This is a genomic window from Desulfoferrobacter suflitae, from assembly GCF_022603395.1.
GTDB classification, from domain to species: Bacteria; Desulfobacterota; Syntrophobacteria; order Syntrophobacterales; family Syntrophobacteraceae; genus Desulfoferrobacter; species Desulfoferrobacter suflitae.
This window is the reverse complement of sequence record NZ_JAIBKA010000013.1, coordinates 1-57,671: the sequence shown is the minus strand read 5'-3', so window position 1 is coordinate 57,671 and position 57,671 is coordinate 1. Positions and strand designations below refer to the sequence as shown.

The window sequence follows — 57,671 nt, the reverse complement described above, 5'->3', positions numbered from 1 at the left end:
GGCAAGCTGCGTGGTCATGTCTGCATCGTTAGGGGCGAAAGATTCCCGAGCAACGATTTCCACGCCATATTCGGGAGCCAGCTGTTCGAGCCAGACCAGGCCATCCTTGCCGAACGCATCGGAAGCCGTCAAGACCGCAACCTGCTGCAATTTCTGCGACTGGAGATATTCGTAGACCTTACGTGCTGCGGTAGAGGTGCGCTGAGGCGTCTTGAAGGTCCATCGGTACGGCCCGAATTTGTCCCCGGCGATGACCGGATCTCCTCCCACCGTCATCATGACAGGGATATGCGCTTTGTCCTCGATGTATGGCTTTACTGCCATGCCGGTGCCCGTGCGAGTGGGACCGATCAACGCTACGACCTGGTCCTTTTCGACCAGTCGCTTGGCGACCATGAGAGCCTTGGTGGGATCCCCCTCGGTGTCGCCAATGATCAGTTCGACGGGCCTGCCGTTGATTCCTCCGGTCTTGTTGATTTTGTCCACGACCATCTGTGCTACCAGCTTGGTGGGGGTGCCAATCGAGGCAGCCGGACCTGAAAGGGCAAAAAAAGCACCGATTTTAATGGGTTCATCTTTCTGTGCCGCGACGTTGCCAACACCCAATGCCAACGTTAATGCCAGTGCCAGAGAACAAATTGCCGATTTGCCACCCATCGCTTTTCCTCCTTTGTTTGGATGCTCTCAATTTTCCAGTGAGCGGTTATCAAACACCCGTTTACTCTTGCGCTCGGTGCGCGGCAGTGTGCCGTATTCCAGGACCTCTACGTGCACTCGCACCAGGATCTGTTGGCGAATTTCGGCCGTGATCGCTTCTGCCAGTCGTCTATCGGCATCGGGAGACTCCTCCCAGGTACGTTCCACCTTTAACAGCATCTCGTCGCGGCCGTCCTCGCGACGATAAAGGTGAATCTGATATTCGCTGCCCACTCCCGCAATCTGAGAGAGTACATGGTCAATCTGGCCGGGATAGATGTTCACTCCACGAAATATGATCATATCGTCCGAACGGCCCAAAAGGTGGTCGTGCCTGGGCAATGGATTGCCGCAAGGGCATGGTTCGGGAATAAGTCGGGTGAGATCTCGGGTGCGATATCGGATGAGTGGCGCCGCTTCTTTGCGCAGAGTCGTTATCACCATCTCGCCCGTCTCACCGGGCGCAACCGGTTCCAGGGTTGTGGGGTGCAATATTTCGAGAATATAATAATCCGCCCAATAGTGGACCCCCTGGTGGGCGGAGCATTCCAGCCCGGTTCCCGGGCCGTACACCTCGGTGAGACCCGGAATGTCATAAAGTCCCGTCACACCGGTGATTTCTCGGATGCGCTCGCGCATTCTCGTGCTGTGCCGCTCCGCACCAAAAATAAACTTCTTCAGGGCGATTTGATCTTTGAGGCCCCGGCTTTCGATCTCTTCCGCCATGAGCAGGGCCATTGAGGCTGTGGCACAAAATACCGTGCTCTGCAAATCGACCAGCATCTGACAGTGAATTTCCGTATTGGCCGGGCCGACCGGGATAGCCATCGCGCCAAATCGTTCACAGCCAAGCTGAAACCCCACACCCGCAGTCCACAAACCATATCCGACGGCGATCTGCACCCGGTCGGAATGGTCAAGGCCGGCCATTTCATAGCAGCGGGCAAACATGGTTGCCCAGTCGTCAATGTCCTTTTGGGTATACGCCAGTACCTTGCGCTTGCCGGTAGTCCCCGAGGAGGCGTGAATTCTCACAATTTTCTCAAAGGGTACGGAGCGCAGTGGAAAAGGATAATCGTTTTGCAGGTCCTGTGTGGTGGTGAAAGGAAGTCTGCGCAAATCATCCCGGCTGCGGATCTGGTCGGGAGTAACTCCTGCCTGCGTCAGCCGTCGGCGATAAAATGCGCAGTTATGATAGGCGTGGGAAATGGTCCACCGCAATCCTTCCAGTTGAAGAGCGTCCAAATCTTCCTGGCCCGCCCGGCTGGGCATGAAGGAAACGCTCATGAAATGCTCCTTTCCAAAGCCGTGGTTGAGGCTGATTGATGCGCTTCGGCAGTGGGCGTCATTGAATCGAACCTCAGATCAATCCACCTCTCACCAGCTAAGAATGTTTCCTGACGCGATAGGTGAAGGAACGCTTCTGCAGCCACAAAACTCCAAATGTATCCATGAGCCCGACCCAGAGGCGGTTGTTGATGCTGTATTTAGTCTTGCCTCTCTGGCGCGGTCTGTGGTTGACGGCAACTTCCGCCAGGGTAAATCCCTGCATGGCAACCAAGGTGGGCAAGAATCGATGCATGCCTTTAAACTTCGGAAGCGATTCGATGCACTGCCTCTTGAAAACGCGGGTCGAACAACCAACATCGCTCACCGTGTTGCCCGTTACAAAATTCCTGAAAGCATTGGCAATACGTGACGCAACTTTGCGAATGAAGGTGTCCTTGCGCCGGGCGCGATAGCCGTTGATCATATCCATCGAGCCCCCTTGTATTTTCGCCATAAGTCCGGGGATATCCGCAGGATCATTCTGGCCGTCTCCATCTATGGTAGCGATGAAGGCCCCTTTGGCCGCTTTGAAACCCGCCCAGAATGCAGCCGACTGCCCCGCGTTGGCCGCAAAAGACAAGTAACGATGACGGCTGTCCCGTCCCACCAGACGCTCCAAGATGGCCAGGCTTTCATCGCACGAGCCGTCATCGACCCAGATGCACTCCCATGACCACAACTCACTGCCGAGTGCGGCATTGAGCTGTTCAGCCAGCAATTCAATATTTTCTGCTTCATCCTTGATGGGAATGACAACCGAAAGGACTACACCGCTGTTGTCCATTTACATGCTCTCTCGAATCTCGCAGTCTGATGCTCCATTTCCATCCTCGGCCGATCCGTTGCGCAGCACACGACGCTCCTTGTAAATCAAATAGAGATTGCGGCTATATATAAGAAACCCGGTGCTCTGCCCGAGAATGAAGACCGGATCTTTTCTCCATATCGCATAGGTCAAAAGCAAGCCCCCGCCAGCCAGGCTCAGGAACCAAAAAGCCAGGGGAACCACACTCTTTTTAGCTCGCTCACTTGCTATCCATTGGACCACAAACCGCGCGGCGAAGAGTGCCTGAGCAAAAAAACCCAAACCAAGCCAAAATTTTTCCATCATTTCTCTCTTTCAGCAACACATCGGTTCATAACCGACGCAGTGATATTACAGAAAGCGACCCAACTTTCAATCTATTTCCTTGTTTGATCATCCGCCGTGGGCTTTCGGCTGTTCGAGGAGCAGACAGTGGTTGGAAATTGATTTTCCATGCTGCAGTGGGTAGTATTCGAGCTGGTCGGGTCGAAGGCCTTTGCAGAAAGATTTTACCATGACAGTGAGCAACGTCAAAGTTGTTCACCCGGAAGGAGGATTAACATTTTTTACCAGACATTGCTGTCGAAAAAAAAGTTTCGGGCCTACATTGCCTCATTCATTGTTGGAACAGCTATTGTGGCCGGTGCCGCAATATTTTGGCACAAGACCATGTATCATTTTAAGACCGTGGATACCGGGAAAGTCTATCGCAGTGGAACCTTGTCCAATATCGGCCTGAAAATAGCCCATGAGCTCTATGGGATCAAAACAATTGTCAATCTTCGTTCCGAAGGGGAAATGCAACGGGACTGGTACGCACGTCAGAAAGAATTCGCCCGGTCCAATGAAATGAATATGGTGGATATCCCAATGTTGCCGGACACCCCGCCCGATCCGGCACAAATTGATCAATTCATGAGCGTCGTGAGCAATCCGGATATGCTGCCGGTTTTGATCCATTGTCAGGCGGGGATTATTCGTACGGGAATGATGGTTTCAGTGTACCGAATCGGGGTCCTGGGAGAATCCAACGGCACAGTAATGGCTGAACTGCCTTGGTTTGGCCGTACCTTTGAAGAGAGGCCGGCCGTGAAAGATTTTATTCTCAGCTACAGTCCTTGACCTTTGTCCGAGGGGAATTCGGAATGCTGCCATAGCGCAGCGCGTGAGCTCTGCGCTATGGGGCAGGGTGGGGCAACGACGGTTAAATTCCTCCCATGTGTTGCTCTTTGTACTTCTTCACGGTTGCCTCGTCTACAAGTCCCCTGACTTTATCAACACACGAATCGTCAATACAGGCCTTGGGCCAAATCTGCGGTACCACTTCCATGATGAGGCGTTTTTGATCTGCTTCACTCAGCTTCAGGACTGCCGCTTTTACTTCTTCAAAGGTCATAATCTTCCCTCCGTGAATTAAGTTTGTTCATGCGAGCAACACCAGTCTGCCCTGTCAACTCAAGATGCCAGCAAAATTTTTTTGACCTAAATTAACCGCATGGTATTTGGAAATCAAGCAAAAGCATTACACCAAGCGACTACCGACTTGCCACAATCATTCGGCAGTAAACGGATCAATGGTCCCTTTGAAATTGCTTGAGCTTGTTCACGAATCCTTCAGGACCATTCATAGCCCCCGTGACGCTCACCAGGATCTCACCCTGTCCGTTGAGCAGCAGGGTGAGAGGGACTTTGGGCTTGTGCAGCCTTCTGTAGATTTCGAAAAACGGATCATTGGCCATGGGGTACTGAATGCGATATTTACCCGCATAAGCCGCCGTTTCCTCGGGGTTGCTTCCTACCAATACTCCAACCATTTTCACGTTGCTCTCGAGTTCGGGGTCGCTGCGGATCATTTCATAGATTCGGTTGGAAACGGGTGCCTGTTCATGACAATAAGGGCACTTGACTCCGTAGTATCCCAAAACTATGAACTTGGTGTTGATGTCGGACAGCGGAAACAGTCGCTTTGCTCCGATTCCAAGGTATTGTCGGGCTTCCTCGGAGGATGGAGCGGCCAGCATCACCCGGTTCAGGTCAAGGGCTTGGGGGTCGGCCGCAAACGTTACCCCGGGACAGCAGCAGGCAGCTGCCATAGCGGATGCAATAAGGGAGAGCACAAACGCTCTACGCTGTTTGAATCTCATTCAATGTCTCCTCGTGATGGAATGGTTTATCTCGGACCTCCCGGCGGCTCATCGGAACATGTTCAATCTTACAGGAGTGTGCGGGACTTGAGAACTGAAATTTGTCTGTTCCATGCCTGGTCCCCAATGGGCGGAAGGGTCGGGGTAGGGTGCATGACCGTGGAAGAAGGCGGATTCGGCTCCAGATTGAAAAGGATGTGGGGTCAGACGGCCGGTGATTGGCTCTGTTCGGGGAATCGTTGGTGATGACTTTGTTCTGCCATTGCAGTCAGTTGAGCACGAAGGTTGCCAAACTTGAAGGGCTTGACCAGATAACCGCGGGCCCCCATTTGGGCGGCTCTTCGTCTGCTCTCGGCATCATCCATGGCGCTCATGAGCAGCAACGAAATTTGCGGATAGCAGGACGAAACGTGGCGCAGCAGATCAAATCCCGATTCACCGGGCATGTTCACGTCGGAGATCACCAGGTCGACCTGGTGAGTGCGGAGATGAGCGCGTGCTCCTGCCACGTTTTCGACGCGGATACAGCGGTGCCCGATTGTCGACAGGTACTCCGACAACAGGAAACTGAGACAAACGTCGTCATCGACGATAAGTATGGTAGACACCGATCCTTCCTCAAAATGGTCTAAGCCGATCCCCAATGCCGCGTGCTTGACCCCAGTGAGCAATATTCGCGCCAATTTCAAGGAAGGCCGCAAAGGAAATTGCCGATCCAGGGCAGCGGCATCGATCCCGCTGATTTGAAGCATTGCCAAAAGAATTGCGGGATTGGTAGAATCCCATTGCACTTCATTGGCTTCCCGTTGGTGCAGGATAAGTGCTACAGTAGTGTATGGAATCGACTACATATGAAGGGTCATTAAAGGATAAGCAGGAGGAGCCATGCGACGGGTGTTGCCATTCATCGTGCTCTGTTTGTCTCTGGCCGGCTGCAGTTCCGTGCAGACCCAAACCGACGACACATTGATGAAGGCCCGCCAGGGAGCCCAAAGAGGTTACGAGAATCTGTCTGCCAGGGCGGATTCACAACATTTCTGTATTCTCGGCCTGAGAGTGAGTGCAGACGGCAGGATTTTACACGCGGGGGTCAACGCGCAGGATGCGGGCATCGTTGCGGGCGACAAAATCATCGCAGTGAATGGAAAGGCGGTAAACGACTGGAAGCAGGCGCGGGAACTGATAGCCGGGCAAGGTCCCGGAGAAACCGTGGCGCTGACGCTGCTGCGCAATGGCGGGCAGGTCCATTTGGAATGTCCCTGCGTGGATATTTCGGAAACAGCCTTTGCCACCGCCGATGCACTGCGCGAGGCGTCGGACGGCAACTGGCTTGAGTGTGCCGAAAAGATGGAACAGATGCAGCACCAGTATGGCCCCAGCCCTTTAGCCCAGCGAATTGTGGTGGACTGCTACAATTATTATCTGCTGAGTCAGCAGAAGGGAGCCGACGCGACTCTGGCCGCGGCGGTCGCCCGCCTGACCTTGCTGAATATCGAAGAAGCGTCGTTCAGTAAAGAAGCGCTGGAATTGATTCGCGAGGATGTGTTGGCCCAGGTCGAATGGCTGAAGGAGAATGATGCTGCGCAACTGGCTGAACAGGTCAAGCAGAGTTATGCCAACGCCCTGGACGGCTTCGATGGCGGCAAGTGAGTCTGCCGGCGCCAAGTTTGGCGATTCGACTCATATGATCTTCAAGATGATGTTTTTGGTGCAGGCGCCAAAGTCATTGTCTTAAACACGGTCGTTCCTGGTCAGTGGGGCTGAAGCCGCAATTCGCATTTCGAACTTCGGATTATCCGCTGCAGGACGTATGGCTCGCACCCCGGCGTGCTCACAAGGAGGAGATGGAATGACAGGTGCGGAACTGATCGTTAATACAGCAGCAGGTCTGCAGGTGGACATTTGTTTTGCCAACCCCGGGACTACAGAAATGCCCATTGTCGAAGCGTTCGACAAAAGCAAGCGGATTCGTTCGGTTCTTGGTCTTTTCGAAGGCGTATGCACTGGTGCTGCCGACGGCTATGGGCGCATGGCGGACAAGCCCGCGATGGTGCTGTTGCACCTGGGGCCAGGCCTGGCCAACGGCCTGGCCAACCTGCACAATGCCAAGCGGGCCAACACTCCGTTGGTCAACATCATTGGTCAACATGCCTCCTGGCACCTGCCCGCCGATCCGCTGCTGGCCATGGACATCGAAGCGCTGGCTGCAACGGTTTCCGCATGGCAGCGCACCAACAGGGACCTGGACAGGCTCTCACGGGACACGGCCGATGCCGTATCTGCCGCGCTTCAGGGCAAGGTTGCCACCCTCATCGTTCCGCATGACCATCAACTGGCTCCGGTGCAGGTCCCGGTGGTTGGAAAATCGTCGCATGAGGACGACCATCTCGATCAGGGCTCGGTCGAATCCGCGGTCCGGATGCTGCACAAAAGTGGTCCTCGCACGGCCGTCATTCTGGGAGGACGCGCAGCGCGCCGGCGTGGTTTGACCGCCATGGCCAAGGTGAGTGCCGCAACCGGCTGCAGCCTGTTCATTGAGACCTTTCCCGCCCGGGTGGAACGTGGTGCAGGACTGCCTCTGCTGGAACGGATTCCATATTTTCCCGACCAGGCCGTATCGGCTCTGTCCCAATATGAATGCGTCATTTTCGCTGGAGCCAGGGAACCGGTCGCCTTTTTTGGTTATCCGGGCCAGTCGAGCTACTTTCTGAGCGAGCAGCAGGTCAGAGTCCACATCAAGGCGTCTCCCCGAAACATGGAAAATGCTCTGCAAGGGTTGGCCGACTCCTTCAATGGTGGGTCGAAAAATTCCGCTGCCGGTGGACAATGCGCCTCTGTTCAGCGCCCCCAGTTGCCGCGGGGTGGACTCACTCCCCTCAAAGTTGCTGCGGTGCTCGCCGCTCTGCAACCCGAGGGAGCTATTATAGTCGAGGAAGCGATCACGTCTGCCGGCGATTATTTTCAACTGTCGAAAACTGCTCCCGCGCACACGTACCTGGCTCTCACCGGGGGTGCCATCGGCCAGGGAATTCCCTGCGCCCTGGGGGCGTCCCTGGCCTGTCCGGATCGCCCCGTCATCAATCTGCAGGCGGACGGGAGCGCCATGTACACCTTGCAGGCCCTGTGGTCGCAGGCGCGCCAAGGGGCCAATGTAAAAACTCTCATCTGTTGCAATCGCAGCTACGCGATTTTAAGGCTGGAACTTGCCCGCGCAGGAAAGCAATTTCCGGGCGAACATGCCGAATCGCTGACCAATCTGTCGAACCCTGCACTGGACTGGGTGGAGCTGAGCCGAGGCTTTGGGGTGCCCGCCGCGCGCGTGGACACTGCCGAGGAGCTCGCCAGGGAATTGGCCCGTGCCCTCGCCGCCCCGGGACCCTACTTGATTGAAATGCTCCTGTGAGTGAAAAACAAGAGGCTCATCTTGGACAGCAGAATTTCGACCTGGATCATTCGGTAGCCTGGCTCAATTCCATGACCCCGGCTCGAAGGGATCTCCCAGCGTGGCGAAAATGATCAATTTTTCTGCGCAGAAGAGCAAATCTTGCGGTTACGCTTGCCATTGATTTTCGGGAAGCCTTAAGGCAGGTGTGCTATGGTCAAAAACACAAATGGCTTGTTCATTGCTGCAAAGGGGGGCCGGGCATGATAAAAAGCATACTCTCAGCCGCTGCGATTCTATTGCTCCTGGTTTCGTCCGGAGTCCGGGCAAGCGATCTCAAGTTAGCCATATACCCTTCCAACAACCCCAAGAAGCTCATCATTCCCATGCAGGTCATGGCCCGTTATCTGACGGAGCAAAGCGGCGAAAAATTCACTGCTATCGTAACCAGGGACTATGTGGAGCTGTCCGAGCGTCTCAAGAACGAAACCGTGGATATCGCCTGGATCAATCCGGTGAACTACATCAAGATCAAGGCTGAACACCCCGCCCTGAAATACATCGCCACTTACAGGGAACGGAACGAAGAGACGGGCGAAGTGACGCCCTATTATCAGTCATTTGTCATCACCTTGAAAAGTTCCGGGATATCCAGCCTGGAAGACGCCAGGGGGGGCAATTTTGCCTTCACCGACATTGGCTCCACTTCGGGTTACGCCTACCCCAATATGATCCTCAAGCGCAAGGGAATAGACGCTTCGCGCTACTTCGCCAAAGTCTTTTTCTTGAAGAGGCACGACCGGGTGATCGAGGCTCTGGTCAATAAGTCCATCGAGGCCGGGGCGGTTTCCGACGGCACTTACTATACTGCGGTGCGCAAGTATGGCGACATTTTCAGCATCATCGAGCGGTCGGCCCCGATTCCCCTCGATGCCATCGTGGCGCCCGCGCGCATGCCGGATGAAAAAATACTGCTCTATCGAAAAATCCTGACGTCCATGCCCCTCGATCATGAGTTCAACCGGGCCATGCAAGACAGCCTCGGGTGGAGCGCGGCCGGTTTTGAAGTCAGGGACGATCGCTTCTATGACTCAATGAGAGAAGCCTTGGAATAAGCCATGACATTATACGCCAAAGTGTTGCTGCTGGTACTGATTCCCGTGGCGCTGTTTCTTGCTGTGGATATGATCAAAGTCCAGGAAGTGACGCAGGAATACGAGCAGGCGGTCAAAGAAAATTATGCGACTCAGGCCAAGGCTGTGGAAGCAAACATTCTTGCTCTGATCAAGCAGCTGGATACGGCGAAGGCGGTGTTGTCCAAGTCGACGCAGGTGAGCAACGCCATTGCCTCGGCTGACAATGAAGTATTATTCGATCTGAGCAACGATTTCATTGGAAGTGTTGACAGCATTATCTTTGCCGACATGGAGGGTATCGTGCTGTCACGCTCACCTGAAGAATTCAAATTTGGGGACAGCATCGCAGAGAGCGATTATTTTCAAGCAGCTCTGCAGCATGGCGCTTTCCGCGGCATAAGCCGTGTTGATGGGGCCGTCAGCTTTGTGATCGCGGGCCTGGTGCGCAAATACGATGATGTTCCGGTGGGCCTGGTATGCGTCAGCAGCAAAATCAACGAAGGCATGCTGCAGTCCTTGGTGGAAGGGGAAAACATTGTTTTGCGGTTCACGCACGCCGACTTCACTGCGAGCAGTTCGCAGGAAGCTGCTGCGATTGTTCACTCGGTGGAGCTGCCCGCATTGTTCCAGGGGAACACCGATGTCCCTTGCCGGCTGGCCATCCTGTTCACGCGCAACCAGAATCTCATGCAGCTGATCAGTCTAAAACGGGTGATTTATTCCAGCACCATTGCCTCGGCCCTGGTGTTGCTGGGTCTTCTGCTGTTTTTTCTGCATCGTCAGCTGAAACCATATTCCGCTCTTGTCAATCTCATCCTGAGTTATGCCGACGCGACCATAACCCCGGATACTCTTCGGCGTAAGCTGGCTGCGCTGAAATCGCACTCCGGCTCGGAAATGAGCAGGATTGCCGGAGCACTGGTCCGCATGCTGGATGTCATCGAGGACAATTTTCAACGCATTGAGCTATACAACGCTGAGCTCACCAATACGGTCGCCAAACTGGAGAAGAGCCTGCAGGAGGTGAAGACCCTCAGCGGTCTGCTGCCCATTTGCACCCATTGCAAGAAGATCAGGGACGACAAAGGCTATTGGAATCAATTGGAAGCATACATCCGCGCACACTCCAAAGCCGAATTCAGTCACAGCATCTGTCCGGAATGCGCCAAAAAGTATTATCCTGATTTTGACATTTACAAAGATTAGAGGTCGGCACCATGTTGTCGATTGCATGCCGCTGATGAGTCTATCTCGAAGGGCGGAAGTGAAAACCAGAGCCAGGGGAGTTTTGCATGAAGGATTTTTTTGTCGCTTTGCTGCTCATTGTCCTGATGGGCTGCCTGACGAGTTGTGCGACCGGTGACGCCGGCAGGGGAGAGGAGGGGCCGCAGGTGAAATATGGCGGGACTATGAACACGAGAATAAGGTCCAGCCATGGTATGTGACGCAGGACCGTTTTTCAGCGGTTTGGATTTTCTTGCCGATCCCGCTCAGCGTCTTTGATCGTATGGTGTATCGGCTCTTTTGAAGATGGTTTTGCGGATCAAGCCTTCCCTGGGCAGACGATCTCGTTCCACCAGCTGGATTCGTACGCCCAGACCCAAAGCACGGCGCACGTGACTGCGCAAGAATTCCTGGTAGTGTGCGCGCCCCCCCTGCAAAAATTCCCTGTCTGGCTGCCGAGCCAGTAAGATTTCCAGCCGTTCGCCGATGCCGTGGCGGGTATGCACCACCAGGCGCAGGTCATCGATGGCCGGATCAATGGATGCGAGCATCGCTTCCAACTGCTCGGGATATAACGGGATACCTCGGACCGATAGGCGGTTGTCGGTTCTGCGCGCGATGGGCGATATGCGCGCCAGGCTCCTGCCGCACGGGCAAGGGCTCTCATGCCATACGGTAACATCTCCCGTTCGATATCGAACGATGGGGTACCCTTCGGCAGTTAGAGTGGTGATGACCAGTTCTCCTTCTTGTCCCTGCCGCACCGCCTCGCCCGTGGCAGGATCGATGATTTCCGCGAGGAACTGGTCTTCCGCCCAGTGCAGTCCGTTTTTTGCGGGGCACTCGCCGGCGATGCCCGGCTCCACCATTTCACTCACTCCGTAAAGCCCGTAGACCGGAGCACCAAAGGCGCGCTCGAGATGGGTTCGGGTTTCCTCGGCAAGCGGGTCGGGGCCGATCAGTACAATTTTTAGATGCAGGTTGGCGGGCTCCAGTTGCTGCCTTTTCATGGTTTCGGCCAGGTGCAAGGCAAAGGCGGCTGTGGTGGCAAGGACGGTGGAGCGAAAGTCCTGCATGATCTGCAGTTGCAAGGTGGCGGATATGGTGGCGGAAGGAGCCAGCGTCGCACCGATGCTCTCGGCCGCCTGGTTAAAAGTCAGAGCACCCGGGAACAGGGCGAAATTGAAAGCCACCTGCACAATATCTCGATCGGTTACCTCCAACTGCTCGTAAAGCCGCATCATAAGTGCTTGCCACATGCCGACATCATGGCGGGTGAAACCAACAACAATGGGGTGACCGCGGTCTCGCAGCATCGGACTCGATACCTTCAGGCGCACGATGCTGCGCAATGGAACCGCAAATAATCCATAGGGGTAGTGATCGGCCAGGTCCCGGCGGGTGGTGAAGGGAAAACGTCGCAGGTCTTCGAAGGTGGCCACGTCTTCGGGCAACAGTTCAAGAGAATCCATACGATGACGGTAAAAATCGACGTTGAAATAGGCCCGGTTGAGGGTTGTCTGCAACCGTTCCAGCTGGAGTTGACGGATGTCTTTGCGTGACAGAGTGTCAATGGGATTCAACGGCATGGCTGCTTGTCACCTTTCCCATTTGTGTGCATAGTCTTTGCCCAGGTAGGCTCTCTGAACGTCATCGTGTTCCATCAATTCCTGCGCCTCCCCCGCCAGAACGATTCGGCCGGTTTCCATTACGTAGGCTCGTTGAGCGATACTCAAAGCTCCCATGGCATTTTGTTCGACCAGCAGTATGGTCGTCCCCCGCTCGCTGAGTTCCTTGATGGTTCGATAGATTTCTTCCACCATAAGGGGTGCGAGTCCCAGCGAGGGTTCATCCAGAACGAGCAGCCGCGGGTCGGTCATGAGTGCGCGCGCAATGGACAGCATTTGCTGTTCACCGCCACTCAGCGTTCCCGCCTTTTGCTGCTGTCGATCGACCAGGACAGGGAAAAGCTCGAACATGGTCGGCAGGCTTTCTGCCACGTACTTGCGCCCGTACATATAACCGCCCAACTCCAGGTTTTCCAGGACGGTCATATTGGGAAACAGCTGCCGTGCCTCCGGAACCTGGACCAGTCCCAGCTGAACGATCCGTTCCGCAGACCGGTTGTGAATCGGCTCATGTTGGAAGAGGATCACTCCCTCGAAGGGGCGCATAACGCCGCTGATGGTTTTCAGCAGAGTGCTCTTGCCGGCACCGTTGGCCCCAATCAGGGCAACGATTTCACCTGCGCCCACGTGGAAGGTGACTCTGCGCAACACCTGCAGTGCACCGTATTTGACCGAAAGTCCTTGTACCTCGAGCACCCTCGCTCCTCACCGGAGGCAATGTGTTTGACTTTGCCCGCATCAAATCCCCGTCAGTCGTTATCCCCGGTCAGCGCCTCGAAGCCGGAAATCACATCCATCAGCTCTTCGGTAATGGCACTTTGGCGTTGCTGGTGGTAGCGCGACTGAAGCTCGCCCAACCGCTCGTCAATGTTTTTTTCAGCGCCCTGCATAGCCGCCAGGCGGCTGGCATTTTCGCTGGCCAGGGATTCGGTGATGGCCTTATAGATGGAAACAAACAGGAACTGCCGGATCAAGGCCGAAAAGAGGCTTTGGGATTGCATGCTGAAGGTGGGCAAAACCCGACTGGGCCATGCCTGCCGCGAGAGGCTGCGCAGCCAGCTGCGATCAATCGGCAGGAGCTGAAAGGAGGCGGGCTCGAATGCGGCGCCGGCCAACGGCCGATTATAGAAGAATTCAACCCCTTCAAGGCGCTGCTGCAGGTTGGCCTCTTCGATGTCCAAAAGCATGTGCTGCACGGCTGAGGTCACTCCGCTTACCGAACTTGGTGCGGAGTAGATATGATCGGCGCCACGTCCCCATCTCTCCAGCCGGGCCACTACCCTTTCTCCCATTGCCCAGATCCCAACCTGCGCTCCAGCCGGAGCGATCCGTTCCATGGCATAAGAGACGACCTGGTCGTTGAATTGGCCTACCATTCCGTAGTCCGATCCCAGAATAACGGAAAGCCGGGCTCCCCTTTCGGTTTGCCAATCCCTCGAATACAGGGAGGGATCATTCTTCACCACCACCTGTAATCCCAAAGAGATGGTTCGGTAATAGTGGGCAAGGGATTCCAGAGCCTTTTCATATTGGCGGATGCTCACTGCTGCAAGCGCTTTCATGGTCCGAACGACCGACTGCAAGTCTTCGGCACTGGTTATTTTTCGTCTGAGCTGTTCAACGGTCTCCATGGTCCACCCCCTGAAGAATGGCTTCCCGGGCGACCGTCAGCAGTCGATCTAGGTGCTCCTGGTGCAGTTTCTCCCCGCCTGCGATTAGTTCAAAGACATCCGGCAAATGCTCCCGGCATGCCGCTCGGATCGCCCTCTCAGCTTCAGCGACCCGATCCACGGCGAACCGGTCAAACAATCCCTCATTCAACGCAACCAGAATACTGATCTGCTCGGGCGCCGACAGTGGCTCATATTGTGACTGTTTGAAGATTTCCCGGACCCTTCTGCCGCGTTCCAGAGTCTTGCGCGTGTCCTCGTCCAGGCGGGTTCCAAAGCGGGCGAACGCTTCCAACTCTTCAAATTGCGAATAACTCAATCGCAGATCTCCGGCAACCGCCCGGTAAGCCGGCAACTGAGTCTTGCCCCCGACCCTCGAAACGGACCTGCCTACATCGACCGCCGGCATGATGCCTTTCTGAAACAGGGTGGGAGACAGGTAAATCTGCCCGTCGGTAATGGAAATCAAGTTGGTTGGAATGTAGGCTGATATGTTTTGCGCTTCCGTTTCCACAATGGGAAGGGCCGTCAGCGAACCGCCCCCGTGGTGTTCGGCAAGATGCGTGGAGCGCTCGAGGAGGCGCGAGTGAATGTAAAATATATCACCGGGGAAAGCTTCCCGTCCTGGCGGGCGCCGCAACAGCAAAGAGAGTTCGCGGTACGCACGGGCGTGTCGCGTCAAGTCGTCGTAGACCACCAATACGTCATGCCCCAGTTCCATGAAGTATTCAGCCATTGACGTTGCAGCATAGGGAGCCACAAACTGTAGTCCGGGGGGGGCATGGCCTTCCGCCACAACCACCACCGAATAGTCCATGGCATTGAGTCGCCTGAGATCGTCGATGATCTTGGCAACCGATGAGCCGCGCTGTCCGATGGCGCAGTAAATACAAATGACCTGTTTGTCCGCCTGGTTGATGATGGTATCCAGAGCGATGGCGGTCTTGCCCGTTTGCCGATCGCCGAGAATCAATTCCCGTTGACCGCGCCCAATGGGAATAAGCGCATCCAGGACCTTGATGCCGGTTTGAAGGGGAACCGTCACCGGCAAACGATCCATTATAGCCGGAGCATCCCTTTCAATGGGACGTCGCTCTGCCGCCCGCACGGCACCCTGATCGTCCAACGGACGACCGATGGCATCGACCACCCTGCCGAGCAGATTTTCTCCTACCGGCACATCCAGCGTCCTGCCGGTTCGCCTCACTTCACTGCCGGCCGTCAGCAGTTCGCTTTCATCCAGCAGGATGATGCCCACTTCATGAGGATCCACGTTGAAGACCATGCCGGCCAGATTGCCTGGGAACACGACCAGCTCTTCCGATTGAACCTGCGGAAGGCCTGCAACTCGGGCAATCCCCTGGCCAACGAACTTAACCGTACCAAACTCGCTGACTCTTATGTGGGCGGCGCTGTCTGCGAGAATCTTCTGCAAAGGGGAAAAAACACCATCTATGATCTCGTTGAGCGGCCGTTGCTCATTGTTTTTCGTCATCGATCCGTAGCTCCGGCTTTCCGGGCTTCTGCGATTCATTCCCTGGCCGGTGTCCGATATGTAAAATCGGCAACCTCATCCATTGCGCTGCGCATGCTTTCTTCCAGAGAATCGAGGTAATCTTTAAGATGCCAGGCCACTTTGCGCCCGTTTGCTCTGAGCTCGATACCGCTTATCAGGTCCCTTGAGACCTGGAAGTCGAGCGCCACTGAAGCTCCCAGCCAATGCTGAACCCCCGCGATGATCCGTTCGCGCAGATCGCCCGGCAGTTCGAAGGCGCTGAAAACAGTCATGGGCTCCTGTTTATCTCCGCCGGGATCATCAAAGTCTTTCATGGGGGCGGAATCGGCATCCTCCAGACGTCGCAAAAAAACCTGCACGACCTGCCTTTCCATCCGCTGATCGGCCAAATCCTTGAGGGCCTGACGGGAAATAGCGAGGATATTTTCCCCCGCACGGCTGCGCAAGTCTCGCAGGAAAGCCTCCTGTTCTCGCGCCACTGCCTCCCGCCAATCCCGCTTTTTCTGCTCTATCTCACTGCGTACCCGGTGCAGCAGCTCTTTGCGGTGAGCTTCCGCTTCGGCTTTCGACTGCTGCATCATTTGTTCACGCCGGGCATCGAATTCGCGATTTTTCCTGCGGAATACCTCAGCTTCCCGCTCAGCTTCCTGCTTCTCCCGCCTGGCATCTGCCAGCCGCTCGGCAATTTTTGCTTCACGTTCATCCATCGCACGCATGATCGGAGCGTAGAGGAACTTCTTGAGCAGTGCAACCAGAATCAAAAAGTTCAGGATCTGCGCTGCGACCGTGAACCAATCAATCAGCACGGCTTAACCTCCTGCCTTGGAAACGAGATAATTCCAGAAAGGATTGGCGAAGATCAAAATCATGGAGACCACAAAACAATAAATGGCCGTCGATTCAACCATTGCCAGGCCAACAAACAGAGTTCGAGTGATGGTGTTGGCTTCGTCGGGTTGCTGGGCGATTGAAAGCAGCGCCTGGGCCAGCGCCCGCCCCTCTCCCAGTGCCGGGCCAATCGCTCCAATCGCAATGGTCAGACCCGCTGTAATGATGGAAACCATGCCAATCAGACTCAGGCTATCCATTGGAAATCTCTCCTTTCTGCTGATCTGGTTCAGATCCTTCGCGCTTCTGCTGCACTTTGGTTGCAGCGGCGATGTATACGGTGGCAAGTATGGCGAAAATATAGGCTTGAATCAGTCCCGTCAAAAGGCCGAGAACCTGCATCACGATGGGAAAAATAAGGGGGGCTATGGCGAGCAGTATGGCCGCAATCATGGTTCCGCTCATGACGTTTCCAAACAACCTCACAGCCAGGGCCAAAGTCCGAGACAGTTCGCCGAGGACGTTGAACGGCAGCATGAACACCGACGGCTTGAGGTACTGCTTGAAATAACCCGCTGCGCCACGCTTGCGAATGCCGTAAGCCGGTACTGCCAGGAAAACACAGAGGGCCAGGCCTGCCGTCGTGGATAGGGAACCGGTGGGTGCCTGGTAGCCCGGCACGATGGTGAGGATATTGGCAACCGCAATGAACAGAAAGAGAGTACCGATGAACGGCAGGTAGGGGCCGGGATCCTGCCGGGTCACGTCACGGATTTGTTCTCTCGCATGAACGACGATGACTTCCAGCAGGTTTTGGAAGCGCGACAGCTTCATGCCGCTTGACAGCTCCCGGGTGACCAGCCAGGCGCCAAAGGCCATGGCGATCATCACCACCCACGTGACCACAATGGTCGCGTTGAGGGATGCCCAATGCCATTGCCAGAATACGATCTGATCGGGTGTGATGTGCATGTCGTCTCCCGTAACTAATTCGGCCCATCTTTGCTCATCCAATGGCGAGAGCGGTTAACCCCGCTTCACAGGGTGGAACTTTTCATCCTCAGGTATCCCCTTTCAGGTCCCAACCGTTTGACCATGATCCGCCGCATGATCATGAAACCGGCTGCACATGCCAGGAGCCGCTGCCAGCTGCCGTGCATGACCAGGTAGAATCCCAGTACAACCATTCCCATGCGCAGCCAGAAGCTCAGCAGCAGGAAGAGCTGCGGACGTTTTGCACGGGGAATGCGCCTGACTGTCATCCAAAGGGTTCCGAAAAAGAAAAACCCAAGTGCCAGGCCGGCAATGACAGGTAACAAAAGAAAGAATAAAGCGTGGTTCATACTGCCTGCCTCACAGCGCTCCGGGCGCTATGCAGCCGGGTCATCCAATGCCGCCCGGTCGTTCTTACGAGTCCTGTCCACTTTCCCGCTTTATCCAAAACCAGGCGTTGAGGCATCCCAGGATGACGCCGGCAGCCAGCCCCATTAAGGTCCAGGAAAAGCGGCTGGCAAACTGCATATCAATCCATACCCCCACGGCTATGCCCAGCAGGGTGGGTATGGCCACCGACCAGCCGACCAGGCCAAACATTCCCAGGCCAAACCAGACGCTGCGATCGCGCTCACGGCGCGCGCGTATCTTCCGCTCTTCCTTTTGACCGACTTCCTGCGGGACGTCCTTGCCAGACCTCTTTGCTTTTCCCAATGGATCATCCTGCCTGGCCATACTCACCCAGCTCCAGAAAGCGCCGCGCAAAGTCCACCTCGATTTTCGCCAAGGCGGAGCGGGATTTCTTCTCCATTTCATCCAGGGACTGGAATTGCTTCTTTACGGTCTCGGCCAGCATGCCAAGATCCGCCCCAAGTACAGCCTTACGGGTGGAAACCAAGACCTCGGATCCGCATTTCACCAAAATCCCCTCGTCTACCGCCACAAAGGTTTCCGCTCCGCCTGCGTCTTCAAAAGAGAGCAAGCCGGGCACCAGGGCGGCAGTGAAGTCGATGTGTCGCGGCAGCAGGCAAAACTGTCCGTTTTCGGCTTCCGCGATCACCTTGGATACCTTTTCGTCCAGCATCGTCTGACTGGGAATCAGGATCTTCAAGTTCATCATGTGAGCAGGTCCATTCTGCAATGCAATCGGCGTTGCCCCGTTGCTTCGGGCGGCTAACCCTCAGGTTTTTTCGCTTCATCCGCCGTACCGATCATGTACAGAGCTTTTTCCGGATAGTCGGAAAAGGCATCGTTCAATATTTGTTCACAACCATCCAGTGCATCCTGTAAGTCAACCATTTTTCCCGCCATGCCGGTGAACTGTTCCGTGGTATAAAACGGTTGAGTGAGAAAGCGCTCCAGACGCCGCGCTCGATAGACCGTTTTGCGGTCCTCTTCGGACAGTTCTTCGAGGCCGAGCATGGCGATGATGTCTTTCAGTTCTTCGTAGGTCGCCAAAGTTCTCTGAACCTCGCGCGCGATGTGGTAGTGTTGTGCTCCCACCACTTGGGGAGTGAGCATTTTGGAGGCCGATTGCAGCGGGTCGATCGCGGGGTAGAGCCCTTCACTGGCCTTTTTCCTGGAGAGTACGATGGACGCCGAAAGGTGCCCAAAGGTGTGCACTGCAGCGGGATCGGTAAAATCGTCCGCCGGGACGTAAACCGCCTGGATGGATGTGATAGCGCCGGTCTTGGTATTGGCGATGCGCTCCTGCAGCTTTGCCAGTTCTGTCCCCATGGTAGGCTGGTACCCCAGCCGCGAGGGCAGTTGCCCCATCAGTCCGGAAACCTCGGAGCCCGCCTGAATGAATCGGAAAATGTTGTCAATCAACAGCAAAACATCCTGCCTGGCATCATCGCGAAAAAATTCCGCCATGGTGAGGGCCGTGTGGCCGACGCGAAATCGTGCCCCGGGCGGCTCATTCATCTGACCGAAAACCATGACGGTGTTCTCCAGCACCCCGGCTTCTTCCATTGCCCGGTAAAGCTCTTCGCCTTCACGGCAGCGCTCGCCGATCCCGCAAAAGATGCTGATGCCCTCATGCTGACCCACCATGTTGTGAATGAGCTCGGTGATGAGCACAGTCTTGCCGACTCCGGCGCCACCGAACAACCCCGCCTTGCCTCCCAATTCCAGCGGTGCCAGAACATCGATGGCCTTGATCCCTGTCAAAAAAAGCTCGGATGTCACGGCACGTTGCTCGAGGGGAATCGGTTCACTGTGGATGGAGCGCATTTCCTGAGCCCGCGGCGGCTCCTTCTTGTCAATGACCTCTCCCAAGACATTGAACATCCGCCCCAGGTTCTCTTTGCCGACGGGTACACTCAGCTGCCGACCCGTGTCGGTCACCGGCGCTCCCCGCCATAACCCGCGCGTCGGGTTCAAGGCAATGCCGCGCACCAACTCGGAATGGAGGTGGCTTTGCACCTCTACGACGATCTCGTTATTTCGGCCGGTGAGGAGAATATTGTGCAAGCCCGGCAAACCATGCGGAAAGCGAACGTCCACTACGCTTCCGCGCACCGACAGTACAACCCCTGAATTGTGATGCATTAGATGTGGTGACATGGAGACCCGTTGTTCATCAATTTGCAATGCCTGCTGCGGTTTCACAGTAGACTCTTTTGTTGCGACTTGCAATATCCGAGGATAAATCTCAGAATGGATTCACCGGCAGGCCGTCCGCGCTTGAACAGGTTTTTCCCTCGCCTCATGCGGGCGCGCGCAGTGAAGCTTTTATGGAGCTTGCCGGTTTTGCACGGTCATGGTATGGAATGGATAAGTCCATGTAATCATAGTAAAAAAGCGGCAGAGCATAGGTGCTGTCCGGATGACAAGCTGTTCAATCCGCGGGCAATTTGACCTTTGATCCATGGCCGCTGTCTGATGGGGTACGCCTCTTACATGGTTAAGATACCAAAGTTCTGGAAAGCTGGTTGGGCAGGTCGATGATGGTGACGCTGCTGATCCCCTAAGGTTCGTGTTCAGTTTTTTTCTGGTGCAGAAAGTCTCACCAGCCCCACACGAGGTCCTTTCTAACCCAGCCGGCCAAGCCGTTTTCATGTTTTACCTGAAACCAGTCCTTGTCTTGTTTGATGCGGCGCAGCACCTCTCCGCGCTGCACCTTGCCCACCACGCTGTAGGTGACACCCGGCCCGCTCCTCAGGTTGATGCGCTCTTTCATCACCACCAGATAAGCCTTGTCACTGACCAGTTTGGCATAGATCCAGCCGGTATCATCTTCAAAATCCTTGACCTTCAACCAGCCGTTCTTCCGCTCAATCACCTCGAGCGGATAGCCCTCCCCGAGCTCCCAGAGGACGGCGTAATTCAATCCCGGCCCTGAACGCATGTTGACCTTGTCGCGGGCTACGCTGACCATTTTCGCCTGGGCCAGAGTCGCGCTGAAAAGCACAACAACCAATCCTGAAACGAGTCGCCGGATCATGATGATATCTCCCAGTACTTGTTGAGGCTTACGGTAAAATGAGGTGGTTTGTATTAGAAACTGCTGTTTGACATCCCTTATGTGCCTAACAGGTGTGTGACGTCGCGTCAAGAAAATTCAGACACTTGTGCCTCCGCCGGCGGTTGTGCCGATCGCTCGTGTCGGAAAAGCGGGCGGGGAATGGTTAGCTTCGGTAACAGCTTTGACGGTTCATCAGCGTCCTTTTCCATGAACCAGTTCTTCCAGAATTCCCTGTCGATCCATCAGTTCCTGATAGTTTCCCAATTCCACAATCTTGCCCTCTTTCATGACCGCAATCTTATCGTAATTCTTTATGATATCCAGACGATGCACAACCGCCAGCAGGGTACTGCGGCCCCGCCATCGATCTTCCAGCAACTGTTGGATGCGCGTTTGGGACTCATTGTCAAGGCCGGAGGTCGCCTCATCCATGATCAAAATGGACGGGTTTTTAATGAATGTTCTGGCAATGGCCAGTTTTTGCTGCTGACCGCCGGAAAGATTGGCGCCTTTACTGCCGACCTGATATTGCATGCCCATCGCTACTATCTCTTCCAAAAATTCTTTGCCGATGAGCAGCCGCATGACAACGGTATTGAGCTTCTCCTGAGCTGCCGCAGAGTCGTCCTTCAATTTGCCATAAAGTAGATTGGTCAGAATCGATTGGCCGTAGAGATAATCCGAGGGTGCGCAGAACCTGATGTCATCGGGCCGCAATGCACACATGGTTTTTTTGAACAGGGCACGTGCCTGGATGATTCGTTCGGTGAGCTGTGGCCAGGGTTGAATGAAAATGTGTTTTTTCGGTACGAACTGCAACGCCGCCTGCAGGATTTTCCGGCGTTTTTTTCGGTTGATGTGCCTGCCTTGCCTCTTTTTCATGTGATACAGGATCGCTTTATATTCGCGAACAGCGTCAGGGGGAATGAACTCCAAAATTTGTGATGCCTCTTTCTCGGAAGAACGATTGTCGTACAGCTTAATGAGGGCTTCAATCAGCTGCGTGCCCAGCTGCAGCAGCGGTTCCAAAAGCTCCGCCTTCTTTAGAAACCGAATGAATTCATCCTTCTCAGGCAGTTCGGCCGTCACGGATGCCTGCAGTGACGGCCCAAACATCAGGTTTTCAGCCACACTGGAGCAATAAAGGTAACGCTCGGGGTGGTAAAACTCTACAATGTCGGCCAGTTTGTCGCCATATTCCTTGTGCAGCGCTTGACGCACTTGCAGGATTTGATCCACCATCGCCTCGTGACGGTCCTCGACCAGCATCGCATCCAGTCCGAAGCGCAGCACATCGGTAAACAGCCCGGTTTGCTGAAGAGCCAGAATCTTATCGTCCAGGCTCGGTGCACGGGCGATCCCCTCGCCGTGCAGCCCGTGGCCGCGTGCCAGAAAAGAATACAGCAGATTTTCCTCGACGCTCCCTTCGAATATGAAAGGCTCCTGGGAAACAAACCCGATGGTATGGGCCATATCTGCTTTGGTCAACCGGGAAACCTCCTTGCGGTCAATGAGGATTTCGCCTCCACTGTAAGGGTACAGCTGCCCGATGCACTTGGCCAATGTGCTTTTGCCGCTTCCGGAAAATCCCACCAGCGCCATTTGTTCTCCGTGCTTGAGGTCAAAAGTGATATCGGACAACAGCTGAATCCCGTCCTCCGTCACAAAGTCCAGGTTTTTCACCTCAATATCGCCGCTCAGCTGGAGGGGTTCCCGATCGCTTGGCAGCAAAGCATGATCGGTTGCCACATCAAAATAGTCCATGGTTTGATCATAGGTCACCCGTGCGGTTTGATAGGCCTGGTAGAAGTTGATCAGCTCCTTCCACGGGTCATACAGCTTGTCCTGTGCCGAAAGAAAAGCGACCAGCGCGCCCAGTTCCAACCGACCGTGAAGGGCCAGATATCCCCCGACCGCGAACACCAGAAACCGGCTGAAGTTGGTGAACAGGCTGTTCACCCGCTTGACACCGTGGCGGTAGAGGTTCCATATGATTCGGATGCGGCGCAGATTTTTTATGAGGGGCGAAAACTTGTCGGCTTCAATGGCATAGGCGCTGTTGGCATGAATCTCATGGATACCGGAAATGGCTTCTCCTGCCTTGCTCGACATCCTGCGGGTGGCATCGACGCGCATTCTGTTGTAACGATCAACCCGCTTTTGCAGTAACGGCACAATCAGCAGGATGGCGGGGTAAATGCTTAGAGAGAGTGCGGCTAACACGGGATTGAGCCAAAACAGGTAGCCGGAAAAGGCGCAAAGCATCATCAGGTTGGTCGCCGGTATGGCCACCGCCATGCCCACGAAGTCGCCCGCCGTGGCCAGTTCCTTGGTCAGAACCGATACCACCAGACCCGGTTGGGTCTTCCGATAAAAGCTCAGAGGCAGGGTGAGGATATGGCGATAGACTTCATCGCGCATGGCGTACACGGTGCGCTGACCGATGACGTTTTGCAGCACACTGATGGCATACTTCAGGGCGGTGGCTGAAACCACGGCAGCCAGGTATATGCCGCAATACACGACCAACAGGTCGAATTTGCGCAGGCTGATCGCTTCATTGACAATGCGCTTTTGCATCTCGAGCGGCAGCAGATTGGCAAATACGGCCAGGGCCGCGATGACGACGAGAAGCAATTGGAGCCCTCGATTATCTGAAGTTATCCAGGTCCGAAGCGGCTTTTTGGTTACGCTGGAGTATTTTTGTGCCATGCAAATCCCCTGTGCAGGTTTTTCCATCAGCGGTACAATTGGTCATCCTATACCATTTAAACGAATGGTTTTGGCTTTCAAGGCTGGGTTGAGGTGCGAAACCAGCAGAGTAGGCGTTGGGTTGAGCCTCGCGAAAAGCGTGTCCAACCCGGCCCACCCCAGCAATTCTCATTTTGGGTTTTGTCGAGTTTTTCGCACTTGCTCCCAGGTGATGCGAGGGCAAAGATATAGCCTGCGTCTTCTGGTAAGACGTTTCCGAGTTCAATCTTGTCTGTAGTTCGTGTTGCGGGCGGGCAATATACGCTGAAGATGTCCTCTCTACAATCCATCGCTTATCCAGGTGCAGCGCGCGTAAGGCCCTTTAGCATAAAGTCCAGGAGGTGTTGCCAGCTATCAAAACAAATGTAGCGGGTCAAGGCCCGTAGGTCATCGAAGAATGTCTTGCGTGACGGTAGAATCTTTCGAAGCCGCTGGTAGTCTTGGTCGGTCCATTCCAAGACGGTATGGAACAAAAAGGCCAGCAGGTTGAAGGCGACCAGCAGTGAGGACAGGTGCTGCTTGCCGTGTCCGTAATTGTGTTCGAGATTGTAGCCTTTGGTCTTCAGCGTATTATTGTTCTCATTTTCTACTTTCCAGCGGCTGCGGCCACCGGCGACAAGGATCTCCACATTATGATCGGTAATCTTAAAATTGGTGGCAAAGGCATTTTTGTAGAGCACTTGACCGTCTTCTTTGGAAATGGTCAACTCCATCCAGTTGACTGTCAATGCATCTTCGGTGTCGCGCAGAGGCACGTCGTTGGCGTATTTATAGGTGTAGATCTCCCGCTGCTTCCCATTCCAACGGGTGATAACAAATTGGTTGAGGTCTCCATGCTGCTCCAGCAGTTCCACCCATCGATAAAGGCTTTTATGCGAATCGGGCTTGCACACAAACAAGAAGTTGAACCCCTTGGAGAGAACCAGCCGGCACATTGGTTGACGACAATAGAGGTCGTCGCCCAGAATAGTTACAGCAATTTTACGGAATTTATCGCCGTGCTTTTCCAGCCACCGCTTAGCGGCATTGGTTTCACAGTCCTGTTTGTCACTGCCATCTTGAGGGACAACGAATTCAGGAGCCAGGGAAATCGCCACGTTGTGGGCAGGGTTTACGATCACCGGTGTAATGGCACTATGATGATAGGTTACCGAACCATCTTTGCGCATAGTGGTTGAACAATTCGGGCAATGAATCTTCTTGGATGAAAAATGGTAGGTACCATCAAAGGCCATCGCCAAATTGTCCCGGTACCAGAGCATAGGCGAGAGCAGATTCTGCGTTTTAAGAGTTTCGAACACATTGTCAAAGACCTGCGAAAGATATGATGGAGCAACTGGGTCAAGCATGTCTCGGATGTGGTTATCGGAAGGAATTTGTTGGATACCAAAAATAGTTTGAGTATTGTCTCTACCGGTGCGTTGGCGCATTGCTTTTTGATGTGCGAGGAATGAAGGATTCTGAGTGTAGAACACGGAAAACGCGGCCATACCAATGTCTTGCATGCTATAGGTGGTATTGTTGCCGGTTCGCTGATCCGGGAAGTGATCAATGGCGGCTCGCAGAAAGCTCAACAACGTCTCCAATTTAACCGGTTTATTGGACATCTCCCCTCCAGTCCTGCTGCAAATTGTTATGGGCCTAAAAACAGTCCAAATAACAATTGCATACACGACTATGGGCGTGCTGTCCAGGACAAAATCTTCAAAATGAGAATTGCTGGGCCCACCCCCAAAACATTGTCTTTCAGGCTGTAGAAATTAGAGAATAGGTCGGTGAACTCCGGTTGTCGAGGTTTTCCAATCGGGCAGCCGTGCCGGCAGGATGAAACAGGAGCTCGAGGGTCGATCCCGCTGGCGCCGCAACGGAGGGATGTGACTCGAGGCCGCCCGGGTGTATTGTGCATGCAAGGCAGGTGGCGAAATGCACATCATTGCTTATCTTAATGTTCAATCATGCAGGAGATTTTGGTCGCAAGGAAGACTCAGCAGCTTTCCGGGAGGAGATGCCATGTTTCTGGAAGTCGTTCGATCGCAAGGCTTGGCGCACTTGTCCTACATTGTCGGTGATGGCGGCAGGGCGGCGGTGATTGATCCGCGTCGCGACTGGCAGATCTACGTCGAGATTGCCTACCGCCAGGGTGCCCAGATCACCCACATCTTTGAAACGCACAGAAACGAGGATTATGTGATTGGCTCGCTGGAACTGGCGGGCCAGACGGGAGCGGATATTTACCACGGATGGCAGCTCCCCTTCGAGTACGGCAATGCGGTGCGCGAGGGCGACGAGTTCCAGCTGGGGGAGATAAATCTCACTGTCCTTGAAACGCCCGGGCATACTTATGAAAGCATTTCCATCGTGCTCGCCGATACGGCCTTCAGCGACCGGGCGGCGGCAGTCTTTACCGGGGATGCTCTGTTCATCGGCGATGTCGGTCGAACGGATTTCTTCCCCGATAAAGCGGAAGAGGTTGCCGCTCTTCTCTATGACAGCATTTTTCAAAAGATCCTTCCTCTTGGGGACCACGTCATCCTTTATCCGGCCCACGGGGCGGGCTCTGTTTGCGGTTCAGGGATGGCGGCCCGGGAATTTTCCACGTTGGGCTATGAACGTGCATTCAATCGGGCCCTCCAGGTGCAGGACCGGGACGAGTTCATTCAAAAAAAAGTGAATGAACATCACTACCAGCCGCCTTACTTCAAACGGATGGAGGAATACAACCTGAAGGGGGCTCCTCCCCTCGCCGGACTGCCGGCACCCAGACCTTACGGGGTGAGGCAATTTGCCAAGGCTATGGAGGACGGCATGACAGTGTTGGACATACGGAGCCCAGAGGCTTTCGCCGCCGCCTTCATACCCGGGAGTCTCGCGATCCCGCTGGATATGCTGCCGGCTTTTGCCGGCTATTACCTGTCCTATCAGGAAAACATCGGTCTGGTGGTGGAAAAACGGCAGGAGGTCGCACTTGCCGTGCGCTACCTGAATCGTTTGGGGTATGACAGAGTGGTCTGCTACCTGGAAGGGGGGCTCACCAGCTGGGAAACCTCCGGCTGTCAATACGACGGCATTCCCGCTGTTTATGCCGGCGAGATCAAGCGCAGGATTGAAGCCGGTGAGGAATTTACCCTGCTGGATGTGAGAAGCACACGGGAATTCACCGCAAGACACCTCAGGAACGCTTTCCACATCTACGTGGGAGACCTTCCGGAGCACCTCGACAGGGTCCCACGGGAAAGGCCCGTCACGACGTTTTGCGGAAGTGGCCAGAGGGCGATCATTGCGGCGTCTATTCTCAAGAAAAACGGTTTTAAGCAGGTGGAGGATTGTCTTGGATCGATGGAAGCTTGCGACGCCGTGGGATGTCCCCTGGCCGGTGACGACGCGTCATAAACATGGACCGATTGCTGTTTGTGCAAGCGGCGCTGCAGAGGGGGGCAGCGGGGCTGGACCGGCAGGACGCCAGGTGCTGGAACGGCTTGAGTTTCTGGAGGAATCAGCATGAGTGACCAGCTTAAGGATCGAGAGAAGAAGGATCAGGCGGGGACTGACCACCAAAGCCATCACGCCCGGATGGTAGCGGACTTTCGGCGTCGTTTCTGGGTTTCTCTCATCTTGAGCCTCCCCATTCTGGTTCTCGCTCCCATGCTCCAGCAGGCATTTGGTTATGAGGGGCTGATCGCATTCCCCTACCAAAATTATGTCCAATTCGGACTCGCCACAGTCGTGTTTGGTTACGGCGGTTGGCCATTTCTAAAAGGATTTTTCGACGAACTCAAAAAATCCCAGCCTGGAATGATGACCCTGATCGGGCTCGCCATTGCTGTAGCCTACGGCTACAGTTCTGCTGTGGTCTTCAAGCTGCCGGGACGAATGTTCTTCTGGGAATTGGTAACGCTGATTGATGTCATGTTGCTGGGGCACTGGATCGAAATGAAATCGGTCTTGGGCGCGTCCGGCGCACTGGAAGAGTTGGTGAAGCTGATGCCTTCCAAGGCCCACCGGGTCACCGAAAGCGGCGACACAGAAGATGTACCGGTTTCCGCCCTCAAAAAAGGCGACCGGGTACTGGTCAAGCCGGGCGAAAAGATACCGACAGACGGGGTGGTTGCGGAAGGGCGCACCAGCGTCAACGAATCCATGCTCACCGGGGAAACCAAGCCGGTGGAGAAGGGCGACGGCGACGAACTGATCGGCGGCTCTATCAACGGAGAAGCGACGGTCACCGTGGAAGTGCAAAAGACCGGGGATGAGACCTATCTTTCCCGGGTGGTCAACATGGTCAAGGAAGCGCAACGGTCCCGGTCGAGGGCTCAGGATACGGCCAACCGCGTGGCCAAGTGGTTGACCCTGATCGCCATCACCGCCGGGGTCGGCACGCTGGTTGTCTGGTGGTATTTCGCCGGGCGCGATTTCAACTACTCGCTGCAACGTATGGTCAGCGTCATGGTGATCACCTGTCCACATGCTCTTGGGCTGGCCGTCCCGTTGGTGGTAGCGGTTTCCACCACACTTGCGGCGCGCAGCGGATTGCTCATTCGCGACCGCACCGCCTTCGAACGGGCTCGGTCGCTGCAGGCCATCGTGTTCGACAAAACCGGAACGCTCACCGAAGGAAGATTCGGAGTCACCCGGGTAGTATCCCTTGGCGATCTGCAGGAAGATCAAGTGCTGCGCCAATGCGCGAGTATCGAGAGTCATTCGGAGCACCCGATTGCGCGCGGTATCGTTGCAGAAGCCAAACAGCGCGGCCTGGATTATCCCGCACCGAAGGACTTCGAGGCCATCGCCGGCAAGGGTGCTCAGGCGCGCATTAACGATCGCAGCGTCAAAGTCGTGAGTCCCGGTTATCTGCAGGAAAACAACCTGCATGTGGATGATGACAGGCTTTTGCAAATGGCCGAAGCAGGCAATACCATCGTCTACCTGCTGGTCGACGACCAGGTCGAGGGGGCCCTGGGACTGGCCGATGTAGTCAGGCAAGAGTCGCATGAAGCCATCGCAAGACTCAAGAGAATGGGTATTCGGGTCATGATGCTAACCGGAGATTCCAGGGCTGTGGCCCGTTCCGTTGCGCAGGAATTGGAGTTAGACGATTACTTCGCCGAGGTCCTTCCCGAGCAGAAGGCCTCCAAGATAAAGGAAGTGAAAGGGCGGGGCCTTACTGTGGCTATGGTGGGAGACGGTGTGAACGACGCTCCAGCCTTGGCGGAAGCTGACGTCGGGGTGGCCATCGGTGCGGGTACGGACGTCGCCATGGAGGCCGCCGACATCGTGCTGGTGCGATCAGACCCGCGTGATGTGGCAGCCATCACGCAACTGGCGCGTGCGACCCACTCCAAAATGGTGCAAAATCTTTGGTGGGCGGCCGGCTACAACGCTTTCGCCATTCCTCTGGCGGCTGGTGCATTGTTCCCGTGGGGCATTATTCTGCCGCCGGCCGTCGGGGCTCTGATCATGTCGGCCTCGACCGTGATCGTGGCGATCAACGCCAAGTTGCTGGATCGCAAAAAACCTGCTCTCCAGGGAGATCACGATGATTCGATGGAGGAGAGCAGACCATCGTAGCAGCGGGTCGGTGCAGGCAGACCGCAATTAGCAAACGGGCACGGCGCAGTTGCACACACCAAAGGGCCTGTCTGCCGGCATCACCGCCCGCGACAGCAAATGATTACAAGAACAAAGATGCCAGGACCGCGGCACAGGTGGAGGGACAGATGGAAACCAACAGATACGGATGGTGCGGAAAAATACTCAGGGTGGACCTTTCTGCAGGGGAAGTTACCCGGCTGAACACCATGGACTATGCGGATCGCTTCCTGGGCGGCCGGGGAATCGCCACGCGCCTTTACTGGGAGGAAGTGGGGCCCGGTGTGGGCGCCTTTGATGCAGAAAATTGCCTCATTTTGATGACCGGCCCTCTCGGAGCTACGGGAGCTCAGGGGGCTTCCCGCTTTGAAGTGGTGGGAAAGTCTCCCATGTTGATGCCGGAGGGATTTTGCTACGGAAACCTGGGAGGATTCTTCGGACCCGCTCTGAAAAGAGCGGGATACGACGGAGTGGTCATTTCAGGGAAATCGGAAAAGCCCGTTTATCTATGGATTCACGACGGCGCGGCCCACATCCTGGATGCTTCTCCCCTGTGGGGCAAGGGGACTTATGACACGCGAGACATCCTCCAGCAGATGCACGGGCGGAAAGTTCGTTTTGTAACCACCGGGGTGGCGGGTGAAAATATGTGCCGCAGTGCCAACCTGATGACCGACAATGAAGGCAGCGCCACCGGCGGATTCGGTGCGGTTATGGGCTCCAAAAAGCTCAAGGCGGTCGCCGTCCTGGGTACGGGCAACCCGCTGGTTGCCCGACCGGAACAATTGAAGGAGTTGAATAGACTCGCCGTTCATTTGAACCAGCGCGATCCCCTGGTGCCTCCCTTTCCCCCTGAGCAGGTGCAGCGAACCGGTCAGTCTTCCTGTTACCAGTGTGGACTCGACTGCAAGTACCGAAACACTTTTCGAACAGCCTCAGGGAAAGAGGTGTTGCGAAAATGTCAGTCCATGTTTGTGTATTTTCCGTGGGTCATGAGAAGGCCGGGGGAGCCCGTCGAGACCGCCATCGATGCGACGGGAATCTGCAACGACCTGTCCATTTGCACGATGGAGATGGCCAATATCCTCCAGTGGCTCGAAAGCTGCTGCCAAGCCGGCTACCTCACTGCGGAAAAGACCGGGCTGGATATGTCCAAGCTGGGAACGCATGAATTTTTCTACAGCCTGGCTCACATGATTGCCCGTCGAGAGGGTTTTGGCGACCTCCTCGCCGAGGGTCTGCTGCGCACCGGTGAAACGCTCGGGGAGTCGGCCAGGGCGCATTTTTCCAACGAAGTGTCGGGCGTTGGGGCCGGTGCGACCTACTCCGCGCGGGAATATCTGACAAACGGTTTGCTTTATGCACTGGAGCCAAGGCAGCCCATTGCCATGCTGCATGAGATAAGCTGGTTGACCGGTTTGTGGGTCATGAATCGCGCCGACCCCAAATCCTCTCCGGTCACTTCCGAGGTCTTTCGAGCGGCGGCAAGCAGGTTCTGGGGACACGAAAAAGCCTGGGACTTGAACAGCGAAGAGGGGAAAGCCGTGGCGGCGACCCGCATCATCGATCGCACCTATGTGAAAGACAGCCTGATACTGTGTGATTCCGCCTGGCCCATCATGGTCTCGTGGAACACGGCCGATCGCCTCGGCGAGCCGACCCTCGAGAGCCGCATTTTTTCCGCCGTAACCGGTATCGAAACCGACGAAGGGGCTCTCAATGAATACGGCGAACGCATTTTCAATCTGCAGCGAGCGGTCCTGTTGCGAGAAGGATGGAGGCCCAAAACCGATGATGTCCCCAGAGAGTTCAATTTCGTCGACCCGGTTGAAACGGTCTTCATGAACCCTGAGGTGATCGTGCCTGGACCGGGAGAAGAGGTTATCAGCCGAAAAGGCCAAACTCTTGATCGTGAAGTATTTGAACGGATGCGCAGAGAATTTTACCAGCTGCGCAACTGGGACGGCGATTCGGGTCTGCAGACGGCTGAAACCCTGGAGCGCCTGGGGCTTTCCGAAGTCGCGCGGGAACTGCCAAAGACGCATGGATCATGACGGCAACCCAACCTCAAAGCTGCCTGTGTGAACCATTTTGCGGCAAAATAACAATCCCGCTCACGCTTCGGTGTCGACATCCAGGATGTTTTCCGTCTCGCCGTTTCGGACCAGGATACAGGTGCCGGTGGATTGAAGTATTTCTTCGACCTGTTTGACATAGGCCGTGAGCTGCTCCTCCGTTGGGACTTGCAGCCCTAAAAACACCAGATCGCTCTCAGCGCTGTGCTGTCGCAGCACCGAGGTGAATGGCTGCTCCGGAGCGGAGCGAATAAATACCTTGGGTTCAGCATTCACGCGAACACGATGCAGCAGCTCTTCGATGTGCCGGGTGACTCCCGGCACCCCTTCTTCCCGGGTCAACAGCCGCAGAATTCGCATGCGGGCGCCGTTCCAGGCAAGACTCTGCGCGATGATGTGGGCGATGAGGAGCATCAGCTCGCCGTTGCGGTCTTGTCCCCGCCACCATATATCGATGCATTTTTTTTCTCCAAAGCCCCTGGATTCATCATACTTGAGAAACAGGACCGATTTTTTGAGAGCCACCATTTTGCGCAGCAGCCTGAATTGCTCCATCTGCATGGCGTGGCGGGTTCCCCAGCCAAACAGCACGACATTCGGCTCGAGACCTGCCAGTCCATGGGCCTGAAGCATGGTCAGCGCATCGCTGTAGAGGTTCTCCACAATACTGCATTCGGTGAATGCTACCGCACCGTGTTCCCGCAGATATTTCTGCATGTGCTTTCTGGATGTGTCACGCAGCCCTTTGCCGGCCAGTTGCTCCACTTGGCCGGCAATAAGGTGGTAAAAGGTGATGAAGCCTCTGCCCCGCGCCAGCCAGGTTCCCACTTCCAGCAAATGCTCCTGGGTTTGTGGAGAACGGAGAAACACCACAATGTTAGGCCGCCAGTTCTTCACGTGCCAGGGGACCGTTTCCAGCCGTATCAAGCCAAAACGGGACAAGGCGAACCATATTCCGCTGCGTATGTCCCCCCAGTCATGGCGTAAAGCGCGCCGCCCCAGGTAGAGAAACACGCCGTAACTGATGCAGATGGCCACCAGGGTCGCCGCAGTGTCGATGAGGAACATGGCGGCGTAACAGCCGATGGCTCCGAGCAGCGAGAAGATCCAGGGCACTCTGAACTGGGGTCTGAAGCTGGGATTTCCGATCAGCTGCTCGAGGCCGGCGGTCAAGTTGATCATTCCGTAGGTGTTGAGAAAGAACATGGTGATGATGGCCGCCACGAAATCGAGATTGCCCATCCAGATGATTCCAACTGCAATGGCCGTAGTCACGACAACCGCCAGCCTTGGTTCGGTTATGCTGCCGAGCTGAGCGCCGAAAATTTTGGGGACCACGTGATCCGTTGCCAGCGCCTTCAAGGTTCTGGGAGCCGCCAAAATACTTCCAAGGGCGGAAGAGAGGGTTGACGCCCAGACGCCCGCGATGATCAGCAGCGGCCATTTGGCCAATGTCTGCATGATCATATAGTCGTTCAGCAGTTCGTCCACTGTGGCATGGCCCGCCAACCAGACCGTAACAAGGATGTAGACGAGTGCCGTGACTGCGATGGATGCAAGCGTTCCCAGCGGGATGCTCCTGGCCGGATCTTTGAGGTCGCCCGACATGCTGGCCCCAACGGCGATTCCCGTAACCGCCGGGAAAAAGATAGCGAATACCTGCCAGAAGGAAGCCGTTGAGCCTGGCGAACTGAACAGCTGCAGGGTGGTCCAATGGGGCCGGCTGCCGGCAAAGAAAGAGACCAGTGCTGAAGCCAGAATCAACAGAATAAAGAACTGAATCTTCAACGCAAAGTCGGCTCCAATGTAGGCCAGCAAACCAAATAAAAGTGCAAGGGAGGTTGCGACCACTCTGGGATCGGCGACAGGATAAACGGCAACAAAAGCTTCTGTGAATCCGATCAGGTAAAAGGCTACCGAAATGGCCTGGGAGAGATAGAGCGGCAGCCCGATGGCGCCTCCTATCTCAAGCCCCAGAGTGCGCGAGATCATATAGTAGGTGCCGCCGGTTCTGACCTGCATGTTGGTTGAGATTGCAGAGAGCGACAGCCCGGTGAGGAGCGATATCAGGTTGGCGATGACAATAATGATCAGTGCACCGATCAAGCCGGCCTGGCCAACGACCCAGCCGAGGCGAAGAAACAGAATGATGCCGAGTATGGTCAGAACATTCGGGGTAAAAACTCCCGGAAAAGTTCCGAATCGCCCTTTGTTTTGCATTTTCGCAATCAGCTTTTCGGTTGAGGGTTGCAGCCGCAATAACGCCCTTTATTGATCCGCGCCCTCAATTATGTCGGTGGTGTGCTTCACTGTTTCCCGGCGGGCGGCTCCCCGGCTTTTCTCGTTCCTAAGTACGCTGCAATCACTTTCGGATCGCGCTGCACTTCCCGGGGAATGCCGGAGGCGATCCTGGCGCCGTGCTGCAACACCACAACCCGGTCGGCCAGCCGCATGACCACGTTCATGTCGTGCTCCACCAGAATAGTGCCCATGCCGCGTTCGCGCAGCTCTTCGATGTGTTTGACCAACACCGCGCTTTCGCGCGGGTTGAGACCGCCGACGGGTTCGTCCAGCAGCAGGACGCTTGGAGAGAGCGCCAGCGCACGTGCCAGTTCCAGCAACTTCTGTTCGAGCAGGGTAAGACGCTGAACGGGATAGTCTGCTTTGCCGCCCAGGTTGAAGGCTTCCAGGAGCTGCCCGGTGCGAGCGCGCAGCTGAGCCTCTTCGCTTCTCTCTTTGGGAAGATGCAGGCAGGCTTGAAGAAACCCCGCATGACCACTGATGTGACTGCCCAAAAGCGCATTTTCCAGAACGGAAAACCCCTGATAAATCTGTACCGTCTGGAATGTTCTGCCGACCCCCCGGGCGGCAATCCTGTGAGGCATGCTGCCCACCAGTGGGGTCCCCTGGATCCATACCTTTCCGGAGTCCGGTTTCAGCAATCCGCAGATGATATTCAGAACAGTGGTCTTGCCGGCACCATTGGGACCAATGAGGGCCACGATCTCCCCCGCGGCGACTTCCATGCCGACCTGGTTCAAAGCCTGCAGTCCGCCGAAGCTCACGGAGACATCGACAAGTCGCAGCAGGGGCTCAGGTTTTGGCCCGCGAGGCGAAACTTCCCGGGCCAATCGGCGTTTCTTCCGAAGCTTCGCGCTGGCCGGTGCTGCAGGCTTTCCATGCGCCTGTCCGTCTGCTTGCCACTGCGTCGGTCCGGCCCGGCGCAATCGTGAAAGGGAGGCAAGGGCGGAGACCAGCCCCTGCGGTGAAAAGACCAACACGCCCATCAGGATGAGCCCATAGCTGAGCACATACCAATCCTCGAACTGGTGCAGCAGTTCCGGCAGCGAAGTCAACAGCATCGTGCCTGCCAGCCCTCCCCAAAGGCTTCCCATCCCGCCCACCACAACCATCGTGACCACCTGAACCGAATAAAAAATATCAAAGGTTTTGGGGCTTATGAAGGTGACGTAGTGGGCATAGCAGAAGCCGGCAAGCCCGGCGTACAGCGCGCTCAACACAAACACCGCGACTTTGTAGCGGTGACACGGGATGCCCAGAGTCTCGGCCGTCAGCTCCTTTTCATGAATGGCCTTGAGCGCTCTACCCATTCGGGAATCGGTCAGGTTCAAGGTGAGAGCAAAAACCACAACGAACAAAGTCCAGATGAAGATATAAAACTTCAGGTCGCTGTCGATGGTCAACCGCCCCATGGACAATTGCGGAATTCCGGGAAATCCCGAGGGTCCCCCGGTGATATCATCCATCTGATTGAGCAAAATATCCACGATAATATTGAAGCCCAGGGTCGCCATGACCAGGTAATGGCCTTCCAGCCGCAAGGTGGGCAGTGCCAGCAGGCATCCGATCAGTCCCACCGATGCAAGGGCAAAGAGAAAAGAATAAAAAATGGGCCACTGCCATGTGGTGCCGGCAATGGCGCTCACATATGCGCCGATTCCAAAAAAAGCCGCATGCCCCAGCGAGACCTGCCCGGTCGAACCGATCAGGAGATTCAGTCCGAGCACTACCAGGGCGTTCAAGGCCATTACGTTGAAGAATAACAGGAAATAGTCGTTTGGCAGTATCACCGGTATGAGTGCTAAGAGGCCGATCAGGGCAAGAAGAGCTTTCCACTGGGCGGGTAGCAGAGGGAGGTGGCAAATGTCCTTGGCGTTCTGATACGTTCGTGCGGTCAAGTTAAAGCCTTCGTACCCGGACACTGCCAAACAGGCCCGCCGGCCGCAAAAAGAGGATGCCCAGCAGCACTATGAAAGCGATGGCGTCTTTGTAGGAGGATGAAATGAAGCCCGCCCCGAAGGATTCCAGGATGCCCAGCAGCAGTCCTCCGGCCACGGCTCCCACTGTGCTTCCATAGCCGCCCAGAATGGCCCCGGCAAAACCCTTCAGCCCCAGCATCAACCCCCCTTCGTAACTCATGCTGGTGATGGGAGTGATCAAAATACCGGCCAGGGCTCCAAGGGCCCCGCTGAGGGCAAATGCCAGAGCCACCAGCCTGCGCACCGAAATGCCGATCAGTGCGGCGCCGAAAGGGTTGTCGGCGGCTGCGCGCATGGCTTTTCCCAGCAGGGTGCGGTGGAAAAAGACATAGAGCAGGCCCAGCACCATGAGTGAGACAGCCAGTATCCAAAGGGTCTGAGGCATAATGGCGGCCTCCAGGAAAAATAGGGGAGCATCGCCCCCAATGGGCGGCAAAATCCTCGAGCTCTTGCCCCAGACCAGCATGGCCGCGCCGCGAAAGCTGATGGAAGCTCCGATGGTGATCATGACCAGTGTCAAAATGTCGCGGTTTCGCGAGTGACGGACCGGGCCCTGCTGAAGAGCAATGCCAACGAGCGCCGTACCGAGTATGCCGATCATGAGAGCGAGGGGCAGAGGAACGTGTGCAACCTGGTGGAGGGAGATGGCGATCATGGCGCCCAGCATGACAAAGTCGCCTTGAGCGAAGTTGACAATGCCCGTGGCGTTCTGGATGAGGCAGAATCCGAGGGCGATGAGGGCGTAAATGCTGCCGTTGGTGATTCCGGAAACGAAAAATTGAGGAATCAGATTCCAGTTCATGGCTTCAGTTTTTCTCTGGCTGCACTGAGCCCGGCGCGGAAAGCGTTGAGGTTCATCTCCAACTGTCTCCCGCCCGAGCGATTCAAGACTTTTTGCATGTGTTCGGCACTGCAAAAAAGTTCTCCTGAAGCAAGGGCAAAGGCCAACAGAACCAGGTTGGCCGAGACCGGTGCATTCAGACGGGAAGCAATGCGAGTGGCATCGAGGGCATTGCTGTCCTGCGCATCTTGCGTGTTGCTGAATGCCTTGCCGGCAGATTTCAGGTAATGTCTGTGGACGGCTAAACCGTCTGCATGCAGTGCCAGCAGAACGTCTGCACGTCCGGGTCGGATGAGGGGGCTGCTGAACTCGAAACGGGGGCTCCGCCGGCCCGCCCCGGTCTCTGCCAAAGCAGACTCCGTCCGCGGTTCCCCGACTTTGAGATGGCTCACAACATTGCCGCCGCGCTGAGCCATGCCGTGCGTTTCCGATATGAGAACATGGCGGTCCTGATCCACTGCCGCCTGGGCCAGCAGCCGGGTGATGAACAGTACTCCCTGGCCACCCACGCCGCTTATGATGATCTGCTGCATGACGTTACCTTTGGGTTGAGTTGATCGTTAACCGCGCCGCGCCCGGAAGATGGCCATGGTGCTGTTCAACCTGCAATCTCGATCGCCCGGTTGGGGCACACATGAACACATACCGCACAGCCGGTGCAAAGAGTCCTGTCGATCTGCACGGGCATCTTTTCTCCCGGGCTCTGCAGGGCGGGACATTCAAAATGCTTGATGCAGAAATCGCAGCTCTTGCATTTGTCGTTGATCACGATGTTCCGGGGTGTCCAACTGCGCGGCTGGGTGCGATCCATGAGGCAGGGCCGTTTGGCAATCACTACCGCAATTCCCCCATCAGCGTCCCTGGTATGGTTCCCGGCCTTTTTCAGCAAATCGATGAATTCGGGTAGCCGGTAGGGATCGGCCGTTTCCACAAATCGAACGCCACAGGCCCTGGCAATTTCCGCGATAGAGATCTGCGGGACTTGATGTCCGTCAACCGTCATTCCGCCGGCCGGAGTGGGTTGATGCCCGGTCATAGCAGTAGTGCTGTTATCCAGCACCACCAGAACGAATCGGGTTCCTTGCACTACGGCATTGAGCAGGGCCGGAATACCCGCGTGAAAGAAAGTGGAATCACCAATGGTTGCCGCAATGGGCGGGTGGTCGACTCCGCCGGCGCGATACGCGTGATAAAATCCCGCAGCGAGCCCGATGGCGGCCCCCATGCACAGCACCGTGTCCACCGCCCCAAGGTTCAGGCCCAGAGTATAACAGCCGATATCGCTCGGGTAGATGGCCTTGGGAAAGGCTTTTTTTATGGCAAAAAATGCAGCCCGGTGGGGGCATCCTGCACACAGCGTCGGGCGCCGGCCGGCAATGTTGGGCGGCTCGATTCGCTCGGCGGATGGCAGGTCCAGAAATTTGCGCACAATGTCTTCCACCACTTCGGGCAGCAGCTCGCCCGCGGCCGGCACCACATGGTTGGTACGCCCCAGAACTTTTTCCTTGTTTTGCAGCTGGAGCTCGATGACCGGGGAGGTTTCTTCCAGCACCAGGACTTTGTCATAGCGCCTCAGCAGTTCTTGGCGGAAGCCGGCGGAAAGAGGGTAGGGCATAAGGACTTGGTAAAGAGGAATGCTGTCGTACAGGTGGAGATCGGCGAGGATTTCTTTGGTGTGAGCGAAAACGACTCCCGACGCCAGAATGCAAACAGAACCGGATCTATTTCCCCGTTCGGCAGCCAACCGCAACGGATCGTCATTCGCCAAGCGGGGATAAAACTGCGCTTGCTGTGCGATGCTTTCAATCTTTTCGTTAAGCTGGTGGTGAAGCATCAGGCGAAATTTTGGAGTCGCCGCCCAGCGGCCCGGGTTCCTATCGAATGCGGGTGTCTGGCGGAATCCGGAAAAACAAGGCAGTTCCATGTCCTGGCGGGCGTGACATATGCGCGTGGTTGGGCGGAGCATAACCGGGATTTCGAACTGTTCTGACAGCTCATAGGCCATCCGGACAAATTGGCGCGCTTCGGCGGGCGACGTCGGGTCGAGCACCGGCAGCTTGGCCATCATGGCATAAAAGCGACTGTCCTGTTCGGTCTGAGAGCTATGGGGCCCGGGGTCGTCTGCAACCACCAGGACAAAGCCGCCTTTTACGCCCGTGTAGGCGGCGCTCATCAACGGGTCGGCCGCCACATTGAGGCCCACCTGCTTCATGATCACAGCCGCGCGCCGGCCGGTATAAGCAGCCGCCAATGCGACTTCAAAGGCAACTTTTTCGTTGACGGACCATTCTGCATGCAGATCGAGTGCGTGTTGCCGCTTCAACCCCAGCAGTGTGCTCAAAACTTCAGAGGCCGGTGTGCCGGGGTAGGAGGCGGCCAGCGTGCAGGAGCATTCGACGAGTCCGTAGGCTATGGCTTCATTCCCGAGAAGTATATGATATTTGCTCAATCGCAGGCTCCTAAAAGTAGTCATTTGCAGGTGAATCCTTCTAGCAAAGGCGCGTGGTCGGGTCAAGCAGGAAGCAACGGTGTGGGTAATCACAAGGGCATGCCCGGATGCCGGTCGCAACCATTTGTGAAATCAGGAAAAGAGTGTTACATGATTGTTTGGGCGGGTGGTTGGTCTCCCCCCGGGGGGGGTGGCGCGCTTTTGGGCTGTGAAAATGGTGGGTGAACGATGCGAAGCAGGTTCTATGCCTTTGTTCTGACAGGTCTACTGCTCCTTTCGAGTTGCGGTAATGAGGAGCCGGCCGTGAGAGTCGACCTGAGCAGGAAGCAGAACAAGACTCTTGTGGAGCAGGAGGAGGCGATTACCTACGCCTTTCTTCCCCAGTATTCCCATACCGTCTCCTACCAGCGGCAGCACTTGCTGGTAGAATACCTGAGCCGAACGACCGGTTTAAACGTCAAACAGATATTTCCCAACAACTTCGATCAGCATGTCGAGATGCTGGGCGAAGGAAAAATCGATATTTCCTATTCCAATCCCTTCGTCTATGTCAAAATGGCGGATCGCTTTGGAGCACGGGCATTTGCGCGGGCAGTGGAGGTGTACGGCAAAGAGAATTTCCGAGGTCAGATCATCTGCCGGGCCGACAACCAGGAAATCAGAACGCTTGCCGATTGCCGCGGCAAACGGTGGATTGCGGTGGATCCGAGCTCGGCCGGTGGGTACCTCTATCCCCTCGGGCATTTTATTGAAAACGGCATCAAACCGGATGATTTCGCCAAGATCGATTTTGCTCCGGGGCCGGGCGGCAAACAGGAGAACGTGGTGCTGGCGGTGTATGCAGGCAAATACGACATTGGATCGATCCGGGAAGGGACCCTCGATGTTGTCGCCAATAAAATAGATATCAGTGCCATAAAAGTCATTGCCAACACACGCTGGTATCCGGGCTGGGTCTTCGCTGCGAGAAAAGGTCTGCCGACCGATATCGTCACAACGATCAAGACGGCTCTCTGCAAGCTGTCCAACGGTGTTCCCCAGCAGGAGGAGATCCTGCGCGCGGCCAACATCTTCGGCATCATTGCCGCACAGGATCAGGATTTCGACGCTGTGCGGAACCTTGCTGAAAGGTTGGGGATGGATCTTTCCAAATGAGGGGGACTCCGCATCGACTATGAAGCTGGGCCTCAGAAGCAAAATCTATTTCAGCTTGATTTTGATCCTGATCCTGTTCGGGGGCGGTATTTATGCCGTGGCGAGCAGTATCATGCGCAACGCTTTGCTCGAGGAGCATACCAGCCGCGGCTTTCTCATTGCCGACAACCTGGCGGCCTGGGCGTCCGAGCCCATCCTGGCCATGGACCTTCTGCGCCTCAAGAATTTGGTGGATGAAGCGGTTCACGTGAATGAAGACGTGGACTATGCTTTCATTTTAAACGATCGGGAAGATGTGTTGGTGCACACTTTCCCCAGGGGATTTCCGGTTGAGCTGCAGGGCGTGAACAGCGTTGCGGATTCCCAGGACTACAGCAGGCGCCTGCTGGATACCGGTGAGCAGCTCATCTACGATTTCGCCGTGCCCGTCCTGATTGCCGGAGAGCGCTTTGCAACCGTACGCATCGGTTTGTTGCGCACGCGGCTGAATCAGGCGATCAAGAGTCTCTCCTGGTTGATGTTGCTCTCCACCGTTCTGGTCGCCGTCCTTTTGGGACTGGTGGGGGCGGTTCTTGCCCGGGCCGTCGGCACGCGCATCGAGTCCCTTCACCAGGCCATCGACCAGGTGATGCGGGGAAACCTCGATGTCAAAACAGCGCCGCGTCTCAAGAAGAACTGTTGGGACATCATGCAGTGCGACCAAGAGGAGTGCCCGGCCTACCACGAACCGTACCTGCGCTGCTGGTACGTGGCGGGAACACTCTGCACCACCTGTGTGGAAGGCGAGTACGCCAAAAAAATAGAGAGCTGCTATCAATGTCCTGTATATACAGCCTGCTCGGGTGATGAAATCCAGAACCTCGCCGAATCCTTTGATTTCATGGTACGCACACTCAAGAATCACCTCTCCGAGCTGAAGGCCGTCGGGGAGACCTTGAGCGAGCAGCAGCAGCTGCTGGAAACGATTCTCAATGCGACTCCCGATTTTGTCAGCCTGCAGGATCGCGATTCGGTGTATCGTGCGGTAAACCGAGCGTTTTGCGAGATTGTGGGCAAGAGCAGGGAGGACATCGTGGGAAGGACCGACTACGACCTGTTTCCTCAGCATCGGGCCAGGGCCAACCGCCAAGAGGATTTGAAGGTGCTTTCCACTGGTGAATCGCTCACCAAGGAAGAATGCGTCGGCAAAGCCGACAGCGAACGCTGGATCCACTTGATGAAATTGCCGGTGCGCGGCGGTGATGGAAACATCATTGGGCTTTTGTGCAGCGGCCGAGACATCACCGAATTGAAAAAATTCCAGGAACGGCTCACCCAGTCACAGAAGATGGAAGCCGTCGGGCAGCTGACCGCAGGGATTGCCCATGAAATCAATACGCCCCTTGGCATTATCATCGGCTATGCCCAATTGCTCATCGAGGAAGTGGACGAAAGCAGCCAGTTGTACACGGATCTCAAGACCATCGAAAAACACGCGCAGGTCTGCAAAAAAATCGTTTCGGACCTGTTGCGCTTTGCACGCCAGTCGGAGAGCCGGATGTCTCCCGTGCTTGTCAATTCGGTCATCGAGGAGGCCTTGACCGTGGTCGAGCATACCTTCCGCCTGGAACGAGTGAAGGTGGAAAAGCGGCTGGAAGGCGATCTCCCCCCGGTGGTGGGCGATGTGGAGAAGCTCAAGCAGGCGGTGGTCAACCTCCTCAACAACGCTTTCGATGCCATTGGAAGCGACGGCACCATAATGGTGTCAAGCGCTCGCCGGGGAGAAAGTGAGGTGCTTTTTTCGGTGGCCGACAGTGGTGGCGGTATTCCGGCGGAAAGCATCGATAAGATTTTCGATCCGTTTTTCACCACCAAAGGGGTGGGCAAGGGGACCGGCCTGGGACTCTCCGTTACCTTTGGCATTGTCAAAGAGCACGGCGGTACCATCGAAGTTCAGAGCCCGCTGCCGGCGGCTTTGGCCGAGCATCTGGGCAGCGGCTTAGCGCGGGAGAAAAACGGCAGGGGCACTGTTTTTACCGTACGCCTGCCCGCCGCCAAAGAGGGTGCCACGATTGTTGAGGGAAAGGGATTGCATGGCCACAATTCTGGTATTGGATGATGTGTTTGATGCGGTTACGCTGTTGAAGCGGATTCTCGAAAAAAAGGGGCACCAGGTCCTGTGCTTCACCGAAGAGGAAGAAGCCATCAGCCATGTTAGAAAAAATAGGGTTGACCTGGTGATTCTCGACATCAAATTAAAAAAGATAGACGGAGTCGAAGTGCTTGCCGAGATGAGGAAGGCTGATCCGGGCATCCGCGCCATCATGCTGACCGGTTACCCGACCCTCGAATCGGCGCGCGAGGCTCTGCGCCACGGTGCTATGGAATACTGTGTAAAGCCGATCGATAAGGACGAACTGGAGGAGAAGGTGGAGCAGGTGCTGGCCCGGGAAGCGATCCCCTGACGCCGGCGGGCAGTGGACCCGGCTGAGACGCGGCAGCAGGTACCTCGATTGAGCGATTTGTGTTGGAGCCGACCGCCGGCGTCATCCAGGATACCTCGGATCGACCAGCTTATCCATCCCGCAAGACGTCCTGGTCTGCGCGGTGGATCGAAGGCGGGATGGGTGAAGTGAAACGAAACCCATCAAAATTCCGGACCACGCGAACCAAGCTTTTTATCAACCAACGGTATGGATAGAATCGAACATTGCAACCGGCAGAAAGATGGCGTGCATGGCAGCATATGAGCTTTCCTGGATAACCGATAATCTCGCCCTCGGGCATGCCCCGATGTCCTATGCGGAACTGGATTCCATAAGAGAGCAGGGCATAGGGGCGATCATCAATCTTTGCGCGGAATTTTGCGATCTTCACGAAATCGAGCAGACCAGCGGTTTCGAGGTCTACTATCTGCCCGTGTGCGATGATGATGCACCCCCCGAACCGGAACTGGAAAAAGCGCTCGACTGGCTGGACGAAGCGATCTACCTGGGCAAGAAAGTGTTGGTGCATTGCCGCTACGGCATGGGCAGAACGGCGACTTTTGTTGCGGCGTATCTGTTGCGCAAGGGTTTCGCCCTGAAACTTGCCAGGAAAAAAGTGGCCGAAGCCCGCTCCATGCACAGCAGTTTCTCCCAGTGGAGGCTGTTGCGAAAATACAGCAAGAAGTCGGGCAAGCTGACCATTCGCGAGCCTTCCCTGGAAAACCGACGAGTCGTTGACCTGAGCGGCTTTTTTACCGACTGCCGGGCATTGCTCGAGCGTGTGGATACACTGTTTGAAGAGGCTTCTGAGAAGCACTCCGGGCTGCTCAGTTGCGGTTCCCGGACGGACGGCTGCTGCTGCAACTATGTTGAGCTCAGCTTTGTGGAAGCAGCCTATCTCAGTCACCACATGAACAAAGTGCTGCCGGGAGAAGAACGCCGACAGGCCATCGAACGGGCGGTGCAAGCGGCAAAAGCCATGCGCCGGGTGCGAAAATCTCTGCCTTCCGGGACGGGTCTAGCGGGCGACCGCAGGGCCGAATTGGAAGCGGCCTACAGCCAGGCGCAAATTCGATGCCCCCTCAGTGTGAACACACAATGTGTGGTGTATCCCTTTCGCCCCATCGCGTGCCGAATCTACGGTATTCCCCGGGATTATCTCGACAGCCCCGCCGATATCGGCAGGTCCATGCGGGCGCCGGGCGAGGATCACGTGCCGTCCGTCTACGAACAGTTTCTGGTCGCCCGGCAGAAGATCTCGGCTGACATGTGGTACGCGCTGACTTCGCTCTTTCCGCAGGAAGACGGCCTGCTTTTTGCGCTTCCTGACGTCGTTTCCGGCAGGTTCATTCAGCAGTATTTTGAATGGCTCAGCCGCGCCCAGAATTCGCTCGACGCCGCTCCCTAACCCGCCTGCCGCGGAGTAGTTTCTCGTCCCTGGTCAGGCGTGCGTGAGGCCCCGCCTTTGCCGCAACGGAGTCCGCACGTTTTGGTGACCAAATGTTTGACGAACGCATTGTTCTGTTCTAGAATCAACGCACAAATATTCTTTAAAGCTCGATGACACTTCGGTAGCGAGCAGCTTGGTTCTAACCTCCGTTCTACTGCCTTTTTGCTGAAGTGTTTTGATCTGAATTCCCGCTTGTATCGCAAGTGCTTAACCGGTGCGAATTTAAGGTAATGCAAATGACACAAACAAATTGAGCCTGGCTGCAGCGAACTGTTATGCCAAATGGCTGGGGCAATCCAGCGAGGTGTCGAGAGATGCAGCTTGTCATCAACACACCGGGAACCTTTCTCACCCAAAAAGACGAGTGCTTTCGGCTCAAGCAGCAGGAGAAGACCTTCGACATTTCTCCGCTCAAAGTGGAAAGCATCGTCATCGCCAACCAGGCGATGGTGACCACCCAGGCGGTGGTCCTGGCCCTGGAGCACAACATCGATGTGGTCTTTCTGGACAAGTACGGAGATCCGGTGGGACGCATCTGGTTCTCCAAGCTCGGGAGCACCGCTCTGATTCGGCGCAGGCAGCTGGAAGCGCACGACAGTCCCCTCGGCCTGCAACTGGCGACCGAAATGGTCGGGCAAAAGCTCAACAACCAGCTCCTCTTTTTGAAAAAGCTTATGCACGCAAGGCCCGGAAGCGAGGAGTCGATCCGACCGGCCGTCGAGGCCGTCGAAAGATCTAAGGCCGGCTTAGCGCTGGAAACCGTCGATCTGGACGCGGCCCGCAATCGCATCATGGGCCTGGAAGGGACCGCCGGCCGCAGTTACTTTCGCTGCCTCGCTTCCCTGCTGCCGGAAAAATACCGCTTCAGCGAACGCTCGCGGCGCCCGGCCAAAGACCCCTTCAACGCCTGCCTCAACTACGCTTACGGGATCCTCTATTCGCTGGTGGAAAAGGCGTGTATCCTCGCCGGCCTCGATCCCTACCTGGGCTTTCTCCACACCGACAATTACAACAAGAAATCGATGGTCTTCGACCTCATCGAGCCGTTCCGCATCTTTGGCGAACAGACGGTGGTCTACCTTTTCACCGGCAGGAAGATCAAAGACGATTATTTCGACGGCGGCGACGGCGCCGTGTCGCTTAACCAGGCCGGCAAGCCGGTGATCGTGGAAGCCTTGAACAGTCACCTGGACGAATCGGTGCGCTACCGCCGGAAAAACGTCAAACGCCGCACCATCATCCAGCACGAGGCGCATCGGCTGGCCAACCTGCTGCTGGCCGAAACCGGGCGGCAAAGGCCCGACTGGCTCGACATCAAAGAGCTCTGACCCGGAGGACCGCAACCATGGCCGTATTGGTTTGGATCATTTACGACATCTCCGACGACAAGATGCGCGGCAAAGTGTCCAAGGCGTGCAAGCGCTACGGGCTGGAGCGGGTGCAGAAGAGCGCCTTCCTGGGCCGGCTGGAAGCCAGCCGCTTCGATGAGCTGACGGAAAAGTGCCGCAGCCTGATCGATGAAGAAGTCGACAGCGTCTACCTTTTCCCCTTCTGCCAGGAGGACTTCAAGCGGGTCCAGGTGCTCGGCCAGGGCTTCGACCGCAAACTGGTCAACGACGAACTGCTGGCCAAATTTTTTTGACAAAAACCGCCCATTCGACCTCGTCATTTAGAGGCACAGAACAGAGCTGTTGTATTTGCCCAATGGACGACCCAAAAAGATCTCCCTAGAGTTTGACAAAATCAAAAGTGATGAAGAATTAATTTTGTCAAGCTAATTTGAAATTAGGTCCCCAGATATTGGGGGAAGGACTAAAATGTATGCGAAGGTCTCAAAAAAGGCGCAAATCACAATCCCGAAATCGATTAGGAAGAAATTGAATATCGGAGAGAACGGTGCCGTTTTGTTCGTCGTCGAGAATGGCGAAGTGAAACTGAAGGGCGTAGCCGCCGGAGCGGCGGAAAGCCTGGCCGGAAGTCTGAAAGGATATGCCGATAGATATGAGCCGTTAGACAAAATCAGAGAGAAAATTCAAGAGGAAATTGCTCGAAATGCAAACCGCGAACACGAATTAAACAACAAGACGAAAAAATGATATTGACATTAATTCAAACAAAGCATGATTGCTCAACGCCCTGCTCACATACCAGGAGCATCCCATCGATTTCGTCGACTGCCTGCTCTACGCGAGTTCTTCTTCAACTAGACCGGTTGCTTCATTTAACCGTGATTTTGATAAATTAAGAGCCCACATAATCAATCTCTGAAGCAAATCCAAAAGGCCAAAGACAGTTTGGGCTCATTTGAAAAAGGAAATCCCCATGTTCCAGAAGCTTTCCGAGTTCAGTAGGCTTTTACCGGTTGCGGAAGTGGTCGAATATTTAAATGAAGGCATGCCCGAAGTTTATGATCGTGGCCTGGCTATCTGCTTTGATGAAAATGGGAACTACCACTCGGTTGAAGTACTCCATAACAGGGAAAGCGTGATTTACCGCTCGGGTCCTTCCAACGGAACCGATTACACCCCCTGCTGCAAGCTGGCCAAGACAACGGACAACCGTCTTTTGAAAGCGGCAAAGAACCTCCTGGAATCCGGGCAGCTATCTCCCAAGGAAGAACAGTGGTTGGCTCTCGCTATAGGCGCCTATGAACAGAACGTGAAACGCATCTGGACCGAGGTGCAGGAGCAGTCCCGCAACGCTCAAATCGACGGGAAGACACACCGCGGGTATGCCTACTGGGCGAAAAGCACAAACGGCAATATTTTCCCCTTATACGAGTGGGATAGCTGCAAGCGCCACATGCAGGCGTCGGTAGTGGCCAATTGGAAAGCCCGCGGTGGCTACAGAGAGCAAGGGACTTGTTTTATCTGTGGCCAAAAAGACAGGACCGTGCTCGGGAATTTTTCGCTTTTGGCCTGCTACAACTTGGACAAAATCGGCAGCATAGCCGGGGGATTCAAGGAAGCAAACGGAGTCAAAAACTTTCCCGTTTGCGAAGAATGCGCTCTGCGGATTTCAGGTGCCGTTATCCGTATCGAGAATGACCTGACCAGCACCATGGCCGGCCAAAGTTACATGATTCTGCCGTACAGCAATTCCGAAGAAGTTCGGGAGGAGATGAAGCACCTGCTGACCAATAAACCGGGCCGGTTTAAACTGGGCAGTAGTAAGCAGTTCGATCTCATCGCCCAGGAAGAATCTTTTCTGGAAGATTTTGAAGCTTTTTCCGACCAGATGGCTTTCGCCCTGATCTTTTTTAAACAGGACAATGCGGCCTGGAGAATCCAGGCAGAGGTCCAGCAGGTGCTCCCCAGCCGGATGAAATCCCTGCATGATGCCGGCCGCAAAATCAGCGAGGCAAAGGACCTGACCTATACCGACAGGAAAGGTGAAGAAAAGCGGATTGAAATCAATGCTAACCTGATCCGCAATTTTTCCGAAGCATCTGAAAAGAAAAGCGAGGAGGTATTCCGAGCCTGGCTCGTTGCCCTGTTTGAGCATAAACAGATTGGCTATCGCGAGTTTTTGCACCACCTGGTCAATCGGCTCGTTTACATCGGCAGGAAAGAGAATGCCCTTATTCCGTGGACATTGCGCCAGGCGTGGGCATTTTATCGTTACGCCTGCCTGGTTGATCTCATCGTACCGGACAAGAAAGGAGCTTCTATGGAAGGTGCTGTTCTTGCTAGCCCTTACGGGCAGTACATTCTCGATCACCCTGAATTTTTCGATCGCCCGGAAAAAGCCGTGGCCTTTCTAACGGGTTGCTACGTCTCTGTAGTTACCAGCGTCCAATACCGCAAGCGAAGGAGCACCCCGTTCGCCAAAAAATTTGTCGGAAGACTGCTGCCACGAGACCATCTGAAAAGACTCTACCGGGAAGGACATGACAAGCTGGCCCAATACGAAGCTCTCGGCTTAGTGGCCAAGAAGATGGATCCGGACTTGGCTGAGGCATGGGTCAAGTGCGGAGCAGATTGGAAGATCAGCAACGAGGAATCGACTTTCGCATTTACCATCGGTTACAGCCTGGAGTCGCGCATCAGGGCTCTTTCGGGTGACCAGGAACTGGCAGAAATTTCTGAATTTGCCGAGGAGGCGGAGAACAATGAGCTCGATTGAGAATCGTTACGAAATTCTGTTCCTTTATGAGGCCAAGGACTGCAATCCCAACGGCGATCCGTTAGACGAAAACCGGCCCCGTACCGACCCGGAAACCGGCGTGGCCACCGTCACCGATGTGCGGATCAAACGAACAGTTCGGGACTTTTTCCTGGCGATTGAGCCGGACGTTGAAAAACGGATCGAAGGCGGTACGGAAATCCTGATCCGTGACACTTTCAAACAGGACGGATTTCTCTCGCAGGGAAAGGACCGCGCCGAGAACTTCATTGACGAGGCCATTAAAGGCAAGAAGGGGCTCGAAAAGCTTCAGGCGCTGCAGGATGCAATCATGAAAGGATGCATCGATGCCCGTCTGTTTGGCTGCGCGCTGCCCATGGGGAAAAACGAGCCTTCTTTGAAGGTGACGGGACCGGTTCAATTCATGCCGTTCAACCGCAGCCTGCATCGCGTTGCTCCGCAAATGGTGCAGCAAACGGCCGCCTTTGCCGGATCGGCGACGGCTTCGCAAAAATCGTTTGCCGAACGGTGGCTGCTCCCCTATGCCTTGATTGCTGCTTACGGGGTTGTCAATGAGAACGCCGCACGCACGACCGGGATGTCGCCAAAAGACCTGAACAGGCTGTTGGATGCGCTTTGGCGGGGGACGGCTGAGCTCAATACCCACTCAAAGATGGGACATGATCCCATGCTGCTGCTGGTGGTGGAAAGCCAGGCTGGTCACAAAATCGGAGCACTCCAGCGCAGGGTCAAAATGACCGACCAGCCCGAGGAAGAGACTGCCATCCGGGATTCGAGCCAGTTTTGCATCGACCTTTCAGAATTGCTCGATGCGATAGCACAAAATGACAAAGTCGTTTCGACCAAAGCTCGTCAGAGTACACGGCTTCGGGTGAAAGACGGCGTGCATGAAGCGGGCGTTATCGATTTGCTGAAGGAAAGAAGCCTCGCTGTAGAGAGCCTGGAGATCTAGCCGATGAGAGCCCTCGCTTTTGATATTCGTGGTGAATACGGGCATTTCAAAAAGCCCTACTCCCCGATGAGCCCCGTGACCTTTCCACTTCCCCCGCCACCGGCTGTGCTGGGAATGCTGGGGGCCGTCCTCGGTCTATCGAAGACCGAGTATCCTGAACAACTGGCATGGGCGAGAGCCCGGATCGCCATTCGCTTGTTGACCCCTGTTCGGATATTTCGCGCGGCGGTCAATCTCATCAATACTAAAGACGGCACGGACAAGTACTTCCGGCCTCGTGCCCATACCAACACACACATCCAGGTGAATTACGAGTTTTTGAAAGACCCGGCCTTCCGAGTAGTAGTCGGCGATTTACCGTCCGCCATGCACAATCGGCTGAAGAATCTGCTCGGAGCCGGCAAGTCGGTCTATACGCCGGTACTTGGGTTGGCCCAGTGCCTCGCCGACGTCAATTGGTTGGGGGAGGCCGAGGTACGGCAAGGAGTCACAGGAAAAGCTGTCATCGATTCGGTGATCTCACTGGGAAAGGGCATTACCCCCATCTATGAACCGGGCCGCCGGTATCACCGCACTCGCATTCCGGCGACCATGGATGGTGAGCGAATCGTTCATCGCTATCAGGAAATTCTGCTCGCAGACGATGCCGGTCCCATCGAATGCCGCATCAGAGAACCAGCCGAAGTATACCAGGTGAATGATGAAATCATGTCTTTTTTGTGAATGCCTGGCCCACCAAGGGGATCCGCTTCCCGGGCACCTCCTTCGGGTTGCAGAATCCGCGGAGGCGGCCGTTTATGACGCCGGCGAAGAGGTCAGACGAATCGCATTTCTAGCCGGGCTGCTGCACGATATCGGGAAAGCCACCCCTTACTTCCAGATCAACCGGCTGCAGAAGAAAAAAAGGGACAGGTTAACCAGCCATTCTCTATGCAGTGCCTGCGTCGCCTGGAAGGCTACAGAAATTCTATCCATGCCTCTTTGGATGAGGCTTAGCGTGCTTATTTCCATCTTGCGCCACCATGGCAACCTGCAATTTGATTCCTGGGAAACGGCGTATAGTCATGTGCGGCAGCAAGTTAGAACGGATGAAGCATTGCCCCTTCAACTCGAATCCTTGGATCTTGAAAATATCCTGGTATGGATATCAGAAAACATCTCACGATATGTTCACGACATAGATTTTGATCAAGAGGACTTCACGGTAGAGGCCGTTCGAAAAAGCTTCTCCGGGGTCCGGATGTTGCAAATCCGCAGTTGTTTTGCAGAATCATCCGATGTTTTGGGCTTCCTGGCCGGCTACGGTTCGCTCCTCGCTGCGGATAAAGTCGATTCTGCCATCGGTACGGGCTTGGCGCGACCCCACATTCCCGCTGAGCTGGTAACAATCTATAAAGCGCACAAATTTCACCGAACGAATCAAAAAATGAACCGCCTGCGGGAGGCCATTTCCGTTGAAGTGCAAGAACAATGGGCCGCACACCCCGAGCATCGTCTCTTCACGTTCACCGCGCCGACCGGTTCGGGCAAAACCCTCGCCGCATTCAACGCAGCTCTGCATGCCCGCGATAGATTTTCCGCAATGCGAAACGCGCCGCCCAGGATCATCTATTGCCTGCCGTTCACGTCGGTCATCGACCAGAATCACAAGGTGATGGCCGACGTCATGAGGTTGTGCGATTTGGGAAACCGCGAAGACATTTTATTGAAGCATCACCACTTGGTGCCGGGACTCTACCGGTCAAAGGAGACCGAATTCGATTCCGAAGATGCCGGCGCGCTGCTGACGGAAACCTGGCAGAGTGAAATAGTCATCACCACTTTCTATCAGTTCCTCCACAGCTTGATCTCCGCAAGCAACTCAGAGCTCAAACGGGCCGGGCAGCTTTGCGGAAGCATCGTGCTGATGGACGAAGTTCAGGCGGTACCCCTGCGCTACTGGCAAACCATTCGTCACATTTTCGGCCGCGCCGCGACCACCCTAAACATGACCTTCGTTTTGCTGACAGCGACACGGCCGCTCATTTTTCCGCAGGACGATCCAGCCATCAAAGAACTGCTGCCCAATCACCCGGAGTATTTTCGTGGGCTCTCGCGTGTCGAGCTTTTCTGTCATGCCGAAAAGATCGGTCTCTCAGAGCTCTGTAACCGGTTGATAGCCGATCTGCAGGGACGATTCCGTTCCACTCTTATCATTCTAAACCGCCGCGCATCCGTTAAGAGCGTATTCGAGAAACTGAAGGAGGCATTTCCAGACCTTCGGGTTATCCTGCTTTCCACCGATTTGACGCCGTGGGACCGGCGTGCCAGAATTCGTCTGGTGCAGGGACTTTTGAGACAGAACATCCCGTGCGTGGTAGTGTCCACGCAACTGGTTGAAGCCGGGGTGGATTTTAGCTTTCCTTCGGTTCACCGCGAAATCGCACCGCTGGATGCGATCATTCAAAGCTGTGGCCGTTCCAACCGGCATAACGGCGAGACTCTCGGGACGGTGCATGTCTGGAAGCTTTGCAGGGAAGATGAGAACGGTGAGTTAAAAGAGCCAACGTGGTCCAAAATCTATGATGTACCCCTCATCGACGCGACGAACGATGTGCTGACAATAGCGGAAGAAAAGCCGGGTGGAACGGTTAAATTCGACGAAAAGGATTTTCTTGCCCTCAGTCAGGATTATTTCCAACGCTGCTGGGGACGTATCGATCAGAAGGATCTTGAAGAATACTGGTTGAAAGGGGATTTCCAAGCATTTGACAGAGTGTTCCAGCTCATCGAAGAAGGATTGCCCCGGCTGACTTGTTTCGTTAACCGGACGGCAGTCGATGATGCTATATGGAAAGAGTACCAGTCAATATATGCCGGCGATTCAGACAACCTTGCAAAGAAAAAGCGATTCAGAAGAATCCGCCACAGGTTCTACGAAAGAGTTATTCAGGTCTATGGCAGGAGAGATCCGCAGCGCGATCCAATGATCTTGCTGGATTCTCCGGATCACTACTGCCGGGAAACCGGTTTTCTGCGACTGCCCGAAAAGGAAGCGACATGCGTGTTTTAGGCGAACGCCTCAAAACCACGGTAGAGCTCATTTTCGACCATTCAATCAAAGGGTTCAGGCAAACTCTTGCCACACAGCTCCGGGGCGGCATCCTCAACGCTGTTCAGGATAGTGAATTCCACCAGCACGAATCCAATGGCACCTTCATCTACCGATACCCACGAATCCAATATCAATGGCGGAATAACAATGGAGTAATAGTGGGATGGATGGAATCGGCCGAAAAATTGCTTCAGTTTCCCTGGCTGGATCTCCAGTTCCACTTCGATGGTACGGAGGTGCGTCCCACCGACGTTTTCTTGAACCCCGCATGCGCACAATTCAGTGTATCAGAACGGCTTTTTCATTATCGTCTGACAACTCCCGTACTGGTATTTAACCAGAAAAATTATGTCAACTATAAGTCATTGAAGTTTTACGATAGGCTATACGAAGAAGACCGGCTTCTGCAGGCGCAGATCCTCACTGCCTTAAGGGGATTGGGGATTGACTTTACAACGAGGCTTTACGCTACTTTTACGGAAAAGAAAACAGTTCCGTGCAGGTACAAGAAACAGCAGTTGCACGGTATTCAGGGCAGGTTCGTCACCAATGCTGTTCTTCCCGATGATTTCGCCATCGGGCATGCAGTGAGTCATGGCTTTGGCTGGATAAAGTCCTTGGGCGGCTTGAGCTAAACGTTGCAGTGGGAATTGAGGTAAATGGTGTCAGAGACAATCATCCCAGGTGGGATCCAGGATGCCGATGGAAGTTCCTACTCGATAACAGCCACGGACATTCTCGAGCATCTTTACTGCCCCAGATTCACCTATTTCGAGCTGGTTCTCGAGATTCCCGAGCACCAGGAAAAGCGGTTCAAGGTACAAAAGGGAAGAACGATCCACGAAGAAAGAGCTACCATCAATCCGGATTATCTACGCAAGAAGCTCGGCTGCGTCGAGCGGAAAAAGTCCGTTTATCTGAGCTCTCGGCGGGGATTACGGGGCGTGGTCGACGAAATCCTCTTCCTGCGGGATGGTACCGCGGCACCGCTGGACTACAAGTACGCCGAATACAAGGAGCGAACGTTCAAGAATCACAGATATCAGCTTGCTTTTTACGGAAGCCTGATCCGGGAATGCTTCGATCTTCCCGTGCAGCGGGGCTTTATCGTTTACACCCGCAGTCACAATAAGCTGGTGGAGATCGCTCTCACCGCGGCCGTTTATTCCGAACTGGACACAATCATTGCAGAATTCCTTGAAATCGTGCAAAAGGGGCGCTACCCTGATCCGACCCGCTACCCTGCACGATGCGCCGACTGCTGCTACCGAAATATCTGCGAAAAGGTGGTCTAATTAAGGAAGTCTGGCATTTTCAGTAAGTTAACGGTGCTCTGATAAAGCAATTTATGCGGAATGAAGCGCTCCATCCGCGAAAGAGTAGTATGATAAGGAGGGTTGAAAATAAATGTAAGCCATTAATTTCTAATAAGTTTCCCCGAAATCGCTCCGATGGAGGCACATCCAGAACAACAAGGATTGAAACTCAGTGTTGGGTGAATTTTGCCGGGGCGTTCAATTGCCGATGGAGGCACATCCAGAACAACAAGGATTGAAACCGGTGGTGGGAACCGATGCGGCCTTTTATGCCAAGTGCACCGATGGAGGCACATCCAGAACAACAAGGATTGAAACAATATCCGGCCGGTATTTTTCATCGCTCCACGCACCCCGATGGAGGCACATCCAGAACAACAAGGATTGAAACCATCTTGTCCAGGATTTTCCACATAAAGGATTCCACTTCCGATGGAGGCACATCCAGAACAACAAGGATTGAAACGTCAAAAGAGCGGAAATTGCCAATCTACGAGCTTAAAGGCCGATGGAGGCACATCCAGAACAACAAGGATTGAAACGGAGGGTGCTTGCGGGTGCGGGTGACGCAAAAATCATCCGATGGAGGCACATCCAGAACAACAAGGATTGAAACTCAAGTCACCTTTGGCGGCACCGATCTCGGCTATACCCGATGGAGGCACATCCAGAACAACAAGGATTGAAACAAAAAGGCATTCTTGAGATCGACGCCTTGACCTATACCGATGGAGGCACATCCAGAACAACAAGGATTGAAACTCGATTTGCATGGCAGGGACGCCGATGAACTCGACGCCGATGGAGGCACATCCAGAACAACAAGGATTGAAACTTGTCGGCTTCAAGCAAATGGAGCTGAAAAACCTCACCCGATGGAGGCACATCCAGAACAACAAGGATTGAAACATTTCTGGCTGATTGTGTGGTTGTGCGTGGTGATTATCCGATGGAGGCACATCCAGAACAACAAGGATTGAAACTGTGGTAGGCGCTGAGCAATTCGGAAACGGTCAGACCGATGGAGGCACATCCAGAACAACAAGGATTGAAACTTACCAGGGGCGGCGGGGACCGTAAAGCGCTTTTTCCGATGGAGGCACATCCAGAACAACAAGGATTGAAACACCCGTATGTCGAGCGGATCACCATCATGGCCTCGGTCCGATGGAGGCACATCCAGAACAACAAGGATTGAAACTCGATCATCGATAAGATGCCCGGCAAATCCGGCCGCCCGATGGAGGCACATCCAGAACAACAAGGATTGAAACCTGGATGAATCAATCGAGGTCGGCGCGGTCGAAATCCGATGGAGGCACATCCAGAACAACAAGGATTGAAACAATCAGGCCAGACTCTGGTAGCGTACACGCTACTCACCCGATGGAGGCACATCCAGAACAACAAGGATTGAAACTATCGGGACCAGTCACACCAATATCTGGACCGGCACCCGATGGAGGCACATCCAGAACAACAAGGATTGAAACAGAAATATAAAAACATAACTGGCGTCGTTAAAGCCACCGATGGAGGCACATCCAGAACAACAAGGATTGAAACCTGAGGCGGATTTACCGGGCATCAGTTTGTTTCCACCGATGGAGGCACATCCAGAACAACAAGGATTGAAACCCGGTTCAAAGGCCGTGGAGGATGATGATGTTCTCCCGATGGAGGCACATCCAGAACAACAAGGATTGAAACCGGCGAAAAACAGCGAGCTGATCCCCGCGCGCGCAGCCGATGGAGGCACATCCAGAACAACAAGGATTGAAACCTCAGATATCAGGTATAGCGGCCAGCGCCGGGGTCCCGATGGAGGCACATCCAGAACAACAAGGATTGAAACTGTATTATGACGATAGGCGCAAGGATTGGCGCGAAGCCGATGGAGGCACATCCAGAACAACAAGGATTGAAACCTTAGCGTCCATATGCTTCTCAACGTGCTCATTAAAGCCGATGGAGGCACATCCAGAACAACAAGGATTGAAACCTCACACGGGCCACAACAGGCCCGGCTATACCCATACCGATGGAGGCACATCCAGAACAACAAGGATTGAAACTTTACGTAAACAAGCTCAAGGTGTTTTTGATTTTGCCGATGGAGGCACATCCAGAACAACAAGGATTGAAACCCAAGATCGAGGCGGACGCAGCGAAAGTAAAGGCGGCCGATGGAGGCACATCCAGAACAACAAGGATTGAAACAGGCAGGCGAAGGCATCGGCCATGCCGGCGGCATCCGCCGATGGAGGCACATCCAGAACAACAAGGATTGAAACACTCAGCGAGAGGTCATTGGCACCTACTACAAGGCGCCCGATGGAGGCACATCCAGAACAACAAGGATTGAAACCGGTACTTCGACGCTATCCCCTCGCTATATCCTCCCGATGGAGGCACATCCAGAACAACAAGGATTGAAACCGCCGCGGGACGGCAGCCCTCGGGCACTCCCCCGCATCCGATGGAGGCACATCCAGAACAACAAGGATTGAAACCCTCAGAAGGTGAAAAATCAGATCGGGCAAGTGATCCGCCGATGGAGGCACATCCAGAACAACAAGGATTGAAACAAAAGTATGAGCGCTGCTTTTGCCGCTTTCAAGCTGCCGATGGAGGCACATCCAGAACAACAAGGATTGAAACAAGGCGAAGCCTACCGGCGCACCTACGACCGCGAATCCGATGGAGGCACATCCAGAACAACAAGGATTGAAACACCGGGACCAAGGGGGTCAACTGGCACGTCTACGACGACCGATGGAGGCACATCCAGAACAACAAGGATTGAAACACCAATTCAAGACCAACATTGTCACTTTCGAGACAGGCCGATGGAGGCACATCCAGAACAACAAGGATTGAAACGCGTTGATGTCTTCGTCAAGGCGGAACTTGTCAACGCCCGATGGAGGCACATCCAGAACAACAAGGATTGAAACCGGTAGTGAATGCGAAAATCGCAAAGCTGGTCGCGTCCGATGGAGGCACATCCAGAACAACAAGGATTGAAACCTTAGCTTTTTCTGCTTCTTATGGAACTTAACGCCGCCGATGGAGGCACATCCAGAACAACAAGGATTGAAACTTGATTACAAGAACCGGGTGAAAGAGCACAAGGCGGCCGATGGAGGCACATCCAGAACAACAAGGATTGAAACTCCACGAACACGCCGCTCTGTTCGTTTCCACCATCCACCGATGGAGGCACATCCAGAACAACAAGGATTGAAACCTCTGTCAATAACCGCTCGCAAAAACACCCCTTGCCCGATGGAGGCACATCCAGAACAACAAGGATTGAAACTCAATCCGCGCGGCCGTCGAACTCTGCCGCGTCTTGGCCGATGGAGGCACATCCAGAACAACAAGGATTGAAACACAACAGAACTAATCCCGACCGATCATCAGCTAGACGCCGATGGAGGCACATCCAGAACAACAAGGATTGAAACAAAGTGAAGAAAAAGGAGTGATCGGATGGAGATTTACCGATGGAGGCACATCCAGAACAACAAGGATTGAAACTGTTGGAGCCGGACGTGATCCTGTTCCAGCCCACACCCGATGGAGGCACATCCAGAACAACAAGGATTGAAACTAGATGAAGTCAACTTGGATGAACCCACCACGGCAGCCGATGGAGGCACATCCAGAACAACAAGGATTGAAACATCGCTTTTCCCGCGTTGTCTTGGAACAACTCAAACCGATGGAGGCACATCCAGAACAACAAGGATTGAAACTAAACTATCTTAGTGTGCAACAACCTTTTACGCCCCCCGATGGAGGCACATCCAGAACAACAAGGATTGAAACTCGAAATACAACACGACGTAATTATGTTCTAACAACCCGATGGAGGCACATCCAGAACAACAAGGATTGAAACTGAATAAGGCTCATGGTCGATGATATACCCCAGGATATCCGATGGAGGCACATCCAGAACAACAAGGATTGAAACCAGTCAGCGCTCTTGAATCGCCAGGCGCAATAAGCCCGATGGAGGCACATCCAGAACAACAAGGATTGAAACAGCACCCCTTGGACGACGCCCGCCTGATCGATGTGCCGATGGAGGCACATCCAGAACAACAAGGATTGAAACATCCATCCAAGCTTTGAAATCTGCATCGCTCATGGCCCGATGGAGGCACATCCAGAACAACAAGGATTGAAACTGAGGTAGATGCCGCGTGCGGAGGCTAACTGCCACCCGATGGAGGCACATCCAGAACAACAAGGATTGAAACTCGGGATTGCGAGGGTCCCT

The 57,671-nt window shown here is 54.9% G+C and carries 48 protein-coding genes and 1 CRISPR repeat array (1 of these 49 running past the window's edge); of the genes, 22 read left to right on the top strand and 26 right to left on the bottom strand.

Going from position 1 to position 57,671, the window contains the following annotated elements; all coding sequences use genetic code 11:
• The 4 genes from K1V27_RS19290 to K1V27_RS19275 form a co-directional block, all read right to left on the bottom strand.
• Positions 1-657, bottom strand: partial view of an ABC transporter substrate-binding protein gene (locus tag K1V27_RS19290; protein WP_258931697.1) — the 5' portion only. Its footprint begins 522 nt before the window's first position; 657 of the gene's 1,179 nt are visible here — the first part of the coding sequence; it begins with the start codon at positions 655-657; its stop codon lies off the left edge, out of view.
• Positions 658-684: 27 nt separating this feature from the next.
• Positions 685-1,983 carry a phenylacetate--CoA ligase family protein gene (locus K1V27_RS19285; protein WP_258931696.1) on the bottom strand — a complete coding sequence of 433 codons (1,299 nt, stop codon included), beginning with the start codon at positions 1,981-1,983 and terminating at the stop codon, positions 685-687.
• 97 nt (positions 1,984-2,080) lie between these two features.
• Positions 2,081-2,809: a glycosyltransferase family 2 protein gene (locus K1V27_RS19280; protein WP_258931695.1), complete on the bottom strand. Its 729-nt coding sequence runs from the start codon at positions 2,807-2,809 to the stop codon at positions 2,081-2,083.
• Positions 2,810-3,136: a lipid-A-disaccharide synthase N-terminal domain-containing protein gene (locus tag K1V27_RS19275; RefSeq protein WP_258931694.1), complete on the bottom strand. Its 327-nt coding sequence runs from the start codon at positions 3,134-3,136 to the stop codon at positions 2,810-2,812.
• Between the two features lie 147 nt (positions 3,137-3,283).
• Here K1V27_RS19275 and K1V27_RS19270 point away from each other — a divergent pair, with 147 nt between their 5' ends.
• Positions 3,284-3,952: a fused DSP-PTPase phosphatase/NAD kinase-like protein gene (locus tag K1V27_RS19270; protein ID WP_258931693.1), complete on the top strand. Its 669-nt coding sequence runs from the start codon at positions 3,284-3,286 to the stop codon at positions 3,950-3,952.
• Between the two features lie 82 nt (positions 3,953-4,034).
• Here the strand turns inward: K1V27_RS19270 and K1V27_RS19265 are convergent, their stop codons facing one another.
• From K1V27_RS19265 to K1V27_RS19255, 3 genes are all read right to left on the bottom strand, one after another.
• Positions 4,035-4,226, bottom strand: a complete 192-nt coding sequence (locus K1V27_RS19265; RefSeq protein ID WP_258931692.1) for a hypothetical protein — start codon at positions 4,224-4,226, stop codon at positions 4,035-4,037.
• A gap of 175 nt (positions 4,227-4,401) precedes the next feature.
• Positions 4,402-4,974, bottom strand: coding sequence for a TlpA family protein disulfide reductase (locus K1V27_RS19260; protein ID WP_258931691.1), 573 nt, complete (start codon positions 4,972-4,974; stop codon positions 4,402-4,404).
• A gap of 203 nt (positions 4,975-5,177) precedes the next feature.
• Positions 5,178-5,582, bottom strand: coding sequence for a response regulator (locus tag K1V27_RS19255; protein ID WP_258931690.1), 405 nt, complete (start codon positions 5,580-5,582; stop codon positions 5,178-5,180).
• 277 nt (positions 5,583-5,859) lie between these two features.
• On the opposite strand from K1V27_RS19255, the gene K1V27_RS19250 reads away from it, so the two are divergent.
• From K1V27_RS19250 to K1V27_RS19230, 5 genes are all read left to right on the top strand, one after another.
• A complete protein-coding gene (locus K1V27_RS19250; protein ID WP_258931689.1) occupies positions 5,860-6,624 on the top strand; it encodes a PDZ domain-containing protein in 765 nt (254 codons plus the stop codon).
• A gap of 199 nt (positions 6,625-6,823) precedes the next feature.
• The gene (locus tag K1V27_RS19245; protein ID WP_258931688.1) at positions 6,824-8,377 is read left to right on the top strand and encodes an acetolactate synthase large subunit; all 1,554 of its coding nucleotides are present in this window, start codon (positions 6,824-6,826) and stop codon (positions 8,375-8,377) included.
• A gap of 242 nt (positions 8,378-8,619) precedes the next feature.
• Positions 8,620-9,471: a phosphate/phosphite/phosphonate ABC transporter substrate-binding protein gene (locus K1V27_RS19240; protein WP_258931687.1), complete on the top strand. Its 852-nt coding sequence runs from the start codon at positions 8,620-8,622 to the stop codon at positions 9,469-9,471.
• A 3-nt stretch (positions 9,472-9,474) separates the two neighbouring features.
• Positions 9,475-10,698 (top strand): PDC sensor domain-containing protein, encoded by a 1,224-nt coding sequence (locus tag K1V27_RS19235; RefSeq protein ID WP_258931686.1) that lies wholly within the window; start codon positions 9,475-9,477, stop codon positions 10,696-10,698.
• Between the two features lie 86 nt (positions 10,699-10,784).
• Entirely contained in the window at positions 10,785-10,937 is a 153-nt protein-coding gene (locus K1V27_RS19230; RefSeq protein WP_258931684.1) for a hypothetical protein, read from the top strand.
• A gap of 45 nt (positions 10,938-10,982) precedes the next feature.
• On the opposite strand, the gene K1V27_RS19225 is transcribed toward K1V27_RS19230, so the two are convergent.
• The 14 genes from K1V27_RS19225 to K1V27_RS19160 all read right to left on the bottom strand — a co-directional run bounded on the left by K1V27_RS19225 (position 10,983) and on the right by K1V27_RS19160 (position 25,148).
• Positions 10,983-12,305 carry a phenylacetate--CoA ligase family protein gene (locus tag K1V27_RS19225; RefSeq protein WP_258931683.1) on the bottom strand — a complete coding sequence of 441 codons (1,323 nt, stop codon included), beginning with the start codon at positions 12,303-12,305 and terminating at the stop codon, positions 10,983-10,985.
• Between the two features lie 9 nt (positions 12,306-12,314).
• The gene (locus tag K1V27_RS19220; RefSeq protein ID WP_258931682.1) at positions 12,315-13,040 is read right to left on the bottom strand and encodes an ABC transporter ATP-binding protein; all 726 of its coding nucleotides are present in this window, start codon (positions 13,038-13,040) and stop codon (positions 12,315-12,317) included.
• 53 nt (positions 13,041-13,093) lie between these two features.
• The gene (locus K1V27_RS19215; protein ID WP_258931681.1) at positions 13,094-13,975 is read right to left on the bottom strand and encodes a F0F1 ATP synthase subunit gamma; all 882 of its coding nucleotides are present in this window, start codon (positions 13,973-13,975) and stop codon (positions 13,094-13,096) included.
• Positions 13,962-15,509 (bottom strand): alternate F1F0 ATPase, F1 subunit alpha, encoded by a 1,548-nt coding sequence (locus tag K1V27_RS19210; RefSeq protein ID WP_258931680.1) that lies wholly within the window; start codon positions 15,507-15,509, stop codon positions 13,962-13,964. Before K1V27_RS19210 ends, K1V27_RS19215 begins: the two co-directional genes overlap by 14 nt.
• A gap of 35 nt (positions 15,510-15,544) precedes the next feature.
• Positions 15,545-16,336 carry a F0F1 ATP synthase subunit B family protein gene (locus K1V27_RS19205; RefSeq protein ID WP_258931679.1) on the bottom strand — a complete coding sequence of 264 codons (792 nt, stop codon included), beginning with the start codon at positions 16,334-16,336 and terminating at the stop codon, positions 15,545-15,547.
• 3 nt (positions 16,337-16,339) lie between these two features.
• A complete protein-coding gene (locus K1V27_RS19200) occupies positions 16,340-16,618 on the bottom strand; it encodes a F0F1 ATP synthase subunit C (RefSeq protein ID WP_258931678.1) in 279 nt (92 codons plus the stop codon).
• Positions 16,611-17,330 (bottom strand): F0F1 ATP synthase subunit A, encoded by a 720-nt coding sequence (locus K1V27_RS19195; RefSeq protein ID WP_258931677.1) that lies wholly within the window; start codon positions 17,328-17,330, stop codon positions 16,611-16,613. Before K1V27_RS19195 ends, K1V27_RS19200 begins: the two co-directional genes overlap by 8 nt.
• A 65-nt stretch (positions 17,331-17,395) precedes the next feature.
• A complete protein-coding gene (locus tag K1V27_RS19190) occupies positions 17,396-17,701 on the bottom strand; it encodes an ATP synthase subunit I (protein WP_258931676.1) in 306 nt (101 codons plus the stop codon).
• Between the two features lie 64 nt (positions 17,702-17,765).
• Positions 17,766-18,086 (bottom strand): AtpZ/AtpI family protein, encoded by a 321-nt coding sequence (locus K1V27_RS19185; RefSeq protein ID WP_435051683.1) that lies wholly within the window; start codon positions 18,084-18,086, stop codon positions 17,766-17,768.
• Entirely contained in the window at positions 18,070-18,468 is a 399-nt protein-coding gene (locus tag K1V27_RS19180; protein ID WP_353740628.1) for a F0F1 ATP synthase subunit epsilon, read from the bottom strand. The genes K1V27_RS19185 and K1V27_RS19180 overlap by 17 nt, the downstream gene beginning before the upstream one ends.
• A 56-nt stretch (positions 18,469-18,524) precedes the next feature.
• Positions 18,525-19,919 carry a F0F1 ATP synthase subunit beta gene (gene atpD, locus K1V27_RS19175; RefSeq protein WP_258931673.1) on the bottom strand — a complete coding sequence of 465 codons (1,395 nt, stop codon included), beginning with the start codon at positions 19,917-19,919 and terminating at the stop codon, positions 18,525-18,527.
• A gap of 442 nt (positions 19,920-20,361) precedes the next feature.
• Positions 20,362-20,799, bottom strand: coding sequence for an SH3 domain-containing protein (locus K1V27_RS19170; protein ID WP_258931672.1), 438 nt, complete (start codon positions 20,797-20,799; stop codon positions 20,362-20,364).
• Positions 20,800-21,012: 213 nt separating this feature from the next.
• Positions 21,013-23,532 carry an ABC transporter ATP-binding protein/permease gene (locus K1V27_RS19165; RefSeq protein ID WP_258931671.1) on the bottom strand — a complete coding sequence of 840 codons (2,520 nt, stop codon included), beginning with the start codon at positions 23,530-23,532 and terminating at the stop codon, positions 21,013-21,015.
• Between the two features lie 332 nt (positions 23,533-23,864).
• Positions 23,865-25,148 (bottom strand): ISNCY family transposase, encoded by a 1,284-nt coding sequence (locus K1V27_RS19160; protein WP_435051665.1) that lies wholly within the window; start codon positions 25,146-25,148, stop codon positions 23,865-23,867.
• Positions 25,149-25,581: 433 nt separating this feature from the next.
• Here K1V27_RS19160 and K1V27_RS19155 point away from each other — a divergent pair, with 433 nt between their 5' ends.
• From K1V27_RS19155 to K1V27_RS19145, 3 genes are all read left to right on the top strand, one after another.
• Positions 25,582-26,961 carry an MBL fold metallo-hydrolase gene (locus K1V27_RS19155; protein WP_258931670.1) on the top strand — a complete coding sequence of 460 codons (1,380 nt, stop codon included), beginning with the start codon at positions 25,582-25,584 and terminating at the stop codon, positions 26,959-26,961.
• A 108-nt stretch (positions 26,962-27,069) separates the two neighbouring features.
• Positions 27,070-29,136 (top strand): copper-translocating P-type ATPase, encoded by a 2,067-nt coding sequence (locus K1V27_RS19150; protein WP_258931669.1) that lies wholly within the window; start codon positions 27,070-27,072, stop codon positions 29,134-29,136.
• A 149-nt stretch (positions 29,137-29,285) separates the two neighbouring features.
• The gene (locus K1V27_RS19145) at positions 29,286-31,211 is read left to right on the top strand and encodes an aldehyde ferredoxin oxidoreductase N-terminal domain-containing protein (RefSeq protein WP_258931668.1); all 1,926 of its coding nucleotides are present in this window, start codon (positions 29,286-29,288) and stop codon (positions 31,209-31,211) included.
• A gap of 60 nt (positions 31,212-31,271) precedes the next feature.
• On the opposite strand, the gene K1V27_RS19140 is transcribed toward K1V27_RS19145, so the two are convergent.
• The 5 genes from K1V27_RS19140 to iorA form a co-directional block, all read right to left on the bottom strand.
• On the bottom strand, positions 31,272-33,452 hold the full coding sequence (locus K1V27_RS19140) for an APC family permease (RefSeq protein ID WP_258931667.1): 2,181 nt from the start codon (positions 33,450-33,452) through the stop codon (positions 31,272-31,274).
• A gap of 86 nt (positions 33,453-33,538) precedes the next feature.
• Positions 33,539-35,431 carry a branched-chain amino acid ABC transporter ATP-binding protein/permease gene (locus K1V27_RS19135; protein WP_258931666.1) on the bottom strand — a complete coding sequence of 631 codons (1,893 nt, stop codon included), beginning with the start codon at positions 35,429-35,431 and terminating at the stop codon, positions 33,539-33,541.
• 1 nt (position 35,432) lies between these two features.
• The gene (locus K1V27_RS19130; protein ID WP_258931665.1) at positions 35,433-36,314 is read right to left on the bottom strand and encodes a branched-chain amino acid ABC transporter permease; all 882 of its coding nucleotides are present in this window, start codon (positions 36,312-36,314) and stop codon (positions 35,433-35,435) included.
• A complete protein-coding gene (locus K1V27_RS19125; protein WP_258931664.1) occupies positions 36,311-36,886 on the bottom strand; it encodes a 2-oxoacid:acceptor oxidoreductase family protein in 576 nt (191 codons plus the stop codon). Before K1V27_RS19125 ends, K1V27_RS19130 begins: the two co-directional genes overlap by 4 nt.
• Positions 36,887-36,951: 65 nt before the next feature.
• Positions 36,952-38,802 carry an indolepyruvate ferredoxin oxidoreductase subunit alpha gene (gene iorA, locus K1V27_RS19120; protein ID WP_258931663.1) on the bottom strand — a complete coding sequence of 617 codons (1,851 nt, stop codon included), beginning with the start codon at positions 38,800-38,802 and terminating at the stop codon, positions 36,952-36,954.
• 228 nt (positions 38,803-39,030) lie between these two features.
• Here iorA and K1V27_RS19115 point away from each other — a divergent pair, with 228 nt between their 5' ends.
• The 13 genes from K1V27_RS19115 to cas4 all read left to right on the top strand — a co-directional run bounded on the left by K1V27_RS19115 (position 39,031) and on the right by cas4 (position 53,359).
• Positions 39,031-39,957: a phosphate/phosphite/phosphonate ABC transporter substrate-binding protein gene (locus K1V27_RS19115; protein ID WP_258931662.1), complete on the top strand. Its 927-nt coding sequence runs from the start codon at positions 39,031-39,033 to the stop codon at positions 39,955-39,957.
• Between the two features lie 19 nt (positions 39,958-39,976).
• Positions 39,977-42,055 (top strand): ATP-binding protein, encoded by a 2,079-nt coding sequence (locus K1V27_RS19110; RefSeq protein ID WP_258931661.1) that lies wholly within the window; start codon positions 39,977-39,979, stop codon positions 42,053-42,055.
• Positions 42,030-42,401: a response regulator gene (locus K1V27_RS19105; RefSeq protein WP_258931660.1), complete on the top strand. Its 372-nt coding sequence runs from the start codon at positions 42,030-42,032 to the stop codon at positions 42,399-42,401. Before K1V27_RS19110 ends, K1V27_RS19105 begins: the two co-directional genes overlap by 26 nt.
• A gap of 271 nt (positions 42,402-42,672) precedes the next feature.
• On the top strand, positions 42,673-43,830 hold the full coding sequence (locus tag K1V27_RS19100) for a protein-tyrosine phosphatase family protein (RefSeq protein ID WP_258931659.1): 1,158 nt from the start codon (positions 42,673-42,675) through the stop codon (positions 43,828-43,830).
• A 356-nt stretch (positions 43,831-44,186) separates the two neighbouring features.
• A complete protein-coding gene (gene cas1, locus K1V27_RS19095) occupies positions 44,187-45,200 on the top strand; it encodes a CRISPR-associated endonuclease Cas1 (protein ID WP_258931658.1) in 1,014 nt (337 codons plus the stop codon).
• A gap of 17 nt (positions 45,201-45,217) precedes the next feature.
• Positions 45,218-45,514, top strand: a complete 297-nt coding sequence (gene cas2 / locus K1V27_RS19090; RefSeq protein ID WP_258931657.1) for a CRISPR-associated endonuclease Cas2 — start codon at positions 45,218-45,220, stop codon at positions 45,512-45,514.
• 175 nt (positions 45,515-45,689) lie between these two features.
• Positions 45,690-45,968 carry an AbrB/MazE/SpoVT family DNA-binding domain-containing protein gene (locus tag K1V27_RS19085; protein WP_258931656.1) on the top strand — a complete coding sequence of 93 codons (279 nt, stop codon included), beginning with the start codon at positions 45,690-45,692 and terminating at the stop codon, positions 45,966-45,968.
• Between the two features lie 226 nt (positions 45,969-46,194).
• Positions 46,195-47,997, top strand: a complete 1,803-nt coding sequence (locus tag K1V27_RS19080) for a TM1802 family CRISPR-associated protein (RefSeq protein ID WP_258931655.1) — start codon at positions 46,195-46,197, stop codon at positions 47,995-47,997.
• Positions 47,984-48,970 carry a type I-B CRISPR-associated protein Cas7/Csh2 gene (gene cas7b / locus K1V27_RS19075; RefSeq protein WP_258931654.1) on the top strand — a complete coding sequence of 329 codons (987 nt, stop codon included), beginning with the start codon at positions 47,984-47,986 and terminating at the stop codon, positions 48,968-48,970. The genes K1V27_RS19080 and cas7b overlap by 14 nt, the downstream gene beginning before the upstream one ends.
• A 3-nt stretch (positions 48,971-48,973) precedes the next feature.
• Complete coding sequence (gene cas5b, locus K1V27_RS19070) at positions 48,974-49,693, top strand: type I-B CRISPR-associated protein Cas5b (protein WP_258931653.1); 720 nt, start codon at positions 48,974-48,976, stop codon at positions 49,691-49,693.
• Positions 49,668-52,022: a CRISPR-associated helicase Cas3' gene (gene cas3 / locus K1V27_RS19065; protein ID WP_258931651.1), complete on the top strand. Its 2,355-nt coding sequence runs from the start codon at positions 49,668-49,670 to the stop codon at positions 52,020-52,022. The genes cas5b and cas3 overlap by 26 nt, the downstream gene beginning before the upstream one ends.
• Positions 52,010-52,699 carry a CRISPR-associated endonuclease Cas6 gene (locus tag K1V27_RS19060; protein ID WP_258931649.1) on the top strand — a complete coding sequence of 230 codons (690 nt, stop codon included), beginning with the start codon at positions 52,010-52,012 and terminating at the stop codon, positions 52,697-52,699. The genes cas3 and K1V27_RS19060 overlap by 13 nt, the downstream gene beginning before the upstream one ends.
• A gap of 24 nt (positions 52,700-52,723) precedes the next feature.
• Positions 52,724-53,359, top strand: coding sequence for a CRISPR-associated protein Cas4 (cas4, locus tag K1V27_RS19055; RefSeq protein WP_258931647.1), 636 nt, complete (start codon positions 52,724-52,726; stop codon positions 53,357-53,359).
• A gap of 153 nt (positions 53,360-53,512) precedes the next feature.
• A CRISPR array of direct repeats spans positions 53,513-57,651; the repeat unit is 37 nt; unit sequence CCGATGGAGGCACATCCAGAACAACAAGGATTGAAAC.
• Between the last annotated feature and the right edge of the window lie 20 nt (positions 57,652-57,671).

Bases quoted from the DNA above. Each gene is read 5' to 3' on its own strand.
- K1V27_RS19260 (WP_258931691.1), bottom strand. From the start codon at position 4,974: ATGAGATTCAAACAGCGTAGAGCGTTTGTGCTCTCCCTTATTGCATCC.
- cas3 (WP_258931651.1), top strand. From the start codon at position 49,668: ATGATGAAATCATGTCTTTTTTGTGAATGCCTGGCCCACCAAGGGGAT.
- cas7b (WP_258931654.1), top strand. From the start codon at position 47,984: ATGAGCTCGATTGAGAATCGTTACGAAATTCTGTTCCTTTATGAGGCC.
- K1V27_RS19170 (WP_258931672.1), bottom strand. From the start codon at position 20,799: ATGATCCGGCGACTCGTTTCAGGATTGGTTGTTGTGCTTTTCAGCGCG.
- K1V27_RS19060 (WP_258931649.1), top strand. From the start codon at position 52,010: ATGCGTGTTTTAGGCGAACGCCTCAAAACCACGGTAGAGCTCATTTTC.
- K1V27_RS19145 (WP_258931668.1), top strand. From the start codon at position 29,286: ATGGAAACCAACAGATACGGATGGTGCGGAAAAATACTCAGGGTGGAC.
- atpD (WP_258931673.1), bottom strand. From the start codon at position 19,919: ATGTCACCACATCTAATGCATCACAATTCAGGGGTTGTACTGTCGGTG.
- K1V27_RS19280 (WP_258931695.1), bottom strand. From the start codon at position 2,809: ATGGACAACAGCGGTGTAGTCCTTTCGGTTGTCATTCCCATCAAGGAT.
- cas2 (WP_258931657.1), top strand. From the start codon at position 45,218: ATGGCCGTATTGGTTTGGATCATTTACGACATCTCCGACGACAAGATG.
- K1V27_RS19080 (WP_258931655.1), top strand. From the start codon at position 46,195: ATGTTCCAGAAGCTTTCCGAGTTCAGTAGGCTTTTACCGGTTGCGGAA.
- K1V27_RS19115 (WP_258931662.1), top strand. From the start codon at position 39,031: ATGCGAAGCAGGTTCTATGCCTTTGTTCTGACAGGTCTACTGCTCCTT.
- K1V27_RS19130 (WP_258931665.1), bottom strand. From the start codon at position 36,314: ATGAACTGGAATCTGATTCCTCAATTTTTCGTTTCCGGAATCACCAAC.
- K1V27_RS19110 (WP_258931661.1), top strand. From the start codon at position 39,977: ATGAAGCTGGGCCTCAGAAGCAAAATCTATTTCAGCTTGATTTTGATC.
- K1V27_RS19155 (WP_258931670.1), top strand. From the start codon at position 25,582: ATGTTTCTGGAAGTCGTTCGATCGCAAGGCTTGGCGCACTTGTCCTAC.
- K1V27_RS19200 (WP_258931678.1), bottom strand. From the start codon at position 16,618: ATGGATAGCCTGAGTCTGATTGGCATGGTTTCCATCATTACAGCGGGT.
- cas1 (WP_258931658.1), top strand. From the start codon at position 44,187: ATGCAGCTTGTCATCAACACACCGGGAACCTTTCTCACCCAAAAAGAC.
- K1V27_RS19140 (WP_258931667.1), bottom strand. From the start codon at position 33,452: ATGCAAAACAAAGGGCGATTCGGAACTTTTCCGGGAGTTTTTACCCCG.
- K1V27_RS19230 (WP_258931684.1), top strand. From the start codon at position 10,785: ATGAAGGATTTTTTTGTCGCTTTGCTGCTCATTGTCCTGATGGGCTGC.
- K1V27_RS19105 (WP_258931660.1), top strand. From the start codon at position 42,030: ATGGCCACAATTCTGGTATTGGATGATGTGTTTGATGCGGTTACGCTG.
- K1V27_RS19195 (WP_258931677.1), bottom strand. From the start codon at position 17,330: ATGCACATCACACCCGATCAGATCGTATTCTGGCAATGGCATTGGGCA.
- K1V27_RS19085 (WP_258931656.1), top strand. From the start codon at position 45,690: ATGTATGCGAAGGTCTCAAAAAAGGCGCAAATCACAATCCCGAAATCG.
- K1V27_RS19150 (WP_258931669.1), top strand. From the start codon at position 27,070: ATGAGTGACCAGCTTAAGGATCGAGAGAAGAAGGATCAGGCGGGGACT.
- K1V27_RS19265 (WP_258931692.1), bottom strand. From the start codon at position 4,226: ATGACCTTTGAAGAAGTAAAAGCGGCAGTCCTGAAGCTGAGTGAAGCA.
- K1V27_RS19250 (WP_258931689.1), top strand. From the start codon at position 5,860: ATGCGACGGGTGTTGCCATTCATCGTGCTCTGTTTGTCTCTGGCCGGC.
- K1V27_RS19215 (WP_258931681.1), bottom strand. From the start codon at position 13,975: ATGGAGACCGTTGAACAGCTCAGACGAAAAATAACCAGTGCCGAAGAC.
- K1V27_RS19235 (WP_258931686.1), top strand. From the start codon at position 9,475: ATGACATTATACGCCAAAGTGTTGCTGCTGGTACTGATTCCCGTGGCG.
- K1V27_RS19210 (WP_258931680.1), bottom strand. From the start codon at position 15,509: ATGACGAAAAACAATGAGCAACGGCCGCTCAACGAGATCATAGATGGT.
- K1V27_RS19190 (WP_258931676.1), bottom strand. From the start codon at position 17,701: ATGAACCACGCTTTATTCTTTCTTTTGTTACCTGTCATTGCCGGCCTG.
- K1V27_RS19285 (WP_258931696.1), bottom strand. From the start codon at position 1,983: ATGAGCGTTTCCTTCATGCCCAGCCGGGCGGGCCAGGAAGATTTGGAC.
- K1V27_RS19100 (WP_258931659.1), top strand. From the start codon at position 42,673: ATGGCAGCATATGAGCTTTCCTGGATAACCGATAATCTCGCCCTCGGG.
- K1V27_RS19165 (WP_258931671.1), bottom strand. From the start codon at position 23,532: ATGGCACAAAAATACTCCAGCGTAACCAAAAAGCCGCTTCGGACCTGG.
- K1V27_RS19270 (WP_258931693.1), top strand. From the start codon at position 3,284: ATGCTGCAGTGGGTAGTATTCGAGCTGGTCGGGTCGAAGGCCTTTGCA.
- K1V27_RS19225 (WP_258931683.1), bottom strand. From the start codon at position 12,305: ATGCCGTTGAATCCCATTGACACTCTGTCACGCAAAGACATCCGTCAA.
- cas5b (WP_258931653.1), top strand. From the start codon at position 48,974: ATGAGAGCCCTCGCTTTTGATATTCGTGGTGAATACGGGCATTTCAAA.
- K1V27_RS19125 (WP_258931664.1), bottom strand. From the start codon at position 36,886: ATGCAGCAGATCATCATAAGCGGCGTGGGTGGCCAGGGAGTACTGTTC.
- K1V27_RS19245 (WP_258931688.1), top strand. From the start codon at position 6,824: ATGACAGGTGCGGAACTGATCGTTAATACAGCAGCAGGTCTGCAGGTG.
- K1V27_RS19240 (WP_258931687.1), top strand. From the start codon at position 8,620: ATGATAAAAAGCATACTCTCAGCCGCTGCGATTCTATTGCTCCTGGTT.
- K1V27_RS19275 (WP_258931694.1), bottom strand. From the start codon at position 3,136: ATGATGGAAAAATTTTGGCTTGGTTTGGGTTTTTTTGCTCAGGCACTC.
- K1V27_RS19185 (WP_435051683.1), bottom strand. From the start codon at position 18,086: ATGGCCAGGCAGGATGATCCATTGGGAAAAGCAAAGAGGTCTGGCAAG.
- cas4 (WP_258931647.1), top strand. From the start codon at position 52,724: ATGGTGTCAGAGACAATCATCCCAGGTGGGATCCAGGATGCCGATGGA.
- K1V27_RS19180 (WP_353740628.1), bottom strand. From the start codon at position 18,468: ATGAACTTGAAGATCCTGATTCCCAGTCAGACGATGCTGGACGAAAAG.